The sequence below is a fragment of the Microbacterium sp. C23T genome (assembly GCF_053345975.1).
Genome location: NZ_JBKFBD010000009.1, coordinates 1 through 56,038, shown reverse-complemented (window position 1 = coordinate 56,038; position 56,038 = coordinate 1). Strand labels below are relative to the sequence as shown.

52 protein-coding genes and 1 riboswitch (1 of these 53 cut by a window edge) are annotated in these 56,038 nt (G+C 71.8%); of the genes, 26 read left to right on the top strand and 26 right to left on the bottom strand.

All coding sequences use genetic code 11. The features are described from left to right. Positions 1 to 336 carry the 5' portion of a hypothetical protein gene (locus ACLBXX_RS06925; RefSeq protein WP_387141346.1) on the bottom strand. Its footprint begins 180 nt before the window's first position, so the window shows 336 of its 516 coding nt (coding positions 1-336); its start codon is at positions 334 to 336; its stop codon lies off the left edge, out of view. 56 nt (positions 337 to 392) lie between these two features. On the opposite strand from ACLBXX_RS06925, the gene ACLBXX_RS06920 reads away from it, so the two are divergent. The 3 genes from ACLBXX_RS06920 to ACLBXX_RS06910 are packed head-to-tail and all read left to right on the top strand — an operon-like array spanning position 393 to position 1,991. Beyond that, positions 393 to 743, top strand: coding sequence for a DUF488 domain-containing protein (locus tag ACLBXX_RS06920; RefSeq protein ID WP_447657428.1), 351 nt, complete (start codon positions 393 to 395; stop codon positions 741 to 743). 19 nt (positions 744 to 762) lie between these two features. Next, a complete protein-coding gene (locus tag ACLBXX_RS06915; RefSeq protein ID WP_447657427.1) occupies positions 763 to 1,488 on the top strand; it encodes a phosphotransferase in 726 nt (241 codons plus the stop codon). Next, positions 1,485 to 1,991, top strand: coding sequence for an SRPBCC domain-containing protein (locus ACLBXX_RS06910; protein ID WP_447657426.1), 507 nt, complete (start codon positions 1,485 to 1,487; stop codon positions 1,989 to 1,991). The genes ACLBXX_RS06915 and ACLBXX_RS06910 overlap by 4 nt, the downstream gene beginning before the upstream one ends. Before the next feature lie 12 nt (positions 1,992 to 2,003). Here ACLBXX_RS06910 and ACLBXX_RS06905 read toward each other — a convergent pair whose 3' ends face one another. The 3 genes from ACLBXX_RS06905 to ACLBXX_RS06895 all read right to left on the bottom strand — a co-directional run bounded on the left by ACLBXX_RS06905 (position 2,004) and on the right by ACLBXX_RS06895 (position 4,922). Next, positions 2,004 to 2,804 (bottom strand): energy-coupling factor transporter transmembrane component T family protein, encoded by an 801-nt coding sequence (locus tag ACLBXX_RS06905; protein WP_447657425.1) that lies wholly within the window; start codon positions 2,802 to 2,804, stop codon positions 2,004 to 2,006. Then, positions 2,801 to 4,276, bottom strand: coding sequence for an ABC transporter ATP-binding protein (locus ACLBXX_RS06900; protein WP_447657424.1), 1,476 nt, complete (start codon positions 4,274 to 4,276; stop codon positions 2,801 to 2,803). The genes ACLBXX_RS06905 and ACLBXX_RS06900 overlap by 4 nt, the downstream gene beginning before the upstream one ends. A gap of 1 nt (position 4,277) precedes the next feature. Continuing rightward, positions 4,278 to 4,922 carry an ECF transporter S component gene (locus ACLBXX_RS06895; protein ID WP_375870585.1) on the bottom strand — a complete coding sequence of 215 codons (645 nt, stop codon included), beginning with the start codon at positions 4,920 to 4,922 and terminating at the stop codon, positions 4,278 to 4,280. Then, a riboswitch (TPP riboswitch) is annotated at positions 4,915 to 5,024 on the bottom strand. It overlaps the preceding gene by 8 nt. Before the next feature lie 37 nt (positions 5,025 to 5,061). Here ACLBXX_RS06895 and ACLBXX_RS06890 point away from each other — a divergent pair. Next, positions 5,062 to 6,711, top strand: a complete 1,650-nt coding sequence (locus tag ACLBXX_RS06890; protein ID WP_447657423.1) for a D-alanyl-D-alanine carboxypeptidase family protein — start codon at positions 5,062 to 5,064, stop codon at positions 6,709 to 6,711. Between the two features lie 18 nt (positions 6,712 to 6,729). Here the strand turns inward: ACLBXX_RS06890 and ACLBXX_RS06885 are convergent, their stop codons facing one another. Genes ACLBXX_RS06885 through ACLBXX_RS06875 form a run of 3 tightly spaced genes read right to left on the bottom strand, consistent with a single transcriptional unit; the run spans position 6,730 to position 9,401 of the window. After that, the gene (locus ACLBXX_RS06885) at positions 6,730 to 7,143 is read right to left on the bottom strand and encodes an RbsD/FucU family protein (RefSeq protein WP_447657422.1); all 414 of its coding nucleotides are present in this window, start codon (positions 7,141 to 7,143) and stop codon (positions 6,730 to 6,732) included. Between the two features lie 13 nt (positions 7,144 to 7,156). Next, positions 7,157 to 8,119, bottom strand: coding sequence for an aldo/keto reductase (locus tag ACLBXX_RS06880; protein WP_447657421.1), 963 nt, complete (start codon positions 8,117 to 8,119; stop codon positions 7,157 to 7,159). Beyond that, positions 8,106 to 9,401, bottom strand: a complete 1,296-nt coding sequence (locus tag ACLBXX_RS06875) for an enolase C-terminal domain-like protein (RefSeq protein ID WP_447657420.1) — start codon at positions 9,399 to 9,401, stop codon at positions 8,106 to 8,108. The genes ACLBXX_RS06880 and ACLBXX_RS06875 overlap by 14 nt, the downstream gene beginning before the upstream one ends. 136 nt (positions 9,402 to 9,537) lie before the next feature. Here ACLBXX_RS06875 and ACLBXX_RS06870 point away from each other — a divergent pair, with 136 nt between their 5' ends. Next, the gene (locus ACLBXX_RS06870) at positions 9,538 to 10,398 is read left to right on the top strand and encodes a fumarylacetoacetate hydrolase family protein (protein ID WP_447657419.1); all 861 of its coding nucleotides are present in this window, start codon (positions 9,538 to 9,540) and stop codon (positions 10,396 to 10,398) included. Further along, on the top strand, positions 10,395 to 11,156 hold the full coding sequence (locus ACLBXX_RS06865) for an SDR family NAD(P)-dependent oxidoreductase (protein ID WP_447657418.1): 762 nt from the start codon (positions 10,395 to 10,397) through the stop codon (positions 11,154 to 11,156). Before ACLBXX_RS06870 ends, ACLBXX_RS06865 begins: the two co-directional genes overlap by 4 nt. A 191-nt stretch (positions 11,157 to 11,347) precedes the next feature. On the opposite strand, the gene ACLBXX_RS06860 is transcribed toward ACLBXX_RS06865, so the two are convergent. Further along, positions 11,348 to 12,196 (bottom strand): amidohydrolase family protein, encoded by an 849-nt coding sequence (locus ACLBXX_RS06860; RefSeq protein WP_447657417.1) that lies wholly within the window; start codon positions 12,194 to 12,196, stop codon positions 11,348 to 11,350. A 75-nt stretch (positions 12,197 to 12,271) separates the two neighbouring features. Between ACLBXX_RS06860 and ACLBXX_RS06855 the strand changes: the two genes are divergently transcribed. Then, positions 12,272 to 12,949, top strand: a complete 678-nt coding sequence (locus ACLBXX_RS06855) for a FadR/GntR family transcriptional regulator (protein WP_375870577.1) — start codon at positions 12,272 to 12,274, stop codon at positions 12,947 to 12,949. A 59-nt stretch (positions 12,950 to 13,008) separates the two neighbouring features. Here ACLBXX_RS06855 and ACLBXX_RS06850 read toward each other — a convergent pair whose 3' ends face one another. Both ACLBXX_RS06850 and ACLBXX_RS06845 read right to left on the bottom strand, forming a co-directional pair. Continuing rightward, a complete protein-coding gene (locus ACLBXX_RS06850; RefSeq protein ID WP_447657416.1) occupies positions 13,009 to 15,468 on the bottom strand; it encodes a X2-like carbohydrate binding domain-containing protein in 2,460 nt (819 codons plus the stop codon). A gap of 79 nt (positions 15,469 to 15,547) precedes the next feature. Beyond that, positions 15,548 to 17,734: an alpha-galactosidase gene (locus tag ACLBXX_RS06845; protein ID WP_447657415.1), complete on the bottom strand. Its 2,187-nt coding sequence runs from the start codon at positions 17,732 to 17,734 to the stop codon at positions 15,548 to 15,550. 147 nt (positions 17,735 to 17,881) lie between these two features. Between ACLBXX_RS06845 and ACLBXX_RS06840 the strand changes: the two genes are divergently transcribed. From ACLBXX_RS06840 to ACLBXX_RS06810, 7 genes are all read left to right on the top strand, one after another. Beyond that, positions 17,882 to 18,850 (top strand): carbohydrate ABC transporter permease, encoded by a 969-nt coding sequence (locus ACLBXX_RS06840; RefSeq protein ID WP_447657414.1) that lies wholly within the window; start codon positions 17,882 to 17,884, stop codon positions 18,848 to 18,850. Continuing rightward, positions 18,850 to 19,737, top strand: coding sequence for a carbohydrate ABC transporter permease (locus ACLBXX_RS06835; protein WP_447657413.1), 888 nt, complete (start codon positions 18,850 to 18,852; stop codon positions 19,735 to 19,737). The genes ACLBXX_RS06840 and ACLBXX_RS06835 overlap by 1 nt, the downstream gene beginning before the upstream one ends. Before the next feature lie 5 nt (positions 19,738 to 19,742). Continuing rightward, positions 19,743 to 22,157, top strand: a complete 2,415-nt coding sequence (locus tag ACLBXX_RS06830) for a glycosyl hydrolase family 95 catalytic domain-containing protein (RefSeq protein WP_447657412.1) — start codon at positions 19,743 to 19,745, stop codon at positions 22,155 to 22,157. Next, positions 22,147 to 23,160: an acetylxylan esterase gene (locus ACLBXX_RS06825; protein ID WP_447657411.1), complete on the top strand. Its 1,014-nt coding sequence runs from the start codon at positions 22,147 to 22,149 to the stop codon at positions 23,158 to 23,160. Before ACLBXX_RS06830 ends, ACLBXX_RS06825 begins: the two co-directional genes overlap by 11 nt. Continuing rightward, complete coding sequence (locus ACLBXX_RS06820; protein WP_447657410.1) at positions 23,157 to 24,503, top strand: ABC transporter substrate-binding protein; 1,347 nt, start codon at positions 23,157 to 23,159, stop codon at positions 24,501 to 24,503. The genes ACLBXX_RS06825 and ACLBXX_RS06820 overlap by 4 nt, the downstream gene beginning before the upstream one ends. Positions 24,504 to 24,573: 70 nt before the next feature. Beyond that, positions 24,574 to 25,740, top strand: coding sequence for an ROK family protein (locus ACLBXX_RS06815; RefSeq protein WP_447657409.1), 1,167 nt, complete (start codon positions 24,574 to 24,576; stop codon positions 25,738 to 25,740). A gap of 38 nt (positions 25,741 to 25,778) precedes the next feature. Next, complete coding sequence (locus tag ACLBXX_RS06810; RefSeq protein ID WP_447657408.1) at positions 25,779 to 26,867, top strand: mandelate racemase/muconate lactonizing enzyme family protein; 1,089 nt, start codon at positions 25,779 to 25,781, stop codon at positions 26,865 to 26,867. A 9-nt stretch (positions 26,868 to 26,876) separates the two neighbouring features. On the opposite strand, the gene ACLBXX_RS06805 is transcribed toward ACLBXX_RS06810, so the two are convergent. From ACLBXX_RS06805 to ACLBXX_RS06790, 4 genes are all read right to left on the bottom strand, one after another. After that, complete coding sequence (locus tag ACLBXX_RS06805) at positions 26,877 to 27,803, bottom strand: J domain-containing protein (protein WP_447657407.1); 927 nt, start codon at positions 27,801 to 27,803, stop codon at positions 26,877 to 26,879. A gap of 67 nt (positions 27,804 to 27,870) precedes the next feature. Next, entirely contained in the window at positions 27,871 to 28,410 is a 540-nt protein-coding gene (locus ACLBXX_RS06800; RefSeq protein ID WP_447657406.1) for a hypothetical protein, read from the bottom strand. Continuing rightward, the gene (locus ACLBXX_RS06795) at positions 28,407 to 29,261 is read right to left on the bottom strand and encodes an LssY C-terminal domain-containing protein (RefSeq protein WP_447657405.1); all 855 of its coding nucleotides are present in this window, start codon (positions 29,259 to 29,261) and stop codon (positions 28,407 to 28,409) included. Before ACLBXX_RS06795 ends, ACLBXX_RS06800 begins: the two co-directional genes overlap by 4 nt. A 27-nt stretch (positions 29,262 to 29,288) precedes the next feature. Beyond that, complete coding sequence (locus ACLBXX_RS06790) at positions 29,289 to 30,362, bottom strand: enoyl-CoA hydratase/isomerase family protein (RefSeq protein ID WP_447657404.1); 1,074 nt, start codon at positions 30,360 to 30,362, stop codon at positions 29,289 to 29,291. A 149-nt stretch (positions 30,363 to 30,511) separates the two neighbouring features. Between ACLBXX_RS06790 and ACLBXX_RS06785 the strand changes: the two genes are divergently transcribed. Both ACLBXX_RS06785 and ACLBXX_RS06780 read left to right on the top strand, forming a co-directional pair. Then, positions 30,512 to 32,365 (top strand): ATP-binding cassette domain-containing protein, encoded by a 1,854-nt coding sequence (locus ACLBXX_RS06785; protein WP_447657403.1) that lies wholly within the window; start codon positions 30,512 to 30,514, stop codon positions 32,363 to 32,365. After that, complete coding sequence (locus ACLBXX_RS06780) at positions 32,362 to 33,180, top strand: ABC transporter permease (protein WP_447657402.1); 819 nt, start codon at positions 32,362 to 32,364, stop codon at positions 33,178 to 33,180. Before ACLBXX_RS06785 ends, ACLBXX_RS06780 begins: the two co-directional genes overlap by 4 nt. Before the next feature lie 15 nt (positions 33,181 to 33,195). On the opposite strand, the gene ACLBXX_RS06775 is transcribed toward ACLBXX_RS06780, so the two are convergent. Next, entirely contained in the window at positions 33,196 to 33,660 is a 465-nt protein-coding gene (locus tag ACLBXX_RS06775) for a hypothetical protein (protein ID WP_447657401.1), read from the bottom strand. A 112-nt stretch (positions 33,661 to 33,772) separates the two neighbouring features. On the opposite strand from ACLBXX_RS06775, the gene cofG reads away from it, so the two are divergent. The 5 genes from cofG to ACLBXX_RS06750 are packed head-to-tail and all read left to right on the top strand — an operon-like array spanning position 33,773 to position 39,778. Then, the gene (cofG, locus tag ACLBXX_RS06770; RefSeq protein ID WP_447657483.1) at positions 33,773 to 36,190 is read left to right on the top strand and encodes a 7,8-didemethyl-8-hydroxy-5-deazariboflavin synthase CofG; all 2,418 of its coding nucleotides are present in this window, start codon (positions 33,773 to 33,775) and stop codon (positions 36,188 to 36,190) included. After that, a complete protein-coding gene (locus tag ACLBXX_RS06765) occupies positions 36,187 to 37,656 on the top strand; it encodes a flavin-containing monooxygenase (RefSeq protein ID WP_447657400.1) in 1,470 nt (489 codons plus the stop codon). The genes cofG and ACLBXX_RS06765 overlap by 4 nt, the downstream gene beginning before the upstream one ends. Continuing rightward, positions 37,653 to 38,663 (top strand): glucose-6-phosphate dehydrogenase (coenzyme-F420), encoded by a 1,011-nt coding sequence (fgd, locus tag ACLBXX_RS06760; protein ID WP_387141406.1) that lies wholly within the window; start codon positions 37,653 to 37,655, stop codon positions 38,661 to 38,663. The genes ACLBXX_RS06765 and fgd overlap by 4 nt, the downstream gene beginning before the upstream one ends. Beyond that, positions 38,660 to 39,337 carry a 2-phospho-L-lactate guanylyltransferase gene (cofC, locus tag ACLBXX_RS06755; RefSeq protein ID WP_447657399.1) on the top strand — a complete coding sequence of 226 codons (678 nt, stop codon included), beginning with the start codon at positions 38,660 to 38,662 and terminating at the stop codon, positions 39,335 to 39,337. Before fgd ends, cofC begins: the two co-directional genes overlap by 4 nt. Positions 39,338 to 39,346: 9 nt before the next feature. Beyond that, positions 39,347 to 39,778, top strand: coding sequence for a cupin domain-containing protein (locus tag ACLBXX_RS06750; RefSeq protein ID WP_447657398.1), 432 nt, complete (start codon positions 39,347 to 39,349; stop codon positions 39,776 to 39,778). Between the two features lie 10 nt (positions 39,779 to 39,788). Here ACLBXX_RS06750 and ACLBXX_RS06745 read toward each other — a convergent pair whose 3' ends face one another. The 7 genes from ACLBXX_RS06745 to ACLBXX_RS06715 all read right to left on the bottom strand — a co-directional run bounded on the left by ACLBXX_RS06745 (position 39,789) and on the right by ACLBXX_RS06715 (position 45,285). After that, positions 39,789 to 40,532 (bottom strand): sulfite exporter TauE/SafE family protein, encoded by a 744-nt coding sequence (locus ACLBXX_RS06745; RefSeq protein ID WP_056366501.1) that lies wholly within the window; start codon positions 40,530 to 40,532, stop codon positions 39,789 to 39,791. Between the two features lie 2 nt (positions 40,533 to 40,534). Further along, complete coding sequence (gene cofD / locus ACLBXX_RS06740) at positions 40,535 to 41,518, bottom strand: 2-phospho-L-lactate transferase (protein ID WP_447657397.1); 984 nt, start codon at positions 41,516 to 41,518, stop codon at positions 40,535 to 40,537. Positions 41,519 to 41,525: 7 nt separating this feature from the next. Further along, positions 41,526 to 42,374 (bottom strand): uroporphyrinogen-III synthase, encoded by an 849-nt coding sequence (locus ACLBXX_RS06735; protein WP_310239998.1) that lies wholly within the window; start codon positions 42,372 to 42,374, stop codon positions 41,526 to 41,528. A gap of 186 nt (positions 42,375 to 42,560) precedes the next feature. Further along, complete coding sequence (locus tag ACLBXX_RS06730; RefSeq protein WP_310286231.1) at positions 42,561 to 42,860, bottom strand: hypothetical protein; 300 nt, start codon at positions 42,858 to 42,860, stop codon at positions 42,561 to 42,563. After that, a complete protein-coding gene (locus ACLBXX_RS06725; protein WP_310286232.1) occupies positions 42,850 to 43,251 on the bottom strand; it encodes a phage holin family protein in 402 nt (133 codons plus the stop codon). Before ACLBXX_RS06725 ends, ACLBXX_RS06730 begins: the two co-directional genes overlap by 11 nt. A 4-nt stretch (positions 43,252 to 43,255) precedes the next feature. Next, on the bottom strand, positions 43,256 to 43,645 hold the full coding sequence (locus ACLBXX_RS06720) for a hypothetical protein (RefSeq protein WP_387141427.1): 390 nt from the start codon (positions 43,643 to 43,645) through the stop codon (positions 43,256 to 43,258). A 98-nt stretch (positions 43,646 to 43,743) separates the two neighbouring features. Continuing rightward, entirely contained in the window at positions 43,744 to 45,285 is a 1,542-nt protein-coding gene (locus tag ACLBXX_RS06715) for a protoporphyrinogen/coproporphyrinogen oxidase (RefSeq protein ID WP_447657396.1), read from the bottom strand. 62 nt (positions 45,286 to 45,347) lie between these two features. On the opposite strand from ACLBXX_RS06715, the gene ACLBXX_RS06710 reads away from it, so the two are divergent. From ACLBXX_RS06710 to ACLBXX_RS06700, 3 genes are read left to right on the top strand one after another with little or no spacing between them, the layout of a single operon-like run. After that, positions 45,348 to 45,932, top strand: a complete 585-nt coding sequence (locus tag ACLBXX_RS06710) for an HhH-GPD-type base excision DNA repair protein (RefSeq protein ID WP_387141433.1) — start codon at positions 45,348 to 45,350, stop codon at positions 45,930 to 45,932. Between the two features lie 14 nt (positions 45,933 to 45,946). Further along, the gene (locus tag ACLBXX_RS06705; protein WP_447657395.1) at positions 45,947 to 46,369 is read left to right on the top strand and encodes a DUF1801 domain-containing protein; all 423 of its coding nucleotides are present in this window, start codon (positions 45,947 to 45,949) and stop codon (positions 46,367 to 46,369) included. A 53-nt stretch (positions 46,370 to 46,422) separates the two neighbouring features. Beyond that, a complete protein-coding gene (locus ACLBXX_RS06700) occupies positions 46,423 to 49,404 on the top strand; it encodes an ATP-binding protein (protein ID WP_447657394.1) in 2,982 nt (993 codons plus the stop codon). Positions 49,405 to 49,429: 25 nt separating this feature from the next. On the opposite strand, the gene ACLBXX_RS06695 is transcribed toward ACLBXX_RS06700, so the two are convergent. From ACLBXX_RS06695 to ACLBXX_RS06680, 4 genes are all read right to left on the bottom strand, one after another. Further along, on the bottom strand, positions 49,430 to 50,932 hold the full coding sequence (locus tag ACLBXX_RS06695; RefSeq protein WP_447657393.1) for a DUF222 domain-containing protein: 1,503 nt from the start codon (positions 50,930 to 50,932) through the stop codon (positions 49,430 to 49,432). Positions 50,933 to 51,299: 367 nt separating this feature from the next. Continuing rightward, positions 51,300 to 51,758, bottom strand: coding sequence for a GNAT family N-acetyltransferase (locus ACLBXX_RS06690; protein WP_447657392.1), 459 nt, complete (start codon positions 51,756 to 51,758; stop codon positions 51,300 to 51,302). A gap of 108 nt (positions 51,759 to 51,866) precedes the next feature. Continuing rightward, positions 51,867 to 52,688: an ABC transporter permease gene (locus ACLBXX_RS06685; protein ID WP_376013188.1), complete on the bottom strand. Its 822-nt coding sequence runs from the start codon at positions 52,686 to 52,688 to the stop codon at positions 51,867 to 51,869. Next, a complete protein-coding gene (locus tag ACLBXX_RS06680; RefSeq protein WP_447657391.1) occupies positions 52,685 to 53,701 on the bottom strand; it encodes an ATP-binding cassette domain-containing protein in 1,017 nt (338 codons plus the stop codon). The genes ACLBXX_RS06685 and ACLBXX_RS06680 overlap by 4 nt, the downstream gene beginning before the upstream one ends. Positions 53,702 to 53,932: 231 nt before the next feature. Between ACLBXX_RS06680 and ACLBXX_RS06675 the strand changes: the two genes are divergently transcribed. Continuing rightward, complete coding sequence (locus ACLBXX_RS06675; protein ID WP_310243591.1) at positions 53,933 to 54,400, top strand: NfeD family protein; 468 nt, start codon at positions 53,933 to 53,935, stop codon at positions 54,398 to 54,400. Positions 54,401 to 54,461: 61 nt separating this feature from the next. Further along, positions 54,462 to 55,976, top strand: coding sequence for a flotillin family protein (locus ACLBXX_RS06670; protein ID WP_447657390.1), 1,515 nt, complete (start codon positions 54,462 to 54,464; stop codon positions 55,974 to 55,976). Positions 55,977 to 56,038 lie beyond the last annotated feature (62 nt).

Genomic DNA, 56,038 nt, shown 5'->3' with positions numbered 1-56,038 from the left:
GAGGCGCTGCCCGTCGAGCGTCGTGATCACGACGAGGAAGGTGGGGGTCTCGGCCGCGTCGCCGGCCTCCAGTCCGCCCGCCACGCCGCCGAGCAGCGCCGCCGCCATGTCGGAGACGGCGGGATACGGCCACCAGGTCGCCGGCGGATCCACCGTCACCGAGTGCACCTGGGCCCACGGCACGAACTGCGACCGCGGATCGCCGACGTGGCGCGAGAGCCCGTCGGGCGAGAGCCGCACGTGCCGCGCCGCGGTGTCGCCGATCGCGACCGCGGGCTCGTCGCCCTCGAGCGCCGTGAGGGGTCCTCGGCGGCGGGTGGCGCGCGTGGTGGGCATGCTCCCATCCCACCATGCCGGTGGCGCACCGCGAGGCAGGCGGGTTGGATGGGCGCATGGAGATCCGGCTGAAGCGCGTCTATGACGACCCCGCCCCGGGCGACGGCTTCCGCGTGCTGGTCGACCGTCTGTGGCCGCGTGGCCTCTCGAAGGAGCGCGCGTCGCTCGACCTGTGGGCGAAGGAGGTCGCGCCCTCCACCGAGCTGCGCAAGGCCTTCCACCACGACGACATGTCGTGGCCCGACTTCGAGGCCGCCTACCGGGCCGAGCTCGACGGACCGACCCGCACCGCCGTCGCCTCGCTGCGGGAGGAGCTCGCTCCGCACCCCGTCGTGACGCTGCTGCACGCCGTCCACGACGACACCCACAACCACGCGCTCATCCTCCGGGAGGCGCTCGAAGGCTGATCCCCGGCAGGATGGGAGCGTGTCGATCCCCGTCGAAGACATCGAAGTCCCCGAACGCGTGCGGGTGCTCGCGCGCGGCGCGGAGGTCACGCCCGTCTGGCTCAACGAGCTCGGCGGCACGACGTTTCGCACCGACGACGGCAGGTACCTCAAGTACGGCCCGCGCAACGCCGAGACGTCGTTCGCGGGCGAGGCGGAGCGGCTGCGGTGGGCGGCGCGGTACACCGCCGTCCCGCGAGTGCTCGAGGCCGGAGGCGACGGCACCCACGAATGGATCGTGACGGCGGCGCTCCCGGGCCTGTCGGCGGTGGACCCGCGATGGATCCCGGATCCTGCGACCGCCGTCCGTGCGGTCGGCGAGGGTCTGCGCGCGCTCCACGATGCTCTGCCTGTCGACGACTGCCCCTTCGACTGGGGCGTGCCCGGGCGGATCGCGAACGCGCGGGGGCGCGGCATCCGTGTTCCCGATGAGTTCCGCGACGCGCCGCCGATCGACCGGCTCGTCGTGTGCCATGGCGACGCGTGCTGCCCGAACACGCTGATCGGCGACGACGGCCGGTGGAGCGGGCACGTCGACCTCGGGGCGCTGGGCGTCGCCGACCGCTGGGCCGACATCGCCGTGGCGTCGATGTCGACGGCGTGGAACTATGGCGAGGGATGGGAGGACGCCCTCATCGAGGCGTACGGGATCGAGCCCGATCGCGAGCGCCTGTCGTACTACCGGGAGCTGTGGAACGCGACATGACCGAGATCACCGGGAACGTGTGTGACATGGACGGCAAGCCGAACCTCGTGATCCTCCGGCGCTTCCGAGCGTCGGCCGACGAGGTGTGGCGCGAGCTCACCGAGTCCGCACGGCTCCAGCGGTGGATCGGCCGCTGGGAGGGCGATCCCGCGACCGGGCACATCACGTTCTTCATGACCGCGGAGGATCCGGATGCCTCGGGCGAGGAGTACACGATCCTCGAGTGCGACCGCCCGCGGCGGTTCGCCGGCGACACGTCGGCCGGGTCGGGTGCGTGGCACCTGTGGTTCGAGCTGGCCCCGGACGAGCACGGCGACACCGTGCTCACGTTCGGCCAGCGCCTCAACCCCGAGGACGAGGTCGGCTCGATCGGCCCGGGTTGGGAGTACTACCTCGACCGTCTGGTGGCCTCGCAGGCAGGCGTGGCCGTCGACACCGTGAACTGGGACGACTACTTCCCCGCGTTGCAACCCGGCTACGAGCGGCTGGTCGCCGGCGGCTGATCCTGGCGGCGCTCAGGACCAGACGAACCGGAACGTGCCCGCCGCCACGGCGGCGCCGATCGCGAGCGCCATGATCACGGTGCCGCCCACCAGCGCCACGGCGTCACGGGGGTGCAGGCGCGACGGCCGCGCCCACGTGCGCGGGATGCCCGAACCGAAGCCGCGCGCCTCCATCGCCATCGCGAGCTTCGTGCCGCGGCGCACCGCGAACACGAGCAGCACGAACGCCATCGAGAAGAAGCGGCGGACGGCTCCGCTGTCGCCGACGCCCCGCGCCCGGCGGGCGAGGCCCATGCTGCGCCAGTCGTCGAGGAAGAGCCCGAGCGTGCGGGTGCCGGCGAGCACGCCGAGCACGAAGCGCGACGGCAGCTTCGCGACCTGCGCGAGCGCGTCCGCGAGCTCGGTCGGGTCGGTGCGGCCGAACAGCAGGATCGTCGGCAGGGCGAGGGCGAGCACGCGCACGCACACCGCGATCGCCAGGGCGATGGAGTCGTCGCTGATCGTCGCGTACCAGAACGACCAGTAGACGGTGCCGCCGGGCTCCGCGTACAGCAGCATGCTGAGGCCCGCGACCGGCGCGAAGACGAGGATGGGCAGCATCCGTTTCAGCACCGTCATCGCTGCGAGGCCCGTCAACGGGACGCACGCGAGCTGGAGCACGATCGCGACGAGGGCGCTCGTGGCGTCGATGCTCGCGAAGAGGGGCACTGACAGCAGCAGCGCGAGCACGATCTTGGTCACCGGATTGACCCCGTCGAGCCAGGCGCGGGGCACTGCCTCGACGTCGGCGGTGCGCGCGTCGACGGCGGTCACGGTCCCACCCCCGCCGGAACGGGAGCGCCGAGCTCGATGCGGTGGCCGCCGAGGTGGCGCAGCACGTCCTCGTCGTGGGTGACGGCGACGACCGTCGTGCCGGCGGCGATCTCGGACTGCAGCAGCTGAACGAGCTCGATCCAGCCGCGGCGGTCCTGGCCGAAGGTCGGTTCGTCGAGCACGATCACCGGGGGCGCGTCGGCGAGCACGGTCGCGACGGAGAGCCGGCGCTTCTGCCCGCCCGACAGCGTGAACGGGTTCGCGGCGGCGAGCGGCGCGAGGTGCAGCCGCTCGAGCAGCTCGTCGACGATCTGGTCGACGGCGGCAGGGTCGACGCCGCGCGAACGCGGCCCGATCGCGAGCTCGTCACGCACGGTCGAGGCGAGGAACTGGTGCTCGGGCTCCTGGAACACCGTGCCGATGCGCGTGAGCAGCTCGCGCGACGTCCACTTCGAGGGGCGCCGACCGGAGCGGCCCGCGAGTTCCGGCGCGGACTCGACGCGGCCCGCCGCCTCAGGCAGCAGCCCCGCGAGCGTCAGGGCGAGCGTGGACTTCCCGGCGCCGTTCGGCCCGGTGATCACGGTCGCGGCCGCTCGCGGCACGGCGAGGTCGAGCCCCGCGCGCACGATCGTGCGGCCGTCACGGGAGATCGAGAGAGCGGATGCCGCGACCGCCGTCGGCGCGTCGGCCCGGGTGGAAGCGAGGACCGGCAGGTCTACCGGGTGGCCCGGCACCCACACGCCGGCCGCGGCGAGCGCGGCGCCGTGGCGCGCGAACACCTCGGCGGGCGTGCCGTCGGCGAGGAGGCCGCCGTCGGCCCCGACCACGATGACGCGGTCCATGAGATCGGCCCACACCGCAGTGCGATGCTCGATCACGACGAGCGTCGCGCCGGTGTCGCGCACCGCACGCTCGACGGCGTCGCGCACTTCTCGGACGCCGTCCGGGTCGAGGTTGGCGGTGGGCTCGTCGAGCAGGAGCACTCCGGGCCGCATCGCCAGCACCCCGGCGAGCGCGAGGCGCTGCTTCTGTCCCCCGGAGAGCGCCTTGGTCGGACGGGTCAGCGCAACGTCGAGCCCGACGGCGTCGAGCGCCTCTGCGACCCGAGCGGGGATCCGGGCGGCCGGAACACCGAGGTTCTCGCAGCCGAACGCCACGTCGTCGCCCACCTTCGAGAGCACGACACCGGCGTCGGGATCCTGCAGCACGAGCCCGACGCGACCGCGGTGAGCCTCGGCGCGCTCGCCGTCGATGAGGAGCGTGCCGGTCTCGTCCCCCTCGTCGGCGCCGCCGAGGAGACCTGCCATGCCGGCGAGGAGCGTCGACTTGCCCGCGCCGGATGCGCCGAGCAGGAGCACGCGCTCCCCAGGCTCGATCGTGAACGAGACGTTATGGACGGCAGCGGCCCGGCGCCCGCCGTAGCGCCACCCCCAGCCCGCCGCGGTGATGCGGGCGGGGCGGGTCGCCGTCACGTCAGACCTCGCGGCGCGCTTCGCGTCCGACGGCGAAGCGGTTGAGGGCACCGGTCGCGGCGAGCCCGCGCACGGCGATCCAGCCGACGAGGCCCGCGAGCAGCGCGCCCGAGACCGCCAGCGACACCAGGTAGATCACGTTGAACTCGAGGGTCTTCAGGATGTTCGGCGAGCTGCCGTAGAACAGCTCGAACACCCAGGCGCCCACCGCGGCGCCGACGCCGGCGAGCATCGCGACGGGCAGCGTGAAGCGGCGGTAGAGGAAGATCGCGAACACGAGCTCGGCGCCGAGGCCCTGCACGATGCCCGAGAAGAGCGTCGAGACGCCCCACACGTTGCCGATGAGCATCGACACGAGCGCGGCGATCACCTCGACGAGCAGCGCGGCGCCCGGCTTGCGGATGACGAGGCCGCCGATGACGCCGCCGATGAGCCAGATGCCGACGGCGATGCCGCCGAGGCCGGGGGTGAGGCCGTCCATGGCGACGAACCAGGTGCCGCCGATGGTGTTCCAGGCCCAGAAGACCAGGCCGATCGCGACGCCGAGCACCGCGGCGACGACGATGTCGACGACCCGCCAGCGGAGGCTCCGCGGGGCCTTCGAGTGAGCCGCAACGGGGGTGGATGCGGACGTGGACGCGTGCATGTTTGCTCCTCCCTGCGCCGGCATGATCCGGATCAGGTTCGACGGTCGAAGCGTGGATCGCTTCCTCTCAGCCCGGCTCACCGGACTCCCGTGGTGTTGGCGACGAGTATACCGCCGGTTCAGCAGGTATTTTGGGGGGGTGACTTCGGACGACACCCCTGCACCCACGCGTCGCGCGCGACGCGCGCAGACCGGTGCCGTCCCGGTTTCGGGTTCCGAAGACGCGCCCGACGGCGGCATCCTCACGATCCAGACGGGTGAAACGGATGCCGTGTACCCGCCGTCGAGCACCGCTCCGGTGGACGTGACCGCGGTCGCTCCGACGATCGCGACGGTGCCCGTCGCCGACGTGCCGTCGGTTGCGACGTGGAACCCCGCGGAGCTCGTCGAGCCGTCCGACTTCGCGCTTCCGACGATCACCACCGCGCCGACACCCACCGAGGTCGCCGGCGGACACACCGCGCTGGCCTGGGTCGACGAAACGGTCGTCGAGCACGGCGCCGCCCCCGCCGATCTGACCGCGGCCGCGACCCCGTACGTGGCGGTCGAGACCGACCTCCTCTCCGACGCCCCGCGCCGCTCCCCGTTCCGCGCCGCCGTCGTGGTGCCCACGCTCGCGATCGCGGCGGTCGTCGGCGCGTACGCGGCGACGACCCTGCTGTGGCCGCTGCACGCCGTCGCGCCCACCGTCACCGCGATGGAGGTGCAGCCGATCGCGGCGCCCGCCGCCGCGCCCGCGTGGCCGGCCGAGGGCAGCGCGGCCGAGGCGGTCGCCGGCATCCCCGGAACGCTCGCCTCCACGGCCGACCCCGACGCGATCGCCAGCATCACCAAGATCGTGACCGCGCTGGTCGTGCTCGAGGAGATGCCGCTCGCCGTGGGCGAGCAGGGGCCGGAGTACCGCTTCACGTCGGCGGACCGCTCGCGCTACTGGCAGTACCGCGCAGGCGGCGAGTCCGCGCTCGACGTTCCCGTAGGCGGCTCCCTCACCGAGTACCAGATGCTCGAGGGCATGCTCATCGGCTCGGCGAACAACTATGCCGACCGGCTGGCCCAGGGCATCTGGCCCTCCGACGCCGTCTACGCCTCCGCCGCCAACTCCTGGCTCACCGCCCACGGCGTTCCCGGGATCACCGTCCGCGAACCCACCGGCATGGACTCGCGCAACGCCGCGAGCCCCGAGGCCCTCGTGACGCTCGCGCAGAAGGCGCTCGCCAACCCGGTCATCGCCGAGATCGTCGCGAAGCAGTCCGTCGACCTCCCGGGCGCCGGGCACGTCGAGAACACGAACGGCCTCCTCGCCGATCCGGGCGTCGTGGGCCTCAAGACCGGCACGCTGGACGCCTGGAACCTGCTCTCGGCGAAGGACGTCACGATCGGCGACAAGACCGTGCGCCTCTACGCGTCGGTGCTGGGTCAGCCGAACGACGAGGCCCGACTCGCCGCGTCCCGCGCGCTGTATGCGCAGATGGAGGCGGAGCTGCAGCCCAAGCCCTCCGTGACGGCGAGCACCGTGGCCGGCCAGGTCGAGACGCTGTGGGGCGACAAGGTCGACATCGTCACGTCCGGAGACGCCTCGGTGATCCTCTGGAACGGCGGCAGCGGTACCGTCGCGACCACCTACGACCTCGGTGACAGCCGCGACGCCGGCGATGTCGTCGGCTCGCTCAGTGTGACCGGACCGCTCGACGCCACCACCGTCGACCTGAAGCTCGCTGCCGAGATCACCGATCCGTCGCCGTGGTGGCGCCTCACGCACCCGCTGGACCTCTTCGGCCTCAACGGCTGAGCCGCCGCAGAGACCCGCTCAGGCGGACGGGTGCCCGACGACGCCCTTCCGCAGCAGCGCGTTGCCGTATTTGCGCGTCTCGCCGGTGCGCACGATGACGTACGCGGTCTTCGCGAGCACGTAGTACTCGAACCGGTCGACGTAGCGCGGATCGTCGACGCCCGCTGCGGCGGCGAGCTCGCGCTGCACGTCGAGCACCTCGCCGTCGGCCGACGCCATGAGATCCAGCGCGGGTGCGTCGTCGAGCGGCACCACGCTGCGCACGGCCGCCAGCACCTCGGGCGTCGTCGTTCCCGGCAGATCGATGACGCGTGCACCGATGGCCCACGCCGGGAAGTGCGCGTCGGCGATCACGACCGCGTCGGAGTGGCCCATGCGGTCCAGGTGGAGCAGCAGCTCCCCGGTCAGCAGGGGGTTGATGCCCTCGAGCATGAAGATCCCTTCGTCAGCGGATGAGGCCGTCGGCGGCCAGATCGTCCCACAGCGCGGCGGGGATGTCGATCGCCATGAGCTCGGCGTTCCGGCGCAGCTGCTCGGGGCGACTGCCACCCACCACGACCGAGCGCACCGCGGTGTCGCGCAGTGCGAACTGCACCGCCGCAGCGGGCAGCGGCACGTCGTGCGCGCGGCACACGGCGAGGATCGCCTGCAGACGCTCCCACAGCGGCTCCGGCATCCGTCCGTACTCGTACCGGTCGGAGCGCTCCGGCTCGTCCTTCGCGAGAAGTCCCGAGTTGAAGACGGATGCCGCCACCACCCCCGTCCCGCGCTCGTGACACGCGGGAAGCACGGCGACTGCTGCGGGCTGCTCGAGGAGCGTGTAGCGCCCGGCGATCATGATGAGGTCGAGATCGGCGCTCTCGACGGCGGCGGCGAGCGCGTCGCTCACCATGGAGCCGATGCCGATCGCGTCGACCGCACCGTCGGCGCGCAGCTGCTCGAGGGCGGGGAACGCCTCGCGCAGCGCGAGGTCGAGATCGTGGCGCTCGGGATCGTGCAGGTAGAGCACGTCGACGCGATCGAGGCCGAGGCGCTCCAGGGATTCCCCGAGGCTCGCGCGGACGCCCGCCTCGGAGAAGTCCCATTCGCGGCGCAGCGCCGTCGGCACGTGGAAGTCGGCGGCGAGGTCGAGGCCCCCGTCGTCATCGGGGTTGGGGCGGAGCAGACGCCCGGCCTTCGTCGAGATCACGAACTCGTCGCGCGGCTTGGTCCGCAGGAACGCGCCCAGGCGCCGCTCCGACAGCCCCAGCCCGTAGTGGGGAGCGGTGTCGTAGTAGCGGATGCCGCTCTCCCACGCCGCGTCGAGGATGGCCCAGGCCTGGTCGTCGCTGAGTTCACGGAAGAGGTTGCCGACGTTCGCCGCGCCGTACCCGAGCCGCGTCAGCGCGGGGAGTTCAGGCCGCGGCATCCGTCGTCCCGAACTCGTACTCGGCGCGGCTGGCCGCCTTCATCTCCATGCCGGTGCCGGGCACCGTCGGTGCCACGTACACGCCGCCGCGGACCTCGGTCGGCACGACGAAGTGCTCATGGAGGTGGTCGACGTACTCGATCATGCGACCTTCGCGGGTGCCGGTGACGGCCACGAAGTCGAACATCGAGAGGTGCTGCACGGCCTCGCAGAGACCGACGCCGCCCGCGTGCGGGCACACCGGAATGCCGAACTTGGCCGCCAGGAGCAGGTTGGCGATGTTCTCGTTGACGCCGCCGACGCGCGCCGCGTCGATCTGCATGACCGAGATCGCGCCGGCCTGCAGCAGCTGCTTGAAGATCACGCGGTTCTGCGCGTGCTCCCCCGTCGCCACGCGCACCGGCGCGATGCCGCGCGCGATCTCGGCGTGGCCGAGCACGTCATCGGGGCTCGTGGGCTCTTCGATCCACGCGGGCTCGAACTCGGCGAGCGCGTTCACCCATGCGATCGCCTCGGACACCTCCCAGCGCTGGTTGGCGTCGATCGCGATCGGGAAGCCCTCGCCGCAGACCTCGCGCGCGACGCGGAGGCGACGGATGTCGTCATCGAGGTCGGCGCCGACCTTGAGCTTGATCTGGCCGAAGCCGTCGGCGATCGCCTCCCGGCACAGGCGCGCGAGCTTCTCGTCCGAGTAGCCCAGCCAGCCGGGGCTCGTCGTGTACGCGGGGTAGCCGGTGGCGAGCAGCTCGCGCTCGCGCTCGGCCCGACCGGGCTCGGCGTCGCGGAGGATCTGCAGCGCGTCTTCGGGCGTGAGGGCGTTCGTGAGGTAGCGGAAGTCGACGAGCGCGACGAGCTCCTCGGGGCTCATGCGCGACAGCAGCTGCCACAGCGGGAGTCCGGCGCGCTTGGCCTTGATGTCCCACAGCGCGTTGACGACCGCACCGATCGCCATGTGCATGACGCCCTTCTCGGGGCCGAGCCAGCGCAGCTGCGAGTCGCCGATGAGCTCGCGGTTGATCGCACCCATGTCGTCGAGGAGCGGCTCGAGCTCGCGCCCGACGAGGTGCGCGGCGAGCGCGTCGAGCGCGGCGACCTGGACGTCGTTTCCGCGCCCGATCGTGAACACGAAGGCGTGTCCCGAGACTCGGTCCGCAGCATCCGTCACGATACGGAGGTAGGCAGCCGAGTAGTCGGGATCGGGGTTCATCGCGTCGGAGCCGTCGAGGCTCAGTGACGTGGGGAATCGGATGTCTGTCGTCTCGAAGGCGACGATGCGGCTCACGGGGCGTTCTCCAGCGGTTCGCGGTTCGGGGAGTCGAACCGCTCGAAGTGTAAACATCGGATGTCTATACTGTCAATCACGTCCGCGGGCCGCGGCGGCACCGACGCCGCCCCGCATCGAGAAATCCAGGAGAACCATGAAGTTCGCGCGCCTCGGCGAGTCCGGCAGCGAGATCCCCGTCGTCATCGACGGCGACCGTCACCTCGATCTGCGTCCGCTCACATCCGATGTCGACGGGCGATTCCTCGCCGAGGACCCCGTCGGCCGCACCTCCGCCGCGATCACCAAAGGGCTCCTCCCAGAGCTCGAGGGCGCCGCCGATCTGCGCATCGGCGCCCCGATCGCGCGTCCGAGCGCGGTCATCTGCATCGGCCAGAACTATGCCGCGCACGCGCGCGAGTCCGGTGCGGAGCCGCCGACCGTGCCGATCATCTTCCTCAAGACGCCGAACACCGTCGTCGGACCGAACGACGCCGTGACGATCCCCCGCGGCAGCGAGAAGACCGACTGGGAGGTCGAGCTCGGCGTCGTGATCGGCCGCCGCACCGCGTACCTCGACAGCCCCGACGAGGCCGACGCGCACATCGCCGGCTACGTCGTCGCCAACGACGTCTCGGAGCGCACCTTCCAGATGGAGATCTCGGGCGGGCAGTGGTCGAAGGGCAAGATCGCGCACGGCTTCAACCCGACGGGCCCGTGGCTGGTCACGGCCGACGAGGTCGACGCCCAGAACCTCGGTCTGAGGAGCTTCGTCAACGGTGAGCCCCGCCAGGACTCGAACACCAGCGACATGATCTTCGACGTGCGGGCCATCGTGCACCACCTCTCGCAGTTCGTCACCCTCGAGCCCGGCGACCTGATCCTCACCGGCACGCCGCAGGGTGTGGCGTTCGGCGGCAAGTTCCCGTATCTGAGGGCCGGCGACGTCGTCGACATCGAGATCGACGGTCTCGGTGCGCAGCGCCAGGAGTTCGTGGCATGGGAGGCGGCACGATGAGCGGCCGGCAGCTGGACGGGCTCGTCGCCATCGTCACCGGAGGCGCATCGGGCATCGGCGCCGCGATCGCGACCGCACTCGCTGACGAGGGCGCCGAGGTCGCGGTGCTCGACCTCGATCCGTCCGGCGCAGACCCGCGGTTCGCCGCGTTCGCCGCGGACGTGTCGGACCGCGCCGCGGTCGACCGGGCGATCGCCGAGGTCGGGGAGCGGTTCGGGCGCATCGACATCCTCGTCAACAATGCGGGGATCGGCGCGCAGGGCGACATCGCCGCGAACGACGACGCCGAATGGGCGCGCGTGCTCTCCATCAACGTCACCGGCATCGCGCGCGTCACGGCGGCGGCGCTGCCTTGGCTTCGGACCTCGCCGTCCGCCGCGATCTGCAACACGTCCTCGATCGCGGCGACCGCGGGCCTGCCGCAGCGCGCGCTGTACAGCGCCTCGAAGGGTGCCGTGCTCTCGCTCACCCGCGCGATGGCCGCCGACCACCTGCGCGAGGGCATCCGCGTCAACGCCGTCAATCCCGGCACCGCCGACACCCCGTGGATCGGCCGTCTGCTCGCGAGCGCTCCCGACCCCGCCGCCGAGCGCGCCGCGCTGGAGGCCCGCCAACCCCACGGCCGTCTGGTGTCGGCCGCCGAGGTCGCCGGCGCCGTGCTATACCTGGTGAGCCCGTCGTCGGGCTCGACGACCGGCACCTACATCGAGGTGGACGGCGGCATGTCGCCCCTCCGCCTCCGCCCGGCCGGCTCCTGAAGCGATCCCGCTCCGGGGCGTCGGGGCGTCTCCCCCACCCCTGCAGCCGTCCAACAGGTCGACCGGGCTTCCGCAGGACCGATTCGTGGCCGAAGCTCCTGCAGAAGCCCGGTTGACCTGTTGATCGAGGGGGCGGGCGGCGCGGGAGGCCTCGCACCCGCGTCGGTGAAGACGGGGAACGATGGATGCTGCTACCCGAGCCGGTAGACGCGCTCCGCGTTCTCGGCGAGCACAGCCTTCCGGTGGCGCTCGCCGACGCGGTCCTCCAGCCACGACGTCACCGTGTCGAGCCAGCGCCCGTACGGACCCGATACCGGCCAGTCGCTGCCGAACAGCAGGCGGTCAGGGCCGAAGGCATCGAGCGCCACGTCGAGGAACGGCCGCATCTGGGCCTCGGTCCACTCGCCGGACGACTCCGCCGGCAGGCCCGACAGCTTGCACACCACGTTCGGGCGCCGGGCCAGGTCGCGCAGCGACTCCGCCCACGGCGTGCCGTCGGCGGGGTCGGCGTCGTCCGGCGACCCCACCTCGGGCTTGCCGAGGTGGTCGAGCACGATGGCGAGGTCGGGCAGCGCGTCGGCGAAGGCCACCAGATCGGGCAGTTGCGTCCAGCGCACGCCGGCATCGAAGGTGAGCCCGGCGGATGCCACGGCCTGCGCGCCGCGGAGGAACCCGGGCCGCAGCCCGAATCCGTCCGGCTCGGACTGCAGCAGCCGCCGCACCCCGACCACGAGCGGACGCTCCGCGAACGCTGCGAGATGCTCTTCGGTGGCGCCGGGATCCTCGAGGGGCGCGCGCGCCACGATGCCCCGCACCGGCACGCGGTCCGTCAGCGAGGCGACCCAGTCGACCTCGGCGATCGACTGCTCCGGAGCGCACTCCGCCTGCACGAACACGAACCCGCAGTCCGCCTCGGGAGCATCCTGCAGCGCGACGTCGAGCTCGTCGGGTCCGAAAGATCGGAGCAGAGGCCCTTCGAGCCACTCGTAGGTCAGGACCTGCCGGTCCCAGAGATGCAGGTGTCCGTCCACGACTCGCATGCCACCATCATGCCGTCGACGCGCGGTGGTCACAGCATCCATTCGTTCCTGACATCGGATGTCTAGGATGGGCCCGTGGCCGTCACCGACGAAGCGATCGAGAAGATCAAAGACATGATCGTCCGCGGCGAGCTGGCGCCGGGATCGCGCCTGCCTCCCGAGAAGGACCTCGCCGAGCGCCTGGGCCTCTCGCGCAACTCGATGCGCGAGGCCGTCAAGGCGCTCGAGGTCATCCGCGTGCTCGACGTGCGGCGCGGCGACGGCACGTACGTCACGAGCCTCGAGCCGAAGCTGCTGCTCGAGGCGATCTCGTTCGTCGTCGACCTGCACGACGACGACTCGCTGCTCGAGATCTTCGCGGTTCGTCGCGTCCTCGAGTCCCACGCGACGGGGCTCGCGGCCCAGCGTGCGGACGACGACGACGTGGCGGGATTGGATGCCGAGATCCGCGGTGTCGCGACCGACACCGACATCGAGACCCTGGTCGAGCACGACGTGCGCTTCCACAGCGCGATCGCGCGGCTCGCGGGCAACGACTACCTGGCGAGCCTGCTCGAGAGCCTCACCAGCCAGACCGTGCGTGCCCGCGTGTGGCGAGGGCTCACCCAGGCGGGCGCGGTCGAGCGCACGCTCGCCGAGCACCGCGCGATCCTCGACGCGATCGCCGACCACGACATCGAGCTCGCCACCTCGGTGGCCCAGGTGCACATCTCGGGCATCGAGCGCTGGCTGCGCCAGGCCCGCGACGCCTGAGCCCGGACGGCGGCGCGGCTCGGGTGACGAGGCCTGCGGCCCCGCCACCCGAGCGTCCGTCAGCCCGTGACGTACGACAAGGCGTCGACGCGCAGCACGTCGCCGCCGGCCTTTACCAGGCGGAGCGTGTGATCGCCCTTCTTGAGGCCGCTCTTGGCGAACCACTCGCGCTGCGTCAGCCGCGCTGCGCCCTGAAGGTCGACCGTGTCGACGAGCGTGCCGTCGAGGTAGACCTCGACCTTGCCCTGGTCGGGGCCGATCGGCCCAGTCACCGTGACTGCCGTGCCGCGGAACGCGAGCTCGACGGCCGCGCCGTCGTCTGCGGTCCAGCGGACGTCGTCGCGCAGATCTCCGCGGAACCGGAACTGCAGCGCCGTGTCCCCATCTGGAAGCGTCGACAGGTAGGCCGCGCGCAGGGTGACGGCGCGTCCGTCGACGGAGTAGTCCGTCCCGTTCTTCAGCGCGGCGCCGTCGCGGTACACGCCGGCGAGCTCACCCGGATCCCGCAGCACGTGCACGGTCACATCGGCGGCGCCGGCGCGGTCGAAGGCGACCCCGTCGACGTCGATGAGGCTCGCCTGTACGACGTCGAGCCGGTCGAGGAGCATGAACTGCCCCGACTTCTTGACGACGCGCAGCGTGTGACCGCCGTCGGCGAGGTTGCGGACGCTGTAGACGACCTGCTGCACACCACGCCCCTCGGCGGGGTCGAGGTGCGTGTCGACCGTGTCGACGAGCACGCCGTCGAGGTAGATCTCCGCCTCGCCCTGCGACTCATGCGTCTCCGTCACCCAATCGATACCGGTGCCCGTGAACGTGTACTGGAACGCGGCGCCGTTCGCCTCCGCGTAGTGCACGTCGTCCTGGTGGTCGCCGAGACCACGGCCGTTGCTGTAGCCCCAGTTGCCGCTGTAGGCGATCGCGGGATCCGCGTCGTTGACGGCCACCACGTTTGAGGAGCCGGTCTCGGGCGCGGTGCCGCCCTTCGACGAATCGAACACCGAGACGGTGAGGGGCTGCGACGCGGCGACGGTCTCCTTGCCCGCGTTGCGCGACCAGGCACCGCCGTACGACAGCCGCGCGTCATCGTCGTTCAGCGTGACGGTGCCGCCCTTGGCAGGCGCGACGGTGAAGAGCCGGGTGCCGTGCACGGGCACGTCCTCGGCGGTGAACTCACCGTCGAACGAGCCCAGGTTCTTCTGCGCCCACAGGTCGCGCACCTTGGCTGAGCCCTTGAGCCCGAGGTCGGCGAACGACACCTTCATGTCGGCGTCGGTGCGCCCGAGGTTGAACAGCGCGACCGTCGCCGAGCCGTCCGGGTTCATCGAGTACCAGGTCTGCCGCTTGGTCGTCGTCGACACGGGGTGCGCGGGCCGGCCGGCCTGATTCACCGCGATGACCTCGGGGTTCGTCAGCAGCGAGATGCCGTAGTCGTCGAGTTGCGTCAGGTCATTGCCGGTGTACATCGGCGCGGCCGAGACCGCCCACAGTGTGGTCGCGGTGCGGCGTTCGTCGCGGGTCAGCCCGTCCATCGCGCCGTTGCCGACGTTGAGCGAGTCGAAGTCGTTCCAGCCCCGCTCAGGGCCGGCGTAGCGCCACCAGTCGGCCGCGCGCGGGAACAAGCGCGCGATGTTCTCCCACGTGGTGAGGGCCTCGGTGCCGCAGTAGCATTCGACGTCCCAATCGACGCGCCAGCCCTGAGCGTGCTCGGCCCAGTAGTCGGCGTAGCGGATGTCGAGCGCCCACGACAATTCGAACCAGATGCCGTGCGGCTTCAGCGCCCGGGACCACGCGGCCACGTCGTCGCGGGCGTCGAGCGACAGGTCGCCGATGCCCGAGCCGGGGGTGACGCTGTCGAACTTCAGGAAGTCGATGCCCCACTCCCCGAGCACGTCGGCGATCGAGTCGATGTAGGCCTGGGCGCACGGGTTGGAGAAGTCGATGCGGTAGCCGATATCCCAGTAGTCCGCCTGCTGGATCGGCCGCTTCACGATGTCGCCCGTCGAGCACTCGGGCGCACCGAAGATCGGCAGGTCCGCCTCGTACACCTGCGGCGAGATCCCGGGGATGAGGTACAGGCCGACCTTCTGCCCGTTGCCGTGGATGTGGTCGATGACAGCCTGGAGCCCGTCGGGGTAGAGCGTCGTGCTCGGCTTCGGCCGGCCATACTCGTCGACGCCGTCATTCCAGCCGGCGTCGATGTTGATGTAGTCGTAGCCGGCGGGCTGCAGCTTCTCGTGCATCGCGTCGGACTGGGCGATGATCTGGTCGGCGGTGATCCACTTCCCGTTGCCCGAGTACACCTGCATGCTGTAGCTGCTCCAGCCCATGTAGGGGCGGGCGCCGAGTTCGTCATCGGCCGCGGTTGGGGCGGCGGGCGCGGCCGACACGACGGAGACGGATGCCTCCGCCGGTGGTGCCGCGTACGCCGACGTCGCGCCGAGCCCGAAGGTCAGCGCGCCGGCGGCGAGCGCCGCAAGCCACCTCGGCCCGTGGGCGTGGCGGTTCTGGGTGTCCATGTTTTCCTCTCTGCGGTGGGTTCGTCGGTGAACCCCGCGCCCCATCGCGCGGTTCCCCAGAAGCAGTGCTGTCAGCGGCTCACGGAAGCCGCTCGACGTCGAAGAGCAGCGCCTGCTGCGGGTTGAGCGTCGGGAGCGGAACGCCTGCCACGGCGAGCACCGCGCCGGGCAGCTCCGCGCCGCCGTCGACGGCCGCGCACATCCACGCTGGGTCCGACACCGCGTGCCGGCTCGCGGCGCCGAGTTCGGGTCGGACGCGCACGCGGTACCGCGCCCCGGCGTCGAGACCTGGGAAGCGCACCCGGCCGCTCTGTCCGTCCGGGGAGCTAGCCAGGCGCGCCCACGTGTAGAGCGCCCGGCCGCCGTCCGGCGCCACGATGCCGGTGAGCATCGCCGCGTCGTCGGCGAGGTCGGCGTTGACGATGTCGCCGGTGTGGATGAGACCGCGGAGCTCGCGGTAGAGCGCCGACCACGCCGTGATCGTGCGGAGGTCGTCGGGCGTCGCGGAGGTGAGATCGGTCTCGATGCCGGCGTGCGCCGTGAGGGCGATCGCGAGCCGGAACGACAGGTCGGTTTCGCGTGACGTCGTGTGCGAGCGTCGGGCGCCGAGGTGCGACCCGATCAGCTCCGGCGGCACCAGGAGCCGCGTCCACCGTTCGATGCGGGCGCGCTCGACGGGATCGTTGCAGTCCGACGCCCACACGCGGTCGGTGCGCTCGAGGATGCCGAGGTCGACGCGGCCGCCGCCGCCCGAGCACGTCTCGATCTCGAGGCGGGGGTGCCGCGCCCGCAGTTCGTCGAGCATGCGGTACAGCGCGAGCGTCTGGTCGTGCACGAGCGGGCGGTCGCCGCCGTCGCGGCCCGCGACCGGCTCGACGAGATCGCGGTTGTGGTCCCACTTGAGGTAGTCGATGTCGTGCGCGGCGACGAGCGCGCTGACGCGCTCGAGCACGAGGTCGTAGGCCTCGGGATTCGCGAGGTCGAGCACCTGCTGGTTGCGGGCGGTGGGGCCTGCGCCTTCCCGGGGAGCGAGCACCCAGTCGGGGTGTTCGCGGGCAAGGTCGGAATCGGGACTGATCATCTCCGGCTCGAACCACAGCCCGAATTCCATGCCCCGCTCGCGCACCGCGTCGACGAACGGCCCGAGCCCGTCGGGCCAGACGTCCTCGTCGACGAGCCAGTCGCCGAGACCCGCGTTGGCGTCGCGCCGCCCATGGAACCAGCCGTCGTCGAGCACGATGCGCTCGACGCCGACCTCGGCCGCGCGGTCCGCGATCTCGATCAGCCGATCGAGGTCGTGGTCGAAGTACACGGCCTCCCACGTGTTGAGCACGAGCGGCCGCGGCCCGTCGGGGTGGTGCGCGCGGGAGCGGAGGCGTCGGTGGAGCCGCGCGGCGAGGCCGTCGAGGCCGCGGTCCGACCACGTGAAGAGCACCGTCGGCGCGTCGTAGCGCTCCCCCGACTGCAGCATGACCTCGCCCGAGCGGAGCAGCTCCCCCGCTCCGAGCACCCGTGACAGCGCGCCGGCACCCTCTGGCAGTCGCTCAGCGAGGTACTCGCCGTCGCCGCTCCACGCCAGGTGCACGCCCCACAGCTCGCCGTGCGAGAAGCCGAACGCGGGCGTTCCCGCGGCCAGCAGGAAGGGCGAGTCGTGGCCCGGCTTCCCACGGCGAGCGCGGCGCGCATGGGTGCCGAACGCGAACGGCAGGCGCTGCGGCGAGCGCTCCCGGCACCACTTGCCGGTGAAATCCAGCAGCTCGCCCGCTCGCTCCGGCACGGGCATCAGCGCGCGCAGCCCATCGACGACGTAAACGGATGCGGCGTCCGACGGGTTTTCGACCGACATGTCCACCGACACCACGCCGGCGGCATCCATCCGGTACTCGAGGTGGGCGGACGTGGCGGCGATCCCATCGCCGAGGTCGATGGAGATCCGACCTCCGCCGTCCGCGGACTGCTCGACCTCACTGCCGACGAGGTGCGGCCGGGGCGTGGCGGCGGTACCCGCGCGACTGCCGGCCTGTGCGGGCGTTCCCGCCCAACCGTCCTGCTCGGTCGGCCAAGACGAGAACGCCCGCGGGACGTCCGGGGAGTTGTTGAGCACGGCCGGGATGGAGGTCTTGCGCAGCGCCGCGGCGAGGTCGGCATCGACCTGTCCGAGGTCGGCACCCCAGTGCAGGACGCGGGGCACGACACCCCCCAGATCGACGACGAGCGACACGCCCGCTGCCCGCAGCGTGTGGACTCTGCCCTCGCCGTTGATCATCCGCAACTCCTTCATCGGGTTTCTTGACATCGGTAATTAATCATGTTTACTCTGGCGTCGCAACCAAAGATCCGAGGTTTCCGAATCCGGGTCGGTGGATCCCGAACCTTTCCCACGACGCCGTCGTCGGATGAGACAGGAAGATCGATGACGCTCTTAGAAGCCGAGACACAGGCCGCTCCAGAGCCCGCCTGGAGCGCCAAGCGAGGACGCCGCGAACGCCGCAACGCGAACGCGACCGCGCCCTCCCACCGCGGCGACGCGCGGCTGGCATGGATCCTCATCGCCCCCGCGATGATCGGATTCCTGGTGTTCGCGGTGTACCCGACGCTGCGCGGCATCTACCTGAGCTTCACGAACTTCCGCGTGCTCAGCCCACCCGAGTGGGTCGGCCTCGACAACTTCATCGAGCTTCTCGGCGACGACGTCTTCTGGAACGCGCTATGGGTGACGATCTACTTCGTCCTGGTCGCAGTGACCCTCACGGTGGCGGTTTCGGTGCTCACCGCGGCGGTGCTCCACCGCCTCACCTCGTCGACGGTCATCCGAGGACTCATCATCCTGCCGTTCCTCATCTCGTCGGTCGTGGCGGCCACGGTCTGGTCGTGGATGCTCGACACACAGCTCGGCATCATCAACATCGCGATCGAGGCGCTGGGTGGCGAGGGGCAGCAGTTCCTGAGCTCCCGGGCGCTTGCGATCCCGTCGATCGCGCTGATCCACGTGTGGAAGAACATGGGCTACACGTCGATCATCATCTTCGCGGGCCTGCAGACGATCCCCGCGAGCGTCTACGAGGCCGGCCGGATCGATGGCGCGAGCGAGACGCAGATGTTCTTCCGGCTGACGCTGCCGCTCCTGCGCCCGATCCTGGCACTCGTCGTCGTGTTGAACGTCATCGGGGCGTTCCAGGTCTTCGACATCATCGCGGTCACCACCAAGGGCGGACCGGCCAACGCGTCGAACGTGCTGCAGATGTACATCTACAGCAAAGCCTTCGGGCAGTTCGACTTCGGCTACGCGTCGGCGATGTCGCTCGCGCTGTTCGCGATCCTCATCGCGATCACCTTCATCCAGATGCGCCTGCTGCGCGCTAACGAATCGGACACCAACTGATGCGCACCAAGCCTCGGCTCAGCGTCGGACGGATCCTCGCATGGGTCTACCTGATCGCGATCCTCCTCATCACGATCTTCCCCTTCTACTGGATCCTGCGCACCGCTCTGTCCGACAACTACGCGCTTCTGGCGAACCCGTCGTCGATCCTTCCGGTCGACTTCACGTGGGGACCCTTCCGCCGGGTGCTCGGCCTCGCCACCCCTGAGGAGGCGCTGGCCGAGGGCGGCTCGGGCGCCTCGATCGAGCTCGGCCGGTACATCTTCAACTCGGTGGTCTACGCGACGCTGTCCACGGGCCTCATCGTCTTCTTCTCGACGATCGCCGCGTACGCGTTCGCGCGCCTCCAGTGGAAGGGCCGCGAGCTCGTCTTCTCGCTGTTCCTCGCGGCGCTCATGGTACCCGGCATCCTCACACTGCTGCCGAACTTCGTGCTGGTGAAGGAGCTCGGCCTCCTCAACACGTTCGCCGGCATGATCCTGCCGTACGCGCTGTTCTCGGCGTTCAACATCTTCTTCCTCCGCCAGTTCATGCTCGGCCTGTCGACCGAGACCGAGGAGGCCGCGCTCATCGACGGCGCCGGCCGGGTACGCATCCTGTTCGGCATCACCCTCCCGATGACGAGCGGGCCGATCGTGACGCTGTCGATCCTCGGCTTCATCGGCATGTGGAACGACTACTTCTGGCCGCTGCTGGTGACCTCCGACGAATCGGTGCAGCCGTTGACGCTGGCCCTCGCCGTCTTCAAGCAGGCGTCGCCGCAGTCGCAGCCCGACTGGGCAGGCCTGATGGCCGCCACGCTGGTGGCCGCGGCGCCGATGCTCGTGCTCTTCATGGTCTTCGGCAAGCGCATCGTCAACTCCATCGGATTCACGGGGCTCAAGTGACCGCCATGACCCGTACCCTGCAGCTCTCGTGGGATTCACCCGCCGCCCGGTGGGAGGAGGCGGCCCCGCTCGGTAACGGCCGCATCGGCGCGATGGCCTTCGGCGGCGCGTCCGCACGCTACGCGCTCAACGATGCCACGGTGTGGTCGGGCACTCCCGACGGCCCCTCGCACGCGCTGCGCGACGTGGTCGCGGCAGGCGCGGGTCCCGAGCGCCTCGCCGCGGTGCGCGCCGCCCTCGACGCCGGCGACGTGCGCAGCGCGGAGGACCTCCTGATGTCGTTCGAGGGCCGCTACTCGCAGGAGTTCCTGCCGCTCGCCGATCTGGCGGTGGAGATCACGGATGCTGCGCCCGCGGCGCCCGCCCGCGTGCTCGACCTGGACGAAGCCGTGCTGACCGAGACCCTCCGCGTGCCCGGCGGCACCGTGCGCCGACGGTCATGGGTCTCCGCCCCGGCCCAGGCGCTCGTCGTCGAGCTCACGTCGGACGCAGGCTTCACGGCATCCATCTCCCTCTCGACCCCGCTGCACACCGTCGCCGCCCACGGGCTCACGCTCGACGTCGAGATACCGATCGACGGCGCACCACTGCACGAGTCCATGGTGGAACCGCCACTGCGGTACGCCGACGACGACTCCGACTTCGACGCCTTCGCGGCCGTCGCGGTCGCACTGGACACCGACGGTTTCGTGGAGGCCATGCCCACCGGCGTGACCGTCCGCGAGGCTCGCCGGCTGCTGATCGCCCTCTCCACATCGTCCCGCGCCGAGTTTTGGTGGGCCGGCGCGGACGAGGAGTGGCGGACCGCCTCCCGCGAGGCGATCCGGGACCGCGCACGAGGGCGGGCGGAGGCCGCGGCACACCGCGCGTCCGCCGAGCTTCTCGCCGAGCACGTCGCCGACCGGCGGCGCATCACTCGGGCGCGGTTCGCGATCGGCGGTCGCCGGGAAGGCACGTGGGACGTCGATCGTGACGTGCTGCACGGCGACGATCCGTTGCTCAAGGCGACCATCGCGGCCGAGTACGGCGCGTATCTGCTCACCTCGTCGTCACGCGCGGGCGGTCCGGCCGCGAACCTGCAGGGCATCTGGAACGACCGGCTGCGACCAGCGTGGTCGTCGAACTACACGATCAACATCAACACCCAGATGAATTACTGGGCGGCCCCCGTCCTCGGGCTCGACGACCCCATGGAGCCGCTGTTGGCGCTGGTCGAGCGCGTCGCGCGCACCGGCACCGACACCGCGCGCCAGCTCTACGGTGCCCGCGGCTGGGTGGCACACCACAACACCGACCTGTGGGGATGGAGCCTGCCGGTCGGCATGGGGCACGGCGCGCCGAGCTGGGCGATCTGGATGATGGGCGGCGTGTGGCTCACCCACAACCTGTGGGACGCCTACGAGGTCGGCGGCGATCTCGAGCTGCTGCGCTCCCGCATCTGGCCGGTCATGCGCGGTGCCGTCGAGTTCTGCCTCGACTGGCTCGTCGCCGGACCCGACGGGACGCTCCGCACCTCGCCATCGACGTCCCCCGAGAACTCGTTCATCGGGCCGGACGGCGCGGCAACCGCGATCGGCCTGACCGCCGCCTCCGACCTGTCCCTCATCCAAGGGTTGTTCGAGCGCGCGCGGACCACGATCACGGCGCTGGGCATCGACGACGACCCGCTCGCCGCAGAGATCGACAGTGCGCTGGCGGCGCTGGAGCCGCTGAGCGTCGGCGCCGACGGCCGCCTGCGGGAGTGGTCCGCCGACGTCGTCGAGGTCGAGCCACTGCACCGTCACCTCTCGCCCCTCATCGGCATGTACCCGCTCGACACGCTGACCCCCGAGCGGGAGCCGGCGCTGTTCGGCGCCGGCGTGCGGCTGCTCGACGCGCGAGGCTCCGGCGCGATGGGCTGGTCGTGGGCGTGGAAGATCGCCCTGCGCGCGCGCACCCGCGACGGTGACGCCGCCGCGGCGCTGCTCGACGAGGCGCTGACACCGTTCGACGGCGACGTCACCCGGCACGGCCCGGTCGACGGCTCGGAGTGGGGCGGCCTCCTGCCCAACCTCTTCAGCACGCACCCACCGTTCCAGATCGACGGCAACCTCGGCTTCTCCGCCGGGATCGCCGAGCTGCTCGTGCAGAGCCACGGCGGGATCGTGCGACTGCTGCCGGCACTGCCGTCGTCGTGGACCGTCGGAGAGGTGCAGGGCATCGGTGCTCGCACCGGTCTCGTCATCGATCTCGCGTGGCAGGAGGGCGTCCTCACCCGGGCGCGCCTGCGCGATGCGCTCGGGATCGACCGCGTCGTGGTCGTCGAGTACGGCGGCGCCCGGGTCGATGTGCGACTCCGCGGCGACTCGTCGGTCGAACTGACCGCGGAGGAATTCACGGATGCCGCCTCGCTCGCGATCGGAGGACGCCATGCGCGGTGAGACCGTCATGGTCGACATGCCGACCACGCAGACCGAGCCCGCCGACTTCGACTCCTTCTGGGCCGAGACGCTCGCCGAGACCCGGCACCACCCCTTGGACGTGACCATCGAACCGCGCCCGACCCGCCTGGCCGTCCTCGACGTGTTCGACGTGACGTTCCGCGGGTTCGGCGGCACGCGCGTCCACGCCTGGCTCCGCGTCCCCCGGGGCGTGAGCCGGGCCCTCCCCGGGCTCGTGCAGTTCTTCGGGTACGGCAACGGCCGCGGCCATGCGCTGCGCGACCTGCGCTGGGCCGCCGCCGGGTACGCACACCTCGCCGTCGACGCGCGCGGCCAAGGACACGGCGAAACCGACGACGACGCACCCGACGGCGGGCCGTCGGCAGGAGGATTCCTCACCCGCGGGCTCCGCTCCCCGCACGAGTACTACTACCGCCGCGTGTTCGCCGACGCCGTCCGCGCCGTGGAGGCACTGCGGTCGCTCGAAATGGTCGATGCGCGTCGCGTCGGCACAGTGGGCGCAAGCCAAGGCGGCGGCATCTCGCTCGCGATCGCCGGGCTCGTTCCCGACCTCGCTGTCGCGATCATCCAGGCCCCGTTCCTGAGCGAACTGAATCGCGCCGCCGAACTCAGCACCGAGTTCCCATACTCCCTGCTCACGCAGTACTTCTCCGACCGACGCCTCGACACCGCGAGGGCACTCGACACCCTCCGCTACTTCGACGGCGTCAACCACGCCAAGCGCGCGACCGCGCCGGCCCTTCTGAGCACTGGGCTCATGGACGGCATCACGCCGCCCGCATCCGTCCTCCCGGCCTTCACCGCCTACGGCGGCGAGAAGCAGATCGTGCTGTGGCCCTACAACGGCCACGAGGCCGGCGGCGACCTCGACGAGGAAAACGCCCTCGACTTCGCCGCGGCGCATCTCGCGTCCGGCTCCCGACCCACCGCAACACACCCCACGGGCGCCGTCGGCGCCCCACACCTGAGTGAGGAATCATGAGACAGCAGCGCACCCTCGCGGCCCTGGCCATCGCGTCCATCGCGGTCGCGGGACTGACCGCGTGCTCGTCGGCCGGCGCAGGCGGCGACGCGGACGGAAAGACCACCGTGAACTGGTGGACGTGGAGCGACACGCAGGCCGCGTCGTACCGCAAGTGCATCCCGGGTTTCGAGGAGGAGAACCCGGACATCACGGTGAAGATCTCGCAGTACGCGGTCGACGACTACTTCACGAAGCTCACGACCGGTTTCGTCTCGGGCACCGCCCCGGACGCGTTCCAGAACAGCGTGCCGCTGCTGGGCGAGTACGCCGGCCAGGGCCAGATCATGGCGCTGGACGACCTCATCGAGAAGTCGGGCTACGACTTGTCGGTCCACGACATCGGGCTCGACTCGTGGGTGTTCACCGACGGCAAGCGCTACGGCATCCCGCTGGACTGGGCGGGCTCGGCGGTGTACTTCAACGAGGATCTGGTCACCGAGGCGGGACTCACCGCCGACGACATCAAGAACATGACGTGGAACCCCGAAGACGGAGGCACGTTCGACGACGTCATTGCGCGCCTCACCGTCGACGCCAACGGCGTGCGCGGTGACGAGGCCGGCTTCGACCCGAAGAACGTGAAGACCTACGGCATCGGCAGCCTGGCATCTGCGGACTTCAACGGCCAGACGTCGTGGAACCCGTTCGTCTCGACGCTGGGGTGGCGCCTCGGTGGCGATGACACCGCGTGGCCGACCGAGATCCCCTACGGCGACCAGGACTTCGTGAAGACCCTCGACTACATCCGCACGCTTGGCGATCGCGGTCTCATGCCGACGTTCGGCCAGTTCAGCGTTTCGGGCGCCGAGCAGCTGGGCTCGGGCTCAGTCGCCATGATCCAGGGCGGCACGTGGGACATCGGCCCGGTGTCCAACATCCCCGGCATCAAGGTCGGCGTCGCACCCACCGTCGACGGCCCCGAGGGCCGCATGATGATCAGCAACTCGAACGCGAACAACATCTTCACCGGCACCAAGCATGTCGACGAGACGTGGAAGTGGGTCAGCTACATGGGCACGGTGGAGTGCCAGACGATCGCCGGCGCCGACGGCTACCTGCTCCCCTCGATCTCGGAGGCGCTGCAGGCATCGGTCGAAGCGCAGGCCGAGAAGGGCGTCGACATGTCGTCGTTCCTGACCGCGCTCGACGAGGGCGAGCTCTACCCGGCGCCGCCGACGGTGAACGGCCAGGAGCTGGCCGACACCATCCAGCCGATGTTCGAGGCCTACTTCACGGGTGAGCGCGACGACGACGTGTTCCCGGAGATGCAGACCAAGACGCAGGACATCCTGGCCGAGTGACGTGTCGTGGGCGGGACGCACGGCGTCCCGCCCACGATTCGCTACCGTATCGACAAGACCCGAGGAATCCATGGACCACGACACCGCCGCCCGCACGACGCTCATCCGCTCGGCGTCCGATGCGAGCTCGAGGGTGTTCGCGACGATCCTGACGCGCAGCCCGATCAGCCGCATCGACATCGCGCGGCACACCGGACTCTCGCAGGCGGCCGTGACCAAGGCGGTCTCGCCGCTCGTCGCCGCCGGCCTCGTCGATGCTCCCCCCGTCACCCAGCGCGACGGCCTCCCGGGGCGTCCCGCGGCGCCGGTCTCGATCGTGCCCGACGCGATGGTGATGATCGGTATCAAGGTCAACCCCGACGAGGTCATCGCCGTGGCGACCGACCTCGCCACCACCGTCCTCGGGAGCGAACAGCGTGCCCTCGCCACCCACGATCCGGAGACCGTCGCTGACTGCGTCGTCGACGTCGTCGCGGCGCTTGAGCTGCAGCTGGGTGACAAGTCCGCGGCGATCGCGGGCGTCGGCGTGGCCGTCTCGGGTGACGTCGACACGTCGACCGGGGTCGTGCGCGCGTCGGCGATCATGGGCTGGACCGACGTGCCGTTCGGCGCAACGCTCCAGGCGCGGCTCGCATGGCCCGTAACGCTCGAGAACGACGTGCACGCCCTCACCGTCGGCGAGCACTGGTTCGGCGTTGGGCTCGGGACGGCGTCATTCGCCATCGTCACCATCGGACGCGGCATCGGCAGCGGCCTGCACCTCAACGGCCAGGTCGTCTCCGGCGCCTACGGCGTCTCAGGCGAGATCGGGCATCTGCCGCTCGCCGCGCCCGAACATGTGTGCTCTTGCGGACGCCACGGCTGCGTCGAGGCGGTGGCGGCGACCTCTGCCATCGAGGCGGCCGTGTCGGCGGCGCACGGCCGCGACGTGGGCATCGACGAAGCCGTCCGCCTCGCCCACGCCGGCGACCCGGCGGCCGAAGCCGCGTTCCGCGAGGCGGCGCGCATCATCGGCACCGCCATCGCCACCCTCGTGAACCTCACCGGGCCCGAGCTCGTCATCATCGGCGGCGAGGGCGTGTCGAATTTTGACCTTTTCGATCAGACGCTGCGGAGCGCGTTCGACGCCCACGCGTTCGGCGCCGCGGCACGTTGCCCCATCGTCACGCGCCCACACACCTTCCAGGACTGGGCCCGCGGCGCCGCCGCGGCCGCGATCCAGTCGCTCGTCCGCTGACGCCGCGCCTCGGCATCCATCCATCCCCCGGAGGGGTCATGTCCGTCATCACGTACGCCCGCGCCATGCTCGTCGACATCCCGGTCGAGACCGTGCGCACCGACGCGGTGCAGTCCTTCGTCAAGCAGGAGACGATCGTCGTCGACCTCGAAGCCGCCGACGGCACGCCGGGCCGCGGCTACTCGTACACGATCGGCACCGGCGGCCGTGCGGTGCTGTCGATGCTGCGCGACCACCTCCTGCCCGCGGTGATCGGCCAGGACGTCCGTCGCCCCGAGGCGGTGTGGCGGCACGCATTCACCCAGACCCGCGCCACTACGGTCGGCGCTATCACGTCGCTCGCCCTCGCCGCGATCGACACCGCGGTGTGGGATGCCCGCTGCCGACGCGACGGCGAGCCGCTGTGGCGCGCCGCGGGCGGTGCCCGGCCGGAGGTGCCGCTCTACGACACCGAGGGCGGCTGGCTGCACATCGACACCGACACGCTCGTCGCCAACACCCTTGCCGCGCGCGACGGGGGCTGGCACGGCTCGAAGCTCAAGGTCGGCTCGCCCGACGCCCGCCGCGACATCGAGCGCCTCGCCGCCGTGCGCGACGCCGTCGGGCCGGGCTATCCGCTCATGGTCGACGCGAACCAGGGGCTCACGCTCGCGGACGCCCGGGCGCTCGGTCGCGCCATCGAACCGTCGGGCATCTCATGGCTCGAGGAACCGCTCCCCGCCGACGACGTGTCGGCGCACGCGCGGCTCGTCGAGTCGACGAGCATCCCGATCGCGATCGGCGAGTCCCTCTACTCGGTCGCGCAGTTCAAGGAGTACCTCATCCGGGATGCTGCGACCATCGTCCAGCCGGACGTCGCCCGCGTGGGCGGCATCACGCCCTGGCTGAAGATCGCGCACCTCGCCGAGGCGTTCAACGTGCCGGTGGCCCCGCACTTCCTCATGGAGCTGCACGTGAGCCTCGTCGCCGCGGTGCCCAACGGGCGGATCGTGGAGTACATCCCCCAACTGCGGGCCGTGACGACGGCCGACCTGAAGGTCGTAGACGGCCGCACCGTCGCGTCCGACGAGCCGGGCATCGGCATCTGGTGGGACGACGATGCACTCGAGGACCTGCGCGTCGCTTGAGCCCGGACTCTACGCGAAGCGCACGGTCTGCTGCAGGCGCGTGCGGTAGTCGAACACCTCGTTGCCGCCGACGTCGCGGGCGCCCGTGATGCCGCGACGCAGCACCGTGGCCAGGGCGCTGCGCGAGACGACCGCGACGCGCACGCCGCGCACGCGGCCGATCTCGTCGATCGGGGTGAGGACGTCCTCGTCGGGGAGGACGACGATCGCGCCGCTGAACCGCACGCCGGCGGCGCGCGAGATCACCCGCATGTGCGAGAGCAACTCGGCGAGCGGGGCGCCGGGGACGCCGTCGCCGACGAACTCGCCGCGGCGGATGCGCACCGGGCCGCCGAAGTCCTCCGACAGCACGCCGTACAGGCCGCTCGGCCCGAGCACGATGTGGTCGATCTTCGCGTCGGGTTCGGTCCCGCGCCCGGCCGCGGCCACGTCGTGCCACACGGTGTACCCCATGCCGAGGTCGGCCACGATGCGGGCCGTCGCCTCCTCGGCGAGCGCGTCGGCCAGGAGGCGGCGCAGCGCCACCGGGGCCGAGCGGACGAGCGCCGGGTCGTACGGGTCCTCGAGCGTGACGCCGCGGCCGGCCCACTCGCGGATCAGCGTGAGGTAGCGCTCGCGGCGCCAGCCGCCGGGATGCCCGTAGGAGCGGGCGCGCGGCCGCGTGTCGGTGCGCGCCGCGGGCGGTCGCCAGCCCGACCACTCCGGAGCCACCGCTTCGCCGAAGCCGTGCCCGCGGTCGTAGGCCGCGCGGGCCTCCGGTGTGCCGACGAGCTCCCACGCCCGCTGCACCTGGATGAACACCGCCGCGTCGCCGCCGGTGTCGGGGTGCGTCTGCCGAAGCCGCAGTCGATAGGCCTTGCGGAGGGTCTCCTCGTCGACCTCGGGGGCGACCGCGAGCACCTCGTACGCCGACGCCGAGAGCGGACTGTCGAACACGTGCCCTCCCCCGGGACTGCGATGGCGGATGCTGCGCGCCGCTGCCTGCGGCGGGACTCAGGTTACGTCACGCCGGGGTATCCGGGCGCCGCTCGTTGCGGCGCGCATACGCGGCGGCGCTGCGGCTCGACAGGGCGAGCAGCAGCAGGATGTCGATGCTCAGCGACAGGAACGTCCCTTGGATCTCGATCTCCTGCCCCTGCGCGCACCACGCGGTGAACGACGTGCTGATCGACAGCACGGCGATGAACATGACGAACACGCGCGCCCAGTTGTAGCCGCGGAAGACGAAGAACGCGAGCGCGAGGTCGATGAGGAGCACGGTCGCCCCGGTGCCGATCACGAGCCACAGCGCGGCCTGCTTCCCTTCCGGCGTCGGGTCGAAGCCCTCGAGCACGGAGTCGGGATCGGAGAGGATCGCGTCCCATCCGGTTGCGATGCTGACGAGCACCACGACGCCGGCGAGCACCCGCAGCACGATGAGCAGAACGCCGGCCACCGTCGAGATCGGACGCTTCATCTCCGGGTCGAAGCGCGGCGGCTTGAGCAGTCGCTTGGCGGGTTCGTACGCGGGCCGCTTGTGCGGCGCGGGCAGCTCGGCGGTCATGCCGGCACCTCCCCCGCGCTTCCCGCGCTCTCCACGCTCGGCTCGACCGCGCGCACGTCCACGATGGGGAGGTCCCCGTCGGTGCGGATGCTGTCGCCGCCGCCGTTGCGGGCGTGATAGCCGGTGGCGAAGTCGGGGATGACGTCCACGGTGACGCGGGAATCGGCGTCCGTCACCGTCTGGACGATGTGGTCGCGCTCGACGTCGGTGTCGGCGTCGATGCGGTGAGTGACCTGCAGCGTGAACAGCGACAGCCCGACGCTGGTGTCGAAGGTGCCGGCGGCGAGCCAGTCGACGCGGCGCCCGCCGGGCAGCAGCCAGTCGTCGGGGCAGCGCCAGAACCGCACGTGGTGGCGCTGGGCGGGGTTCCCGTCGACCTCCTGCTGGTAGGCGAAGTCCTGCTGGCGTCCGAAGAGGAAGAGCGGGCTCACCGGCGCCTCGTCGTAGCTGCGACGCGTGAGCGTCGACGTGATGATGCGCCACGACGAGCCGAGGGTCACCGGGTCGGCCTCGGTCCAGCCGGCGGCCTCGAGCGATGCGCGGATCTGGTCACCGGTGCCGTGGAACGCGAGGTTCACGGGGTCGCCGAGGAGTCCGTCACTGGTCCGGGTGCGGCCGATGAAGTAGTCCGGCACGTAGATCGTGGTGAGGATGCGGTGTAGCCGCGGCAGCACCAGATACGCGAGCAGCACCCAGAACGCGAGGAAGAACGGGATGCCCCACCACCCGACGTGGAACGTCTCGGTGAGGCTGAGATACGCGAGCCAGAGGGCCGCGAGCCCCGCGAAGACGAAGAAGAACCAGTCGATCGCGACGCCGATCGAGTAGCTCCTCCGCCGCCGGGTGCTCACGATCCCTCCTCGCCGCCGACGCCCGCGTCAGTCCCAGAGCGGAACGTCGGGCCGGTGGCCCAGGGCGGTCTCGGCGACATCGTCCGGCAGGTCGGCGAGGGTCGCCGGCTGCCACTTCGGCGTGCGGTCCTTGTCGATCACCTGCGCCCTGATGCCCTCCGACAGGTCGGGCTGGGTCGTCGCGAACCACATCACCAGCCCGTACTCCTGGTCGAGCGCGTGCCTGAGCCCCGGCAGCTCCCGCGCGCGCCGGATCGCCGCCAGCGTCACGGCGAGACCGGTCGGCGACAGTTCGCCCAGCAGATCGGCGGTGGCGGATGCCGCGGGCTCGGGGCGCGCCCGCAGCCTCTCGACGATCCCGGCCACCGTGTCGGCCGCGAACGCGTCGTCGATCCACTCCCGCGCGGAGATGAGCTTCGAGGGCGCGGGTGTCTCGTCGAACAGCAGGACGAGCTCGGTCGGGCTGGAGGGATCGGCCCGCGTCTCGAGGGCATCGCGGACCGCGTCGAGGTTCTCGTGGGGCACGTAGTGGTCGGCGAATCCGGCGTAGATGGCGTCCGAGGCATCCATCACCGCCCCCGTCAGCCCGAGGTACTCGCCCAGACGGCCCGGCGCGTGGGCGAGCAGCCAGGTGCCGCCGACGTCGGGGGTGAAGCCGATGCGGGTCTCGGGCATGGCCAGCTGCGAGCGCTCGGTCACGATGCGGATCGCGGCGTGACCGGCGACGCCGATGCCGCCGCCCATCGTGATGCCGTCGGCGAAGGCGACGAACGGCTTCGGGTATTCGGCGATGCGCGCGTTGATCGCATACTCGGCGCGGAAGAACACCGCCGCGTCGTCGGCGCGGCCGCTCGTGACCTGCTCGGCGAGGCCGCGCACATCGCCGCCGGCGCACAGCCCGCGCTCGCCGGCGCCGTCGAGCAGCACCACGTCGACCTCGGTGTCGTGCTCCCATGCGTCGAGGGCCGCGTGCAGCTGCTCGACCATCCCCAGGTTGAGCGCGTTGATCGCCCGGGGCCGGTTGAGGGTGAGGCGCCCGAGCCCTCCGCTCGTGCTCACGAGGACGGTGGGCTCCGCGGCTGCTTCGGCGAGGTCGGTCACGAGCGCAACGTTACCGGCAGGGCGAACTTCTCCCACGCTGAGACCGGATTTCCGCCAGGATGGGACGGAGTTCTGCTGTGAGTCCGCAATGGAGCGGCCCCGTACATTGCCCCGCGGGTTGTCGCCCACGACCAACGAGAGGGTTCGGCATGCCCGACGGCCAGTCGCTGGAGTTCTCAGGTGTCACCAAGCGCTTCGGCGCCGTCACGGCGGTCGCAGGCCTCACAGCTCGGGTCGAACCCGGAATGGTCACCGGATTCCTCGGCCCGAACGGCGCAGGCAAGACCACGACACTGCGGATCCTCCTCGGGCTCGTCACGGCGACGGACGGCCACGCCACGATCGGCGGCAAGCGCTACGCCGAGCTCGACAGGCCACTGCAGACCGTCGGCGCGGTGCTCGAGGCATCCAGCTTCCATCCCGGCCGCAGCGCCACCGCGCACCTCACGATCTACGCGCAGGCCGCCGGCATCGCGAAGGCGCGGGTCGGGGAGGTGCTGGACCTCGTGGGGCTGACGGATGCTGCCGGCCGCAAGGTCGGCGGATACTCGCTGGGAATGCGCCAGCGCCTCGGCCTCGCGTACGCGCTGCTCGGCGACCCGGGCGTGCTGGTGCTCGACGAGCCGGCGAACGGACTCGACCCCGAGGGCATCCGCTGGATGCGCGGCTTCCTCCGCCAGCTCGCAAGCGAAGGCCGGACCGTGCTCGTCTCGTCGCACCTGCTCGCCGAGGTGCAGCAGACCGTCGACGCGCTGCTGATCATCTCGCGCGGACGCCTCGTGTTCCAGGGCGCCGTCGACGAGCTGACGGACCCGCGCGAGTTCGCCACCGTCGTCGACGCTCCCGACCGGGCGGCGCTCGGCGCCGCGCTGAAGGCCGCCGGCGTGCCCTTCGAGGTGCTGCGGTCCGGGCTCACCGTGCGCGGCGTCGACCCGACCGCGGTCGGCGCGGCTGCTGCCGCCGGCGGCGTCGCGCTCTCGGCGCTGCACCGCCGCGGCCCCGCGCTCGAGGAGGTCTTCCTCGATCTCGTCAACGGCACGCGCGTGCATCCGAGCGCGGCCGGAGGCGTGGATGCTGCGCCCCCGGCGCCGGTGGCGGAGACAGAGTTCGAATCCGACGAGGCCCCCGAGTCGGCGCTCACCGCAGCCGCGCTCGACGCTGAAGCCACGGGCGCACCCGGGGCTGCGACAGCCCTCGCCGCCGCGGCCGGCGCCGCCTGGGTCTCCGAGCGCGACGAGCCCCGCGAAGACAGCGAGCCCGAAGCACCCGAAGCCCCCGCCGACCACCCCCGGTCGTTGAGCGAGCGAGGAACGAGCGAGACGAAACGCGCCGAGCCCGGCGCGGACAGCGAGCCCGGGGCGCCCGTCGCACCGGCGCCGGTCGCCTACGCGGTCGCGAGCACCGGCGTGATCGACATCGTGCCGTCCGCGGCCCCGGAGGACGCCGACTCCGACGTGGAGGCCATCGGCCAGATCGACGAGGAACTGTCGGCCGAGCCTGAGGCGGTGCCGGCGCCCGAAGCCGAGCCGCAGCCCGGCCCCGCATCGGACACCGAGCCGCAGCCGGAGCCGGAGCCGGAGCCGGAGCCGGCCTCGGAGCCTGCCGACCCGTGGGCACCCGAGGACGCGGATCCCGACGTCGAGGCCATCGGCGAGATCGACGACGAGCTCTCGACGCCCGAGCCGCCGGACGCCGACGACGACCGCCCGTGGGAGCACTACGTCAAGACCGACTCCGACATCGAGGCAGACGCGTTCTTCGCCGCCTTCGACCACACCGCCGCCGCGCGAGAGTCGGAGCCCGCCGCCGTGCCCGAGCCCGAGCCCGAGGCCTGGGTGCCGCCCGAGGCGGAGGCCTTCGAGGACGCCGTCGGCCACACCCCGCCCGCGGAGACCGCCGAATCCGAGCCCGGGCCGGGCGCCGAGGCATCCATCTCCTCCGAAAGCGACCCGGCGACCGACGCCGTCACCGCACCGGCCGACGAGGAAGGGGGCGACCGATGAGCCTCACCGCCGCGACTCGCGCCGAGGGCACGAAGCTGTTCTCCACGAGCATCTGGTGGATCCTCGCGATCGTCCTGTTCGCGTACGTCGCGTTCACCGCGGCGGCCCTCGGCTTCGTCTACGCGGCCGCCGCGACCGGGTCGCTCCCCGGCAACGCGCCGCCGATTCCCGAAGAGGGCCTCGCGGCGACCCTCTACAGCACCGCGACCACCGTCGGCTACGTCTTCCCGCTGCTCGTGGGCACCCTGATGGTGACGGCGGAGTTCCGCCACAAGACCCTCACCCCCACGTTCCTCGCGACGCCGCGCCGCGGCCGCGTGCTCGTCGCCAAGCTCGCCGTCGGCGTGCTCATCGGCGTCGTGCTCGGCCTGATCGGCATCGTCGCGGCGGTCGGCACGTCCGCGGCGTTCCTCGCGGGCTTCGGTCTCGAGACCGACATCACCTCGCCCGACACCTGGGCGATGCTGGGACGGATGTTGCTCGCCTACGTCCTCTGGACGCTCATCGGCGTGGGCGTCGGCGCCCTCGTGCGCAATCAGGTGGGCGCGATCGTCGGCGTCCTCGTGTTCACCCAGTTCATCGAGCCGATCGGGCGCACCGCCGCCGCGTTCGTCGAGGGGCTGTCGGACGTCACGCGCTTCCTGCCGGGAGCGGCGAGCGATGCGCTGGTCGGCGCGAGCGTCTATGCGGCGACGATCCCGCAGGGCTCGGCCGACCCGCTCGAGTGGTGGGTGGGCGGCCTCGTGCTGCTCGGCTACGCGATCGTGTTCGTCGTGCTCGGCCACCTGGTGAGCTGGCGGCGCGACGTCAGCTGACCGGTCCCCGAAAGGTCAGACGGCGGGAGCCGGCGCCGGCGTCTTGCGCCCCCGCGGCTTGCGCTCGGCGACGACCGGGATCGTGCCCGTCTCGGCCGCGATGTCGACGACGTCGGTCGGCTCGGCCGCGACCTCGACCCGCAGGGCCTGCACGAGCGCGAGGCCGTGGCGCGTGGTCAGGATGACCCGCTGGAACTCGGGGTGGTCCTCGAGGTCGATCACGACACTGGGCCTGTGGCGGCGGATGATCGCGAAGTCGTCGCCGCCCGCGGAGCGCCAGGTGCCGGCGGCGATGATTCCGCGCACGTGGGTTCCGGGGCTCGGGATGCCGCGCAGCCACGTCCAGGCGTCGTCGGTGAGCTGCACCTTGGTGATGGTCGACCGCTCGATGACGACATTCCCCTTGCGGAATGACAGGGCGCGCTCGGACACCGACAGCACGACCTCGAGCTGCGTCGAGTCGAGCAGCAGCGTCACCATGTGCCCAGTCTGCCAGCGCGGGCGCCCGGAACCGGACTGATTTGCTTACGGGAGGGCAACGATCCAGCGCCCCGGGGTCCGCAGGCGGTGCAAGACTGGATCGGTGACCGTCGTGTCCCCCTCCGTCACCGCGTCCCCCGGAGCGGCCTCGCCCACCGCCGTCGACGCCGCGCTCGCGCGCGCCGCGGCCGGCGGACGTCTCGACGCCGCCGACGCCGAGACGCTGCTCGGCGCGACGGGCGAGCGGTTCGAGCGTCTGCTGGAGATCGCCGGGGAGCTGCGTGATGCCGGGCTCGCAGCATCCGGTCGTCCTGGGGTGATCACGTACTCGCGCAAGGTGTTCGTGCCGCTCACGACCCTGTGCCGCGACCGCTGCCACTACTGCGTCTTCGTCGACACCCCCGGGCAGCTCCTGAAGAAGCACAACCCCGCGTACATGTCGCCCGAGCAGGTGCTGGCCGTCGTGCGGCAGGGCCAGGCGATGGGCTGCAAAGAGGTGCTGCTGACCCTCGGCGACCGTCCGGAGGACCGCTGGCCCGAGGCCCGTGCGTGGCTCGACGAGCACGGGTTCGCCTCGACCATCGAGTACGTCGCGCACATCGCCCGCCTGGTGACCGCCGAGACGGGGCTGCTCGCCCACGCCAACCCGGGAGTCATGAGCGCCGAAGAGCTGCGGATGCTGCGGCCCACCGCGCCGTCGATGGGCATGATGCTCGAGACGACCTCGCGTCGCCTCTTCGAAGAGCCCGGGCAGGTGCACTTCGGCTCGCCCGACAAGGACCCGGCGCTGCGGCTCGAGGTGATCGACGCCGCCGGACGCGAGCGCGTGCCGTTCACCACCGGAATCCTCGTCGGGATCGGCGAGACCGTGCGCGACCGCGCCGAGTCGCTGGTCGCGATCCGCGAGGCCCACGAACGTCACCAGGTGGACGGACAGGGCCACGTGCAGGAAGTGATCGTCCAGAACTTCCGCGCGAAGCCCCGCACCGCGATGCAGGGCGCGCCCGACGCGGAGCTGCTGGAGTACGTCGCGGCGGTGGCCGTGGCCCGCCTCGTGATGGGTCCTCGGATGCGCATCCAGGTGCCCCCGAACCTCTCGGATGCCACCGAGTTCGGCCTGCTCGTGCGCGCCGGCGCCGACGACTGGGGCGGCGTCTCGCCGCTCACCGCCGACCACGTGAACCCCGAGCGCCCGTGGCCGCACCTCGACGACCTGGCCCGCATGACGTCGGAGCTCGGCTTCGAGCTGCGCGAGCGCCTGACGGCGCAGCCCGAGTTCGTGCTCGATCCCGAGACGTGGATCGACCCCGCGCTGCGCCCCGCGGTCGAGGCGCTCGCTGATCCCGAGACCGGACTCGCCGCGTTCGCGGACACTCAGGGCGTTTCGTCTTCGGGCGCCAGAGCGCCCTTCGCTCAACGACCGGGGGGTGCGGTTCCCGCTTCGCCCCGCTCGTTGAACCACATCCGCCGGCTCGCCGAGGCCGCGGCGGCGGACCCGCTCGCGCTCGACGACGCGGAGTGGGTCGCACTCCTCCAGGCGGCCGGCGACGACCTCGACGTGCTCGCGGCGACCGCCGACGACGTGCGCCGCTACACCGTGGGCGAAGCGGTCACGCTCGTGGTGAACCGCAACCTCACCTCGACGGGCCTCCGCTCCACCGCGACGGACGACCCCGCGACGTTCACCCTCGACGACGTCGAGGCGATCGCGGCGGACGCGTGGGACCTCGGCGCCTCCGAACTCTGCGTTCAGGGGCTCCTCCCGACTTCCGAAGACCCCTCGGGCTATCTCGACATCGCGCGCGCGGTGAAGGCCGGGGCACCCGGCATCCATCTCCACGCGTACCGCCCCCAGGACGTGCGCGACCTCGCCGACCGCTCTAGCCTCTCGCTCGACGCGGCCCTCGCCGCGATGCGCGAGGCGGGCGTCGACACCGTGCCGGGCACGGGCGTCAAGGTGCTGAGCGAGCGCGTGCGCGGGCTGGTCGCGCCGACCGACCTCGAGATCGACCGCTGGGTCGAGGGCATCACCGCCGCGCACCGCGCCGGATTCAGGTCGACGAGCGTCATCTTCTACGGTCACGCCGAGACCGCCGCCGAGCGCATCGCGCACCTGCGGCAGCTGCGGGCCATTCAGGACGCGTCGACAGGCTCAGCGACCGGGGGCGGGTTCAGCGAGTTCGTGCCGATCCCGCTTCCCGGACCCGCCGGCGGCGTTTCGCTCGTTCCCGGCCGCGCACCGCTCGACGAGCACCGGGCCATGGTCGCCGTCTCGCGGCTGCTGCTGTCGGGCAGCATCCCGCACATCCAGATCCCGTGGACGCGCGTCGGGCGCGAGGCATCCGTCGTCCTGCTGCAGTCCGGCGGCGATGACCTCGGCGGCACCCTCCTCGACGGCCGCGTGAAGCCCGAGGCGGGCATCGAGCATGGCCTCGAACTGCCCGTGACGGATGCCTCGGCGATGGTCGCGCGGCTGTTCCGGCCGTTCCGCCTGCGGACCACGACCTACGGTCAGGTGGGCCCGCGGTGACCCGCGTCGAGGTCGCCATCGTCGGTGCCGGGTTCGCCGGCATCGGGGTGGCGTCGGCGCTGCGCCGCGCGGGCCGCGAGGACTTCGTCGTGCTGGAGCGGGCAGCATCCGTCGGCGGCACGTGGCGCGACAACACCTACCCCGGCATCGCGTGCGATGTGCCGTCGCACCTGTACGGCTTCGCGGCCCACCCGAACCCCACGTGGTCGGGCACGTACGCGAAGGGCGCGGAGATCCACGCGTACCTCGAGCACGTCGTCGACGCCGAGGATCTGCGGGACCGGGTGCTCCTGCGCACGCCGATGCGCACGGCCGAATGGGATGCTGCGCACGACGTGTGGCGGCTCATCACGCCGTCCGGCGTCATCACGGCCGACGTGCTCGTGCTCGCGTGCGGGCGCCTCACCGAGCCGACGATCCCGCGGATCGCGGGCCTCGAGCACTTCCCCGGGCCGCTGTTCCACTCCGCGCGCTGGGACCACTCGGCCGATCTCGCGGGCGCCCGCGTCGGTGTCGTCGGCACCGGTGCGAGCGCGGTGCAGATCGTCCCCGAGCTCGCGCGCACGGCAGCCCATGTCACGCTTTTCCAGCGCACCCCCGCGTGGATCGTGCCGCGCGGCGGCGACGCCTACTCCGACGCCGACCGCGCCCGTTTCGCCGCCACCCCGCAGGAGCTGGAAGCACTGCGGGCCGACCTCTACGCCGAGGGCGAGGCGCGTTTCGCGTCGCGCTCGGGCGACTCCGCCGCGGCGGCGGAGGCCGAGGCCGTGGCGCGCGCGCACTTGGAGCGCCAGGTCGCGGATCCCGCGCTGCGCGCCGCGCTCACCCCCGACTACGCGTTCGGGTGCAAGCGCGTGCTGCTGTCGGACGACTTCTACCCTGCTGTCGCGTCCGAGGCCGTGACGCTCGTGCCGGAGGCGCTCACCGAGGTGGACGGCTCGACGCTCGTCGCTTCCGACGGCACCCGCCACGAGGTCGACGCCCTCGTCCTCGCGACGGGTTTCGCCTCGACGCGCCAGCCGTACGCCGAGCTGATCAGCGGTGAGGGCGGCGTGACGCTCGCCGAGCACTGGTCGGGCGGGATGACGGCGTTCGCCTCGACGGTCGTCGCCGGCTTCCCGAACCTCTTCGTTCTCAACGGGCCGAATGCCTCGCTCGGCCACTCGTCCTCGGTCCTCATGCTCGAGGAGCAGGCGGGCTACGTCACGCGCGTCCTCGACGCCCGCGGCGGCCGCGCGCTGCGGGTCGACCCCGACGCCGAGCGCACCTACACCGACGAGATCGCGCGGGCCGCGGCATCCACCCGCTGGATGACCGGCGGCTGCCGCAACTGGTACGTCGACGAGCGCTCGGGCAGGCTCGCCCTGCTGTGGCCGGGCACGGTCGACGCGTTCCGCGAGCGGCTCGCCCGCGCCGACGGCTCCGAGTTCCTGCCTGAACCCGCCATCGAAGGGATACCCGCATGACCGTTCCGCTGCGCTTCGGCTACAAGGCGTCCGCCGAGCAGTTCGGCCCCGCCGAGCTCCTCGACTACGCGATCCAGGCCGAGGAGGCCGGGTTCGACTCGGTGTTCATCTCCGACCACCTGCAGCCGTGGCTGCACGACGGCGGGCATGCCCCGGCATCCGTGCCCTGGCTCGGCGCGCTCGGCGCGAAGACCTCGCGCGTGCTCATCGGCACGTCGGTGCTGACGCCGACGTTCCGCTACAACCCGACCGTCGTCGCCCAGGACTTCGCGACGCTCGGCGTGATGTACCCGGGCCGCGTGATCCTCGGCGTCGGCACGGGCGAGGCGCTCAACGAGGCGAACCTCGGCATCACGTGGCCCGATCCGCCGGAGCGGTTCCAGCGGCTCAAGGAGGCCATCGGGCTCATCCGCCGACTCTGGTCGGAGGACCGCGTCAACTTCGACGGCACGTACTACACGGCCCGCAACATCACGATCTACGACAAGCTTCCCGAGCCCGTGCCGATCTACATCGGCGCCGCCGGTCCCGCCGCGACACGCCTCGCCGGCCGCATCGCCGACGGCTTCATCACCACGTCGGGCAAGAAGCGCGAGCTGTACACCGACACCCTCCTTCCCGCACTGCACGAGGGCCTCGAGAAGGCCGGCCGCCCGGCCGACGCGATCGACACGCTGATGGAGATCAAGGTGTCGCTCGACGAGACCATCGAGGCCGCGAAGGAGAAGACCCGCTTCTGGGCGCCGCTGGCGCTCACGCCCGAGGAGAAGATGGGCATCGACGACCCCATCGAGATGCAGCGGCTCGGCGAGGCGCTGCCGATCGAGCGCGCCGCGTCGCGGTTCATCGTGTCGGACGACCCCGACGAGCACGTCGAGCGCATCGGCTGGTACATCGGCCTCGGCTTCCGTCACCTCGTCTTCCACGACCCCGGCCACGACCAGGGCGCGTTCCTCCGGATGTACGGCGAAGAGATCCTTCCGCGCCTGCGCGCGAAGTACACGTGACCCCGCTGTTCGGCCGGCGCAAGCGCGCCGTGGAACCGTCCGCACCGACACACCGCTGGGTCGTCGTGGTGCCGGTCAAGCCGTCGGCGCGCGCGAAGTCGCGGCTCGACGTCGACGGCGTGGGTCGCGCGGATCTCGCCCGCGCGATCGCGCTCGACACGCTCGCTGCGGCGACCGCGTGCGATCTCGTCGCGCAGGTCGTGGTGGTGACCGACGACGCCGCCCTCGCGCGTGACGCAGCGATGATCCCGGCGCTGCGATTCGTCCCCGAGGGCGACGCGCGCGGACTCGACGCCGCGGTGGCGGCGGGCGTCGCGGCGATCGATCCGAACGGACGGATGCCGCGCGCCGCCCTCCTCGGAGACCTTCCGGCGCTGCAGCCCGCCGACCTCGCGGACGCGCTGCGGGCCGCAGCATCCCTCCCCCGCGCCGTCGTTCCCGACGCGGAGGGCACCGGCTCGACGCTGGTCACCGCAGGGCCGGGCACCCCGTGGGAGTCGTCATTCGGCGACGGCTCGTTCGCGCGGCACGTCGCGCTGGGATGCGAGCCGCTTGCGATTCCGGATGCCTCGACCCTGCGCCGCGACGTCGACACCGCCGACCAGCTCGACGCCGCCCGGGCCCTCGGCCTGGGCCCGCGCACCGCTGCCCTCCTCACCTCCTCCCCCGGATAGCCTGGCCCGATGAGCGACTACCAGGTGCTGGAGATGGGCGGGCTCGACGAGTGGCGGGCGCACTACGGCGGGTTCACACCCGACCGCTCGCGCGACGGGCGCCGCGTCGTCGACCACGACATGACGATGCAGTACATCGGCATGACGGCGAACGCGTTCGAACCGGGTGAGCAGGCAGGCTACTGGCACTCGCACGCGAACGTCGAGGAGCTGTACGTCTTCCTCGCCGGCCGCGGACAGATGGGGCTCGACGACGACATCGTCGACGTGGGCCCGGGGACAGTCGTGCGGGTCGGGCAGGGCGTGTGGCGCACGTGGCGGGCGACGCCCGACAGCCCCGAGCAGCTGCGGTGGCTGTGCATCCGCGCCGGCGGCACCGAGCTGCCGCACCTGCCCGACGACAGCACGCGCGACAACGACCGCCCCTCCCCGTGGAGATGAGCGCGACGGGTCAGACGATCAGCAGGTAGACCGCGCCCACGATCGTGAACGCGATCACGAGCTTCTCGAAGACGGACTGCGGCATGCGGTCGGCGAGCCACCGGCCGAGGAACGCGGCGGCGACGACGAGCGGCACGAGCACGAGGTCGATGAGGATCCCCGGCACCGTGATGATGCCGATGCCGATCGAGAACGGCACCTTGAACAGGTTGACGATCGCGAAGAACCAGGCCGCCGTGCCGAGGAACGCCTTCACCTCGAAGCGGGCCGCGAGGAAGTACATCGACATCACGGGTCCGGCGGCGTTCGCGACCATCGTGGTGAAGCCGCCGAGGGTGCCGTAGGTCGCCGCCGCGACGCGGTGCGAGCCGCCCGCCTCGACGCCCGAGGCGAATCGACGACGCAGCAGGGTGATGGCGATCACCGCCAGCAGGATCACGCCGATCGACTTCTTCACCCACACGTCGTCGGCGAACCACAGGAAGACGACGCCCAGCAGCACCCCCACCACGACCGCGGGGGCGAGCTTGATCAGCGTGCGCCAGTCCGCGTGCCGGCGATACATGGTCACGGCGAAGATGTCCGCGACGATCAGCAGCAGCAGCAGGACGCCGGTCGACTGCTTCGCCGGGAGCACGGCCGCGAAGATGGCGACGGCGATCGTCCCCGCGCCGGGCACGGCGGTCTTCGACAGGCCCACGACGACGGCGCCCAGGCCGAGCAGGGCCCACGCCCACCACGCGAGTTCGGGCACGCTCACACTCCGGCGGCGGCGAGCGCTGCCTCGCCGAGAGCGGTCTGGCGCGCAGCATCCGTCATCCAGAGCGGCCGGACGAGCGGACGGATGCCGAGCTCGGCGACCTCGTCGGCGGCGGCCTCGTCCTCTTCGGCGAGCAGCCACGTGTCGAGCAGTCCGCCGTTCGCGTGGGCGCCATACAGACCCGCCACGGCGGTGGCGGATGTCTCGACCCCGATCGCGGTGAGGCACACGTCGGCCATGCCGCGCACGACCTTGCCGCCGATGATCGGCGAAACCCCGATGATGGGGGCGGTCGTCGCACGCAGCGCCTCGCGCACGCCCGGTACGGCGAGGATCGGGCCGATCGACACGACCGGGTTCGAGGGCGCGAGCAGCACGGCGTCCGCCTCGGCGATCGCCTCTGCGACGCCGGGGGCGGCGACGGCGTCGTCGATGCCGGGGTTCTCGAACCGCTCGGGCGCGAGGGTCGCGCGGTACCGCGTCCACCACTCCTGGAAGTGCAGACGCGTGCCGTCGTCGAGCACCACGACGGTGTCGACCTCGCTGTCGGTCATCGGCAGCAGACGTGCGCCGAGGTCCCAGCGGTGCGACATGCGCTCCAGCACGCCGGTGGGCGTGAGCCCCTCGCGCAGCCAGCCGGTGCGGGCGAGATGCGTGCCGAGGTCGAGGTCGCCGAGGGTGAACCACGGCCAGCCCGCGCCCCACTCCTGCAATTCGTGGTTGACGCGCTCGCTGTCGCCCTGCCGCCCCCAGCCGCGCTCAGCGTCGTTGACCCCGGCGAGGGCATAGGTGATGGAGTCGACGTCGGGCTGCAGCCGGACGCCGGAGAGCCAGATGTCGTCGCCGGTGTTGACCACGACGGTCAGCGCGGCGGCGGGGTCGTCGATGCCGCGGGCGCGCAGCGCGCCCCGGACGCCGAGCACGAAGCGGGAGCCGCCGACTCCGCCCGCGAGCACGACGATGCGGGGCGTGCCGGTCACGGGCGCGTCAGTTCCGGGTGTCGATGCCGCCGAGACGCGGGATCATGCCGGTCTTGGGGGCGAACTCGTCGGCCGCGTGAGGGAGGGAGAACTTGCCGACGGCGTCGATGAGGGCATCGACGGTCTGCGCGTCGGCCACGACGTCCACGTCGAGGCCTGCGCGGCGCGCGTCCTTGGCGGTGCGCGGGCCGATCGCGGCGATCAGCGTGGTGTCGGGGATCTCGGGGAACTGCTCGTGCACCTGCTGCGCGACCGAGCCGCTGGTCACGAGGATCGCGTTGATGCGGCCGGAGTGGACGTCCTCGGCGATGCGCTCGGTGACGGGTACCCCGACCGTGCGGTAGGCGACGACGCTGCGGACGCGGTGCCCCGCCTCGGTGAGCATGCGCGTGAGGACCGGCTTCGCGATCTCGCTGCGGAGGGTGAGGATGTCACGGGCCTCGGGCTCGAGGGCGATGAGCTGCTCCGCCATGCCGGCCGCCGAGTTGTCGCGCTCGGGGACGAGATCGACGCGATAGCCGACGGCGAGGAGCGCGGCAGCCGTGGTCTCGCCGACGGCGGCGACCTTCGTCGTCGCCGGGACGACCGCGCGGTAGGCGTAGAGGACGTCGACCGTCGTCGCGCTCGTGACCGTGAGCCACTCGAACTTGCCGGCGGCGAGGTCGGCGAGCGCCTGGTCGAGCGACGCCTGGTCGTTCGTGGGGGCGAAGTTGATGAGCGGGGCGATCACGGGGATCGCGCCCTGACGGCGGAGAGTCGCTGCGACGCCGTCGCCCCAGGGGCCGCCGCGGGGCACGAGAACGCGCCAGCCGGTCAGGGGTTTGACGGACTGGTGCTGTGCTGCGGCGGTATTCATAGGGGGGTCGACTCTCGATGATGCTCAGTCGGCCGCCCAAGAAGATCGAGGCAGCCGATGCGCGATTCGAATCGGGTTCGCGCGATCGGCAGCTAACGCATCATTGCACTGCCTTGCCTCCCGAGCATACCCCCGATCGCGCGAGGCGTTGCCTCGGCGCTGTGGAGAGCGGGATTCCGCCCGGGATCAGCGCGTATAGAGGCGGACGAAGCCCCAGACCGCCGCGCCGATCGCGGCGGCGCCCACGACGACCGCGACCGCGGTGAGCGCCGGGTTGCGGCGGTTGAACGCCCGGGCCTGCTCGACCCGCTCGTCGAGGGCGCGCTCGACCCGGCGGGGGACGTTCGCCTTCTCCTCGATGGCGGCGAGCGCCGCCTTGAGCTCGGTCCGCGCCTGCTCGACGGGGTCGCCGATCCCGAGGGGCACGGCGGTGCGAGGCAGCGCGACGGAGTTCTTCGACAGCGGCACGGGGGCGTCAGAGCTCATCGCGCACTTCCTTCACATCCAGGGCGATCGATTGGACCGGGTTGCGGCGCTCGCCGATCCGGCGGAAGTAGAGCACGCCGATGAACGCGAACACGGCGGTGACGATCAGCATCGCGAAGAACACGACGAGCGCCGACAGCCAGACGGGCCACCACGACGACAGTCCCGCGATCACGAACGTGCCGAACACGGGGACCGACCAGAACAGGACGAACAGCGCGGCGAAGACCCAGAGTGCTCCCCATCCGCCGTCCTTCGCGGTCTTGGCGAGCCAGGCCTTCGCGGCGTCGATCTCCGCGATGACGAGGTTGCGGACGAGCTCGGGGATCTCACCCAGGAGGGTGAGCAGGCTGTCGTCCGCGCGGTCGCGGAAGCCGCGGGGGGTGGTCATCACGTCAAGCCCCGCCGCGACCGTTCTGGGAAGCGTCGTCGACGGCGTCCTCGACGGCGTCCTTCACGGCCTTGGCCGAGGTCTGCGCCGCCTTGCCGACGTCGTCGGCCGAGTCCTTGCCGACCTTGATGGCGGCGTCGAGCTTCTGCCCGGCCGTGCCCTTCGAACCGGCGGCCTGCGTGACCTTGACGGCCGACTCCCACAGCGTGGACGGCAGCGCCATCGCCTGGGACTTGGCGAAGTCCTTCACCTTGCCGACCTGGCTCTGCACGGGCTCGGTGTTCCACACCTTCAGCCACTGCGTCTTGATCTGCTCGTAGCGTTCACGACCCGCGCGCGTACCGAGCACATACCCGATCGCGAGTCCGATGACGAGTCCAGCCTTGCCCTTCATGAGGTCTCCTCACGCTCGGTGTGACCTGACGACCATCCCAGGGTAGCCCTGTATGCCGATTCCGGCATCCACCCTTGACAGGGGCTCGGGCGGAGGGTTCACTCTGCCGCCTTCGCACCCCACAGCGCCTTGTGGCGAAGCCGGTCGGCCTCTTCCTGGGCGTCGGCGACGACCTGCGCGAGGCCGCTTCCCGACAGCCACGCGCCGACGGCGGCGAGCCCCGGTGCGCGGGCGATCGCGGCGCGGGCGGCGTCGGTGCGCTCACGCCTCCCGAGGGTCGACGCGGGAGGGACGAGGGTGTACGCGTCGCGGTGCGCTCCGGCGATCCGGCCCTCGTCGAGCTGCACACCGAGGAGGACGGATGCCTCGGCCACGGCCATCACCGCCGCGTCGGCGTCGGACAATCCCTCGGTCGCCGGAGCGATCCCGGGGGCGCCGAAGGCGACGCGCACGACATGGCGCCCGGCGCCCGCGTCCCGCGCCAGCCACTCCCACCGCGCGGTCTCGTGGACGAGGCCGGTCGCGCGGGAAGCGCCTGGGACGGCGTGGACGTGGGCGCCGCGCGGCGCCCCGTCGAGCTCGGGGGCGTCCACCACGAGCGTCACGACGTCGCGGGCGATGCCTGCGGCGGCGACGTCGGCGAACGCGGGGGTGCCGAGCGCGGCGGCGAGGAGCGCGCGCGCCGTGGTCTCGTCGGTCGCCACGATGACCGCGTCGGCGTCCAGCCGGTCCGGTGCGGGCGCCGCGCCCTCGGGCGCGATCGTCGCGAGTTCGACCGTCCAGCGTCGGTCGCTGCGCACGAGCCCGGTCGCCAGCGCGCCGGTGTGGATCGCCACCTCGCGCTCCGCGAGCCTGTCGGCGAGCGCGGCGGTGAGCTGCGGCATCCCACCGTCCAGCCCCTCGATCGCGGCGCTCGGGGCATCGACGCGCACGTCGGCGACCGCACCGCCGAGCCACCCGGTGCGGGTGAGCGCGTTGCTGAGTCCGGGGGCGGCGACCTCGACGTCGACATCGACGGGGTCGAGGCCGAAGCGGTCGATCGTGAGCGGAGCCACCAGGCGATCCAAGACCTTGTCGCCCATGCGGCCGTGCACGAGCCGGCCGAGGCTGCGCTGGGCGCCGATCGTGAGCGGGGGACGCAGGCGATCGACGTAAGCGCGCCACGTGCCGCCCCAGCCGATGATCCGGCGCACGCTCTCGTCCCACGGGTTGGCGGGGATTCCGAGAACCTGCTCGGCGGGCAGCGGCGCCGCCGCGCCCTTCGGCAGGCCCGCGATCCACTCGCGGTCGTCGCGCGGGCGCACGATCGCGGCATCCGGCAGCACTTCGTCGACGAGCCCGCGCACCGTGCCGCCGCGGGTCGACCAGCAGGTCACGCCGGTCTCGAGCTCGAGCCCCGCGATGCGGGCGGACCCGATGGTGCCGCCGAGGCGATCGGACGCCTCCACCAGCGTCACCGCCATGCCGACCTTGGCGCACTCCCACGCCGCGACGAGCCCGGCGATGCCGCCGCCGATGACGACCACGTGCGTCTCGCGTGCGTGCTCGACGAGGTCGTGGAACGGCTCGGGGGTGGGGCCCGCGGGCCCGGAGGGCCCAGGCGACCTGCCGGCGTCGGGAGCGGGCGTGGGGATGGTCACGGGATCCATCCTCCCATCCGCGAACTGTGCCGGCAGGGGCGGGCGGTGGGAGACTGGGCCGCATGACGCTCCACATCACGGGCGACGACGCCGCCGACCGCCTGCTCACCGACGACCCGCTCGCCCTGCTGATCGGCATGCTGCTCGACCAGCAGGTCGCGATGGAGACGGCGTTCGCCGGACCGCTCAAGATCTCGGAGCGGGCGGGGACGCTGGATGCCGCGGCGATCGCGAGCTTCGAGCCCGAGGCGTTCACGGAGCTCTTCAAGGCGACGCCGGCGGTCCACCGGTTCCCGGGCTCGATGGCAGCACGCGTGCAGGCGCTCTGCGCGGCGGTCGAGCAGGACTGGGGCGGCGACGCGTCGGCGATCTGGACCCGCCCGGCCGCGGAGCACGCCGAAGCACCGGACGGGCCGACCGTGCTGAAGCGGCTGAAGGCCCTGCCGGGCTTCGGCGAGCAGAAGGCGAAGATCTTCCTGGCGCTCCTCGGCAAGCAGTACGGCTTCACCGGCGCCGGGTGGCGCGAGGCGGCCGGCTCGTACGGCGACGAGGGGTCGTTTCGCAGCGTCGCCGACATCGTCTCGCCGGAGTCGCTGACGAAGGTGCGCGAGCACAAGCGCGCGATGAAGGCCGCAGCCAAGGGCTGACACGGAGGCGCGCGATGAAGAAGACCGGAGGGGACGTCGACGAGTTCGTCGCCGCGGTGCGGCCGGCGAAGCGGCAGCGCGACGCCGCTGCGATGATCGATCTTCTGCGCGAAGTCACCGGTCGCGAGCCGGAGCTCTGGGGCACCATCATCGGCTTCGGCTCGTGCCACTACCGCTCGGCGGCCGGCAGTGAGGGCGACGCCCCGATCGCGGCGTTCTCGCCGCGCCGCGAATCCACGACGGTGTACACGCTGCGCACCGCCGCGCACGGCGAGCGGCTCGCGAACCTGGGGCCGCACGAGACCGGCGTCAGCTGCCTGTACATCAAGGACCTCGACGCGGTCGATGCCGGCGTGCTCCGCGAGATCTTCGCCGAGGACTACCGCCGTGTGCTCGCCGGCGAGACCGGCGACACGACCTACACCGTCACGGACTGACCGCCCGATCGGCCTCCCCGGCTGCCCGGGTCGCGAGTCCTAAGGTGGACGACGTGCGGCTGAGGTTCTTCGGAGGACTCGCGGCGGAGGCGGACGGCGCTCCGCTCGAGATCCGCGGCCGCGGCCAGGAGGCACTGCTCTTCCGCCTCGCCCTCGACGCCGGGACGACGGTCGCGTACCGTTCGCTCGCCGAGGACGTCTGGCCCGACGACCTCCCCGAAGACCCACGCGCTGCGCTGCAATCCCTCGCGTCGCGGCTGCGCCGCGGCCTGCCCGCGGGCGCGCTCGAGGCCGTGCCCGGCGGGTACCGGCTCGCGATCGCCCGCGACCAGGTGGACCTCGCGCAGTTCCAGGACCTCGTGGCCCGTGCCCGGCGCGCGGCCGATCCCGCTGCGGCGGCGGGCGACGCGCGCGCGGCGCTGGACCTCTGGCGTGGCGACCCCTGGACCCCGGGCGACGGCTTCGACTGGGTCGTGCGCGACCTCCTCGAGGACCGCGCGCACGCCGAACGCCTCCTTGCGGCGAGGGGAACGGATGCCGCGGATCCGGGCACGCCGCGCGGCGCCGAGGACTCCTCAGGCCAGGGTGTCGACGCGTCGGTGCCCGCAGCGCTGACTCCGCTGATCGGGCGCAGGCGCGAGCTCGAACTCATCGGGGACCAGCTCCGCGACGAGCGGCTCGTGACCCTGATCGGACCGGGCGGCGCGGGCAAGACGACCCTCGCGTTCGAGACCGCACGGCGCGCTCCCGGTGCGGTGGTGGTCGAGCTCGCGCCGGCGGCGCCGGGCGAGGTGTGGGCGGCCGTCGCGGGAGCGGTGGGGCGCAGCATCCGTGTCGGCGAACTCGTCTCGACGAGCGCGCGCGACCGCGTCGCGGAGGCGCTGGCGGGACGCACCCTGCTCGTGGTGCTCGACAATTGCGAGCACGTGTCGGCCGAGGCCGCCGCGGTCGCGCTCGAGGTGCTGCGCAGCGCTCCCGGGTCGCGGATCCTCGCCACCAGCCGCGAACCGCTGGGACTCGCCGGCGAGGCGTTCGTCGACCTCGGCCCGCTCCCCGACCGCGATGCCCGCGAACTGTTCTCGCGCCGGGTGCGAGCCGCGCGCGGCTCTGCGCCGACGCCCGACGAAGAGGCCGCTGTCGAGCGCATCGTGACGCGTCTGGACGGTCTGCCGCTGGCGCTCGAACTCGCCGCGGCGAAGTCCCGCACGCTGACGATCTCCGAGATCGACAGCGGCCTCGACGACCGCTTCGCGCTGCTGGCGACCGGGCCGAAGGCGATCGAGGCGCGGCATCAGACGCTCCGGGCGCTGATCGACTGGAGCTGGGAGACGCTGACGGATGCCGAGCGCACCGCACTGCGGGCCGCCGCGGTGTTCCCCGACGGGGTGGATGTGCGCGATGTGCCGGCGATCGGCAACGGGTTCGACGTCGATGCCGACGCCTTCGACGGTCTCGTCGACAAGTCGCTGCTGCGACGGTCGGACCGGCGGCTGCGGATGCTCGAGACGGTCCGCGAGTACGGCATCGATCGCCTGCGAACGGAGGGACGCGAGGCCGAGTTCCGCGCGGTGCAGGCCCGGGCGATGGCCGGGCTCGCGGCGCGCGAGGATGCGCGCCTGCGCGGACCCGAGGTGCGCGAGGCCCTCGCCTGGTTCGACGCCGACGACGAGAACCTCAGCGCGGCGTTGCGCGTCTGCGCCGACCAGCCGGATATGGAGGACGTGGGCGTGCGGCTGGTGCGCGCGTGCCTGTGGACGTGGCTGATGCGCGAGCGCTTCGAGGAGCTGCAGTCAGGAGTCATGCGGTTCGGCGAGGCCGCCGCGAGCCTCGACTCGGAAGCGGCTGTGGTGGTGCGCGCGATCGCCCTACTGGGCAGCGCGTTCGCGCGCGACCTCGAGGACGCGGTCGAGGGTCCCTCGCGCCTCGACCCGGCGGCGACCGGCGCTCCCGCGGCAGGGAGCACCGACGCGCGTCCGGGCGAGCCGACCGTCGCGGGCCTGGCTCGTTTCGAGCGCGAGGTGCCGGCGGTGATCGAGGCCGCCGCCGAGCACCGCAGCGAACTCTCGGCAGCCCTCGGTCCGATCCTCCGAGCCATCCTCGCCGCCGCGCAGAACCACCGACCCGGCGCGCCGTGGTCGCGGAACGTCACCATCGGCGACGAAGGACTCGAGGACGCCCCCACGTGGACCCTCGCCCTGATCAGCATGCTGCGATCGGCCATCGCGCAGAACGGCGGCGACAACCAGACCCTCGGCATCGAGAGCGAGAAGGCGGTGTCGACGTTCCGCGAGCTCGGGGACGTCTGGGGCACCGCGTTCGCGAGCCAGATGCGGTCGGAGTGGCTCCAGCTGGCGGGCAGGCTCGATGAGGCGCTCGCCGTCGCCGATGCTTCGTCGGCGGGCCTCCTCGGCCTCACGTCGGTGACGGATCTCGTCCAGCAGCGGTCGCAGAGCATCGGCCTGTTGCTGCGGCTGGGCCGCCTCGACGAGGCACGGGCGCGACTGCACGAATCGCAGGAGCTCGCACGCGCGAAGGACTCGCCGCGCGCGATCGCGCAGACCGACATGGACGCGGCGGCCATCGAGATCGCGGTCGGCGACGGGGCCGCGGCTCTGCGCCACCTGGATGTCGTCGCCGCCGAGATGCTGCCGTCGTTTCCGGATCAGCTGATCGCGTGGTCGCGCTCGCGCCGTGCGCAGGCCCTCCTCCTGGAAGGGCGGGTCGATGAGGCGCACGCCGCCCTGGCCGAGGCGCTGCCGGCTGCCGCCCGCAGCGGCGACCACCCCATCGTCGCGGACGTCGCCGTGTCGATCGCCGGCTGGCTCGCGACGACGGGACGGGATGCCGACGCCCGGCGCGCCCTCGTCGCCGCGGCGCGCCTGCGGGGCGGGGTCGACGCGTCCGACCCGTTCCTTCGTGTGATGCGCGAGCGCCTCGGGAACGACGTGCTGCTGCCGGATGGCGCTGCTCCGACTGCGCGGGGCGAATCAGACGGTGACGACGACGTCGCCGCACTGACGACGCTGCTCGCCTGAGCCAGGGTGTCACACGCATGCGCCATCAGAACGGGGCTTCACCGTCGTACGGCGCCGACAACAACCGGTCGAGGGCTCCAGATGGCACGAACTGCACGGTGGACAGCGGTCTGTCGAGGTAAGCGCGGCCGGTGGGGCTGCTCCATTCGAGGATTCCGTTCCCCCGTTGCCGGACCCGCCACACGGTGGCGTGTTTGAGCGTGTGATGTCGGCGGCAGAGGTGGGCCAGGTTGTCGTCGCTGGTCTCGCCGCCCAAGGCGCGGTCGATGGTGTGGTCGATGTCGGATCGTCGGGGTCGGTGCGGGCATCCGGGGAAACGACAGCGCTCGTCTCGAGCGCGGAGGAATCGCTTCAGCGCCGCCGAGGCTCGATATCTGTCGACGGCCATCGGGAGACCGCTGTGCGGGTGGTACATCACCCGGTCCCACCCGGGTGCGGCGGCGGCGAGCACGCACGCGGTGTCGCGGTCGATGGGGCCGTAGCCGGCCAGCAGAGCGGGTTCGTTGCTCTTGCCCGCTGCCGTGAGTACCGGGATCGTGATCTGCACTTCGGCGCGGATCGACGCCAGAGTGTCGCCGTCGCCGCGCCCGGCGGGCGCCGCGGTGAGCATCATGTCGGCGAAGATGTCCGCCCGCAGTTCGTCGAGCGATCGTTCGTCGCACTGCGGCCCGGTGGCCAGCGCGGGTGAGTCCGGCGGGGCGACGGACGAACGGTCTGCGAGGGCGGGCTCCATCAGGTTGGCCGCATCGGTGGCGTCCGTGACGTCGTCCGGCCCGCCCACGTCGGCGGGGCTGTCCGGCCCTCCGGTGTCCTCGGCGGCCGTCGCTTCAGATTCGGCCGCCGCGCCGGCGGCTGCGTCGGCGTGGGCGCGTTCGGCGTCACGCTCACTCTCGGCCATCCGGGTGAGCCGATCGAAGATCGCATGGGCGAGGACCGCCGGCAGGTCGGCGAGCAGCCGTGACATGCCGTCGTCCAGGTCGACGACCCGGATCCGCCGCTGCGTGGCGGCACGGCGCCGGAGTTCTTCGGCCAGGTCGGGGTCGATGCGGCCGGCGACCACCCGGGCGATCGCGCGGAGCCGGTGCGGGGTCTCGAACCCGGCGGCGTCCAGCACGATGCGTTCGTACTGCTCCCGCATCCCCGCGTCGGCGATCACCGCGCCGGCGTCGACGATCGCCGACGCGTGCGCCAGGTCGATGCGCCCCTCCACCAGCGCCACGAACGTCGCCCCGAACGACTCGCGGAGCGTGCTCGCCGCCGACATCCGCGCCTGCACCGCCCGGTCACTCAGCCGCATCGCCGCGCCGAGCTCGGCGGAGATCTCCCGCAACGGCAGGTCGTGCGGACTCTTGCGACCCGCCGCGCGTCGGGAATGCTCCCGAGCACGCACGATCTCGGCTGCATCCGTGAGCAACCGCACCTCTGCTGCCTGCAACCGCGCGATCGCCGCGCGGGTCGCCTGCACCTCGGTCACCACCCGGTCCAGCGCACCCCAGGTCGCGTCGTCACTGCCGACTCGCTGGCCCATGATGCTCCCGCTGCACAGCACCCAGACGGGTGCGACGGAAGACCGAACGAAGTGGGCACGAGCTCGATCTCTTAGCCAGAGACTAGAAGCAACCTCCGACATTCACCGCGAGCGTCTCGGGAACGACGTGCTGCTGCCGGATGCCGCTGTTCCGACGGCGGGGGGCGAATCAGACGGTGACGACGACATCGCCGCTCTCGTCGCGCCGCTCGGCTGAGCCTGACCGACCCCGCGGGGCGGAGCTGCGCCGGCCCGAGGCATCCGTTGAGAACACGTGCTCTCGCCGAGCGCACACGATCCTCGCGCGCACGACGGGTGCACTCGGCGAGAGCACATGAAGCGCACGGCCGGCCCGTCGCGAGGACCGTCAGACCTGACTCAGCGGTCTCGACCAGGCCACCTCGCGATCGAGTTGGCCGGTCCGCCGGAACAACTGCACCTGATGGGTGTCGGCCAGCGCCTGCGCGAGCTCGTCACGATCCGCCGGCGAGAACCCCAGACCCTGCCAGAACGGTCCCGAGCGACGGCTGAACAGCCACGCGGTGCTCGCACCCTCGTCTGCCGCGCGATCCAGCGCGAATCGAGCCAGGGCCGTACCGCTCCCCCGCGACCGCCGGGCGGGGCTCACGGCCACGCTGCGGATCAGCGCATGCCGGCCGTCCGCGCTGATCTCGTAGCCCGTGCTGCCGACGATCGCGCCGTGCTGGTCGCGGTCCAGCCACAGCCGCACGCTCGGCGCATCGAGGCCGCTCAGCGTCAGGTCGACCTCGCGCAGGAACGCCGTCAGCGCCGCGACGTCGCCTGTGCGGCACTCCTCCAGCGGCACCCCACCAGTCAACCATCCGCGCGCGACGCCGAAGGGCCGGGGCAGCTTCCGCCACCCCGGCCCTTCCCACCCCGGCCCGTCGTCAGAGCCGCGGGCCGCGGCATCCACTCACGCCTTCCGCATGTACGCGCGCACCGTGAGGGGTGCGAACACGGCCACGATCACGGCCGCGCCCAGCAGCGCGGTGAAGACGTCGGCCGTCACCGTGCCGTCGTTCACCAGCCCGCGCACCGCCGTCACGAGGTGCGAGACGGGGTTCGCCTCGACGAACCACTGCAGCCAGTCGGGCATGGTGTCGGCCGGCACGAACGCGTTCGAGAGGAACGTCAGCGGGAAGAGGATGAGCATCGAGATGCCCTGCACGCTCGAGGCGGTGCGCGCGATCACGCCGAAGAAGGCGAAGATCCAGCTCATCGCCCACGAGCAGGCGATGACGAGGAGCCCGGCCGCGATCACGCCCGCCAGTCCGCCGCCGGGGCGGAAGCCCATGATGAAGCCCATCGTGAACGTGAGCGTCGTGGCGATCGTGTAGCGCAGGGTGTCGGCCAGCAGCGCGCCCGACAGCGGCGCGATGCGGGCGATCGGGAGCGAGCGGAAGCGGTCGAACACGCCCTTGTCCATGTCTTCGCGCAGCTGCACTCCGGTGACGACGGAGGTCGTGATCACGGTCTGCACGAGGATCCCCGGGATGATGATCGGCAGGTAGTTCTGCACATCGCCGGCGATCGCGCCGCCGAAGATGTACGTGAACATCAGCGTGAAGATGATCGGCTGCACCGTCACGTCGATGAGCTGCTCGGGGGTGCGCCGGATCTTCAGGATGCCGCGCCACGCCATGGTGAGGGTGTTGCGCACCGTCAGGCCGAGCGTCGAGCGGTTCGAGAGGTCGCGGTCGGCGACCGGGGTGATGGGGGTCGCGATGGCGGTCATGCGCGGGCTCCTTCGAGTTCGTCGGCCGTCGCGTGGGCGGCCTCGTCGTCCTCCGGCACGCCCTTGCCGGTGAGGGTCAGGAAGACCTCGTCGAGCGACGGCTGCTGCACGCTGAGCTCCTCGAGGTGCAGATCGGCGTCGCGGAACGCCACGAGCAGGTCGGCGACGCGATCGGGGTCGCTCATCGGCACGGTGAGACGTGCGGCCTCGGGCGAGACGATGGCCGTCACACCCAGCACGCGCGAGATCTCGCGCTGCGCCTCGACGATGTCGGATCCCGCGCGCAGCCGCAGCAGCAGCGAGGACTGGCCGACCGAGGCCTTGAGCTCGAGCGCCGTGCCCTCGGCGACGACGGTGCCGCGGTCGATGACGGCGATGCGGTCGGCGAGCTGGTCGGCTTCATCGAGGTACTGCGTCGTGAGCAGCACCGTCGACCCCGTCGCCACGAGCCGGCGGATCGTGTCCCACATCTGCCCACGGGTGCGCGGGTCGAGCCCCGTGGTCGGCTCGTCGAGGAAGATCAGCGGAGGCTGGGCGATGAGGGATGCTGCGAGGTCGAGGCGGCGGCGCATGCCGCCGGAGAACTTCGCCAGAGGCCGGGTGGCGGCCTCGGTGAGCGAGAACTCCTCGAGGAGCTCTGCGGCCTTGCGCTTCGCGTCGATGCGCGAGAGCCCGAGGAGGCGGCCGAAGATGACGAGGTTCTCGGTGGCCGAGAGCGTCTCGTCGACGGACGCGAACTGGCCGGTGAGGCCGATGAGCTGGCGCACGATCTGCGGGTGGCGCACGACGTCGTAGCCGAAGATCTCGGCCTTCCCGGCGTCGGGGCGCAGCAGGGTGGCCAGCATGCTGATGGTGGTGGTCTTGCCCGCGCCGTTGGGGCCGAGCACACCGTAGACGGTGCCGGCTTCGACGGTCAGATCGACGCCGTCGACCGCGCGGTTGGCGCCGAAGCTCTTGACGAGGCCTTCGGCGCGGACCGCAGGGGTGCGGGATGCGGAACTGGTGATGGTCATGGGATTCGCCTTTCGACGTCACCCAGAGTGCGCCCGCGGCATTGTCACCCCGCTGTCGCCCCCGGCGTCCCGCTGTCACGCCGCTGTCATCGTGCTGTCGAGAGGGACGGATGCATCGACAGCACGCCTGCGGAGCGCGTTTTCCACATCCGGTCCCGGATTGGACACCGGGTCCCAACCCCTGGCTAGGGTGGAAGGACCCGCCCGCCCCGCACCCTTGCAGGAGACACCGTGCTGCCCTTCCTGATCGTCGGAGGCGTCGGCCTCGCCGTGCTGCTGATCTCGCTCATCGTCGGCGACATCTTCGACCACTTCGACATCGGCGACGGCGCCATCTCGGGCACCGCCCTGGGCATCGCGGCCGTGGTGTTCGGCGCATCCGGCGCCCTCACCACCACGAACGGGCTCGACACGCTCTGGGCGTACGTGCTCGCCGCGGTGCTGGCGATCATCGCCTACGTCATCGCCGTGCTCTTCGTGAAGCGGCTGACCAAGAGCTCGGACGGCGTGCCGGCGTCGGCGCTCGGCCTGTCGGGCGTCACGCGCTCGACGGTCTCCCCTGCCGGCGGCGAGGTCAGCCTCGACGGTCCGCACGAGGTCGAGCGACGCCTCGCCTACGCGGACGACACCATCGCCGAGGGCGTGCGCGTGCGCGTCATCGAGCACGCCGGCACCCGCGTCAAGGTCGTCGCGGAGTAGATCCCCACCGCGGTCCGGGTCGGGAACCCCGGGTCGCGGCATCCCACGAGAAAGGTCGTCCATGACGAACGAACTCATCCAGATCATCGCGGTCGTCGCCCTCATCGTGGCGGTGCTCGGACTGATCACCTTCATCGCGCGGCGCATCCGCCGCGTGCCTCCGAACGAGGCCCTCGTGATCGTCGGACGCGGGGCCGGCCGCCCGGCACACGGCGAGACCGGCAGCGGCCAGCGCGTCGTGATCGGCGGTCGCACGTTCGTGTGGCCGATCCTCCAGCAGGGCTTCTCGATCTCGCTCGAGCAGCGTCAGATCGGCATCACCGTCGAGGGCGTCGACAAGAACCGCATCAAGATCGCGATCAAGGCCTCGATCAACTTCAAGGTCTCCGGCACGGAGGACGGCGTGCGCCGCGCCGCACAGCGCTTCCTCTCGCAGCAGGACCTCCTCACCGAGATCATCAAGGAGTCGCTCGAAGGGTCGCTCCGCTCGATCGTCGGCGACATGACCATCGAGCAGATCATCTCCGACCGCAAGAGCCTCTCCGACCGCGTCGTCGCCGAGACCAAGGCCGACCTCGTCGAGCAGGGCCTGCAGGTCGACCTCCTCAACATCAGCGACATCTCCACGCCCGGCAGCGACTACCTCGCCAACCTCGGCCGCGCCGAGGCCGCCCGCGCGCGTCAGGTCGCCGAGATCAGCGAGGCCGAGGCATCCCGCGCCAGCGAGTTCGCGCGCATCGAGGCGTCGGAGCAGATCGCTGAGCGCCAGAAGGCGCTCGCCCTCAAGCAGGCCACGATCAAGGCCGAGACCGACCGCGCGAACGCCGAAGCGCAGGCTTCCGGCCAGCTCGCCACGGCCGAGCAGGACAAGCTCGTCGCCGTGCAGGAGCGCGAGGCCCTCACCGAGCAGGCGCTCGTGACGCAGGAGCGTCTCGATATCGAGATCCGCAAGCCCGCCGAGGCGCAGGCCTACGCCGAGGTGCAGCGCGCGACGGCCCTCCGTGACGCGGCCAACGCCGCGACGGAGGCCGACGCCTACAAGCGCACCAAGATCGCCGAGGCGAACAAGGTCGCCGCCGTGCAGGACGCCGAAGCCGCGGCGACCGCGGTGCGCTTCTCGGGTGAGGCCGAGCGCGACAAGCAGGTCGCCCTCGCCGCCGGCATCAAGGCCGAGGGTGAGGCCCGCGCCTCGGCGATCCAGGCCGAGGGTCTCGCCGAGGCCGCCTCGACCGACGCGAAGGCTCTCGCGCTGCAGAAGTACGGCGAGGCCGCGCTCGCGCAGGAGATCATCTCGCGCCTGCCCGACATCGTGCGGGCCGCGGCCGAGCCGATCGCGTCGATCGACAAGCTCACCGTCGTCTCGACCGATGGCGCATCCGAGATGACGAAGACCGTCGGACGCGTGCTCGGCGAGGGCACCGAGGTCGTGAAGGGTCTCACCGGCCTCGACCTCACGACGCTGCTGCAGGCCTTCGCGCTGAAGACCGCGGGGGCCGACGCGCTGTCCGCAGCCGGCGACGCGGGCACCGCTGCGAAGAACGCCGCGAAGGATGCCGCCGCCGCGATCGGCGGCTGACCCTTCCGTCGCACAGCGCCCGGCCCCCCGCGGGGCGGGGGGGGGGGGGGGGGCGCTCCGGG

Bases quoted from the DNA above. Each gene is read 5' to 3' on its own strand.
- ACLBXX_RS06920 (WP_447657428.1), top strand. From the start codon at position 393: ATGGAGATCCGGCTGAAGCGCGTCTATGACGACCCCGCCCCGGGCGAC.
- ACLBXX_RS06910 (WP_447657426.1), top strand. From the start codon at position 1,485: ATGACCGAGATCACCGGGAACGTGTGTGACATGGACGGCAAGCCGAAC.
- ACLBXX_RS06895 (WP_375870585.1), bottom strand. From the start codon at position 4,922: ATGCACGCGTCCACGTCCGCATCCACCCCCGTTGCGGCTCACTCGAAG.
- ACLBXX_RS06885 (WP_447657422.1), bottom strand. From the start codon at position 7,143: ATGCTCGAGGGCATCAACCCCCTGCTGACCGGGGAGCTGCTGCTCCAC.
- ACLBXX_RS06880 (WP_447657421.1), bottom strand. From the start codon at position 8,119: ATGCCGCGGCCTGAACTCCCCGCGCTGACGCGGCTCGGGTACGGCGCG.
- ACLBXX_RS06870 (WP_447657419.1), top strand. From the start codon at position 9,538: ATGAAGTTCGCGCGCCTCGGCGAGTCCGGCAGCGAGATCCCCGTCGTC.
- ACLBXX_RS06865 (WP_447657418.1), top strand. From the start codon at position 10,395: ATGAGCGGCCGGCAGCTGGACGGGCTCGTCGCCATCGTCACCGGAGGC.
- ACLBXX_RS06860 (WP_447657417.1), bottom strand. From the start codon at position 12,196: ATGCGAGTCGTGGACGGACACCTGCATCTCTGGGACCGGCAGGTCCTG.
- ACLBXX_RS06850 (WP_447657416.1), bottom strand. From the start codon at position 15,468: ATGGACACCCAGAACCGCCACGCCCACGGGCCGAGGTGGCTTGCGGCG.
- ACLBXX_RS06845 (WP_447657415.1), bottom strand. From the start codon at position 17,734: ATGATCAACGGCGAGGGCAGAGTCCACACGCTGCGGGCAGCGGGCGTG.
- ACLBXX_RS06840 (WP_447657414.1), top strand. From the start codon at position 17,882: ATGACGCTCTTAGAAGCCGAGACACAGGCCGCTCCAGAGCCCGCCTGG.
- ACLBXX_RS06835 (WP_447657413.1), top strand. From the start codon at position 18,850: ATGCGCACCAAGCCTCGGCTCAGCGTCGGACGGATCCTCGCATGGGTC.
- ACLBXX_RS06830 (WP_447657412.1), top strand. From the start codon at position 19,743: ATGACCCGTACCCTGCAGCTCTCGTGGGATTCACCCGCCGCCCGGTGG.
- ACLBXX_RS06825 (WP_447657411.1), top strand. From the start codon at position 22,147: ATGCGCGGTGAGACCGTCATGGTCGACATGCCGACCACGCAGACCGAG.
- ACLBXX_RS06820 (WP_447657410.1), top strand. From the start codon at position 23,157: ATGAGACAGCAGCGCACCCTCGCGGCCCTGGCCATCGCGTCCATCGCG.
- ACLBXX_RS06815 (WP_447657409.1), top strand. From the start codon at position 24,574: ATGGACCACGACACCGCCGCCCGCACGACGCTCATCCGCTCGGCGTCC.
- ACLBXX_RS06810 (WP_447657408.1), top strand. From the start codon at position 25,779: ATGTCCGTCATCACGTACGCCCGCGCCATGCTCGTCGACATCCCGGTC.
- ACLBXX_RS06800 (WP_447657406.1), bottom strand. From the start codon at position 28,410: ATGACCGCCGAGCTGCCCGCGCCGCACAAGCGGCCCGCGTACGAACCC.
- ACLBXX_RS06785 (WP_447657403.1), top strand. From the start codon at position 30,512: ATGCCCGACGGCCAGTCGCTGGAGTTCTCAGGTGTCACCAAGCGCTTC.
- ACLBXX_RS06780 (WP_447657402.1), top strand. From the start codon at position 32,362: ATGAGCCTCACCGCCGCGACTCGCGCCGAGGGCACGAAGCTGTTCTCC.
- ACLBXX_RS06775 (WP_447657401.1), bottom strand. From the start codon at position 33,660: ATGGTGACGCTGCTGCTCGACTCGACGCAGCTCGAGGTCGTGCTGTCG.
- fgd (WP_387141406.1), top strand. From the start codon at position 37,653: ATGACCGTTCCGCTGCGCTTCGGCTACAAGGCGTCCGCCGAGCAGTTC.
- ACLBXX_RS06750 (WP_447657398.1), top strand. From the start codon at position 39,347: ATGAGCGACTACCAGGTGCTGGAGATGGGCGGGCTCGACGAGTGGCGG.
- ACLBXX_RS06735 (WP_310239998.1), bottom strand. From the start codon at position 42,374: ATGAATACCGCCGCAGCACAGCACCAGTCCGTCAAACCCCTGACCGGC.
- ACLBXX_RS06730 (WP_310286231.1), bottom strand. From the start codon at position 42,860: ATGAGCTCTGACGCCCCCGTGCCGCTGTCGAAGAACTCCGTCGCGCTG.
- ACLBXX_RS06725 (WP_310286232.1), bottom strand. From the start codon at position 43,251: ATGACCACCCCCCGCGGCTTCCGCGACCGCGCGGACGACAGCCTGCTC.
- ACLBXX_RS06720 (WP_387141427.1), bottom strand. From the start codon at position 43,645: ATGAAGGGCAAGGCTGGACTCGTCATCGGACTCGCGATCGGGTATGTG.
- ACLBXX_RS06710 (WP_387141433.1), top strand. From the start codon at position 45,348: ATGACGCTCCACATCACGGGCGACGACGCCGCCGACCGCCTGCTCACC.
- ACLBXX_RS06705 (WP_447657395.1), top strand. From the start codon at position 45,947: ATGAAGAAGACCGGAGGGGACGTCGACGAGTTCGTCGCCGCGGTGCGG.
- ACLBXX_RS06695 (WP_447657393.1), bottom strand. From the start codon at position 50,932: ATGGGCCAGCGAGTCGGCAGTGACGACGCGACCTGGGGTGCGCTGGAC.
- ACLBXX_RS06685 (WP_376013188.1), bottom strand. From the start codon at position 52,688: ATGACCGCCATCGCGACCCCCATCACCCCGGTCGCCGACCGCGACCTC.
- ACLBXX_RS06680 (WP_447657391.1), bottom strand. From the start codon at position 53,701: ATGACCATCACCAGTTCCGCATCCCGCACCCCTGCGGTCCGCGCCGAA.
- ACLBXX_RS06670 (WP_447657390.1), top strand. From the start codon at position 54,462: ATGACGAACGAACTCATCCAGATCATCGCGGTCGTCGCCCTCATCGTG.